Annotated in this window: 45 protein-coding genes (1 of these 45 running past the window's edge); 33 read left to right on the top strand and 12 right to left on the bottom strand. The window is 68.9% G+C overall.

What is annotated here, in order from left to right; all coding sequences use genetic code 11:
- From HKD39_RS16845 to HKD39_RS16805, 9 genes are all read left to right on the top strand, one after another.
- Window positions 1-5,423: the 3' portion of a non-ribosomal peptide synthetase/MFS transporter gene (locus HKD39_RS16845; RefSeq protein ID WP_171201037.1), read on the top strand. 523 nt of this gene lie to the left of the window's left edge; the window shows 5,423 of its 5,946 coding nt (coding positions 524-5,946); its start codon lies off the left edge, out of view; its stop codon occupies window positions 5,421-5,423.
- Window positions 5,420-8,797 (top strand): amino acid adenylation domain-containing protein, encoded by a 3,378-nt coding sequence (locus tag HKD39_RS16840; RefSeq protein ID WP_171201036.1) that lies wholly within the window; start codon window positions 5,420-5,422, stop codon window positions 8,795-8,797. Before HKD39_RS16845 ends, HKD39_RS16840 begins: the two co-directional genes overlap by 4 nt.
- Before the next feature lie 5 nt (window positions 8,798-8,802).
- On the top strand, window positions 8,803-10,302 hold the full coding sequence (locus tag HKD39_RS16835; protein ID WP_171201035.1) for an argininosuccinate lyase: 1,500 nt from the start codon (window positions 8,803-8,805) through the stop codon (window positions 10,300-10,302).
- Window positions 10,299-11,213, top strand: a complete 915-nt coding sequence (locus tag HKD39_RS16830; protein ID WP_171201034.1) for a GHMP family kinase ATP-binding protein — start codon at window positions 10,299-10,301, stop codon at window positions 11,211-11,213. Before HKD39_RS16835 ends, HKD39_RS16830 begins: the two co-directional genes overlap by 4 nt.
- Window positions 11,203-13,527 (top strand): pyridoxal-phosphate dependent enzyme, encoded by a 2,325-nt coding sequence (locus tag HKD39_RS16825; RefSeq protein WP_171201033.1) that lies wholly within the window; start codon window positions 11,203-11,205, stop codon window positions 13,525-13,527. Before HKD39_RS16830 ends, HKD39_RS16825 begins: the two co-directional genes overlap by 11 nt.
- Window positions 13,528-13,734: 207 nt before the next feature.
- Entirely contained in the window at window positions 13,735-14,670 is a 936-nt protein-coding gene (locus tag HKD39_RS16820; protein WP_171201032.1) for a TauD/TfdA family dioxygenase, read from the top strand.
- A gap of 249 nt (window positions 14,671-14,919) precedes the next feature.
- On the top strand, window positions 14,920-16,986 hold the full coding sequence (locus HKD39_RS16815; RefSeq protein ID WP_171201031.1) for an ABC transporter family substrate-binding protein: 2,067 nt from the start codon (window positions 14,920-14,922) through the stop codon (window positions 16,984-16,986).
- A 168-nt stretch (window positions 16,987-17,154) separates the two neighbouring features.
- Window positions 17,155-18,699 (top strand): ABC transporter permease, encoded by a 1,545-nt coding sequence (locus HKD39_RS16810; protein WP_171201030.1) that lies wholly within the window; start codon window positions 17,155-17,157, stop codon window positions 18,697-18,699.
- Window positions 18,696-19,733: an ABC transporter permease gene (locus tag HKD39_RS16805; RefSeq protein WP_171201029.1), complete on the top strand. Its 1,038-nt coding sequence runs from the start codon at window positions 18,696-18,698 to the stop codon at window positions 19,731-19,733. Before HKD39_RS16810 ends, HKD39_RS16805 begins: the two co-directional genes overlap by 4 nt.
- A 5-nt stretch (window positions 19,734-19,738) precedes the next feature.
- Here the strand turns inward: HKD39_RS16805 and HKD39_RS16800 are convergent, their stop codons facing one another.
- Window positions 19,739-20,356, bottom strand: a complete 618-nt coding sequence (locus HKD39_RS16800; RefSeq protein WP_171201028.1) for a PH domain-containing protein — start codon at window positions 20,354-20,356, stop codon at window positions 19,739-19,741.
- A 62-nt stretch (window positions 20,357-20,418) separates the two neighbouring features.
- Between HKD39_RS16800 and HKD39_RS16795 the strand changes: the two genes are divergently transcribed.
- Genes HKD39_RS16795 through dapC form a run of 4 tightly spaced genes read left to right on the top strand, consistent with a single transcriptional unit; the run spans window position 20,419 to window position 24,602 of the window.
- Window positions 20,419-22,593, top strand: a complete 2,175-nt coding sequence (locus HKD39_RS16795) for an ABC transporter ATP-binding protein (RefSeq protein ID WP_212754683.1) — start codon at window positions 20,419-20,421, stop codon at window positions 22,591-22,593.
- On the top strand, window positions 22,590-23,105 hold the full coding sequence (locus HKD39_RS16790) for a hypothetical protein (RefSeq protein WP_171201027.1): 516 nt from the start codon (window positions 22,590-22,592) through the stop codon (window positions 23,103-23,105). The genes HKD39_RS16795 and HKD39_RS16790 overlap by 4 nt, the downstream gene beginning before the upstream one ends.
- Window positions 23,106-23,151: 46 nt before the next feature.
- Window positions 23,152-23,493, top strand: a complete 342-nt coding sequence (gene fdxA / locus HKD39_RS16785) for a ferredoxin (protein ID WP_171201026.1) — start codon at window positions 23,152-23,154, stop codon at window positions 23,491-23,493.
- Window positions 23,490-24,602 carry a succinyldiaminopimelate transaminase gene (gene dapC / locus HKD39_RS16780; RefSeq protein WP_171201025.1) on the top strand — a complete coding sequence of 371 codons (1,113 nt, stop codon included), beginning with the start codon at window positions 23,490-23,492 and terminating at the stop codon, window positions 24,600-24,602. Before fdxA ends, dapC begins: the two co-directional genes overlap by 4 nt.
- Before the next feature lie 37 nt (window positions 24,603-24,639).
- Here dapC and HKD39_RS16775 read toward each other — a convergent pair whose 3' ends face one another.
- The 3 genes from HKD39_RS16775 to HKD39_RS20140 form a co-directional block, all read right to left on the bottom strand.
- A complete protein-coding gene (locus HKD39_RS16775) occupies window positions 24,640-25,566 on the bottom strand; it encodes a CHAD domain-containing protein (protein WP_171201024.1) in 927 nt (308 codons plus the stop codon).
- Between the two features lie 434 nt (window positions 25,567-26,000).
- Window positions 26,001-27,014 (bottom strand): 2,3,4,5-tetrahydropyridine-2,6-dicarboxylate N-succinyltransferase, encoded by a 1,014-nt coding sequence (dapD, locus tag HKD39_RS16770; protein ID WP_171201023.1) that lies wholly within the window; start codon window positions 27,012-27,014, stop codon window positions 26,001-26,003.
- Window positions 27,015-27,051: 37 nt separating this feature from the next.
- A complete protein-coding gene (locus HKD39_RS20140; RefSeq protein WP_212754681.1) occupies window positions 27,052-28,011 on the bottom strand; it encodes a hypothetical protein in 960 nt (319 codons plus the stop codon).
- Between the two features lie 77 nt (window positions 28,012-28,088).
- Between HKD39_RS20140 and dapE the strand changes: the two genes are divergently transcribed.
- The 7 genes from dapE to HKD39_RS16730 all read left to right on the top strand — a co-directional run bounded on the left by dapE (window position 28,089) and on the right by HKD39_RS16730 (window position 35,306).
- The gene (dapE, locus tag HKD39_RS16760; RefSeq protein ID WP_171201022.1) at window positions 28,089-29,168 is read left to right on the top strand and encodes a succinyl-diaminopimelate desuccinylase; all 1,080 of its coding nucleotides are present in this window, start codon (window positions 28,089-28,091) and stop codon (window positions 29,166-29,168) included.
- A gap of 127 nt (window positions 29,169-29,295) precedes the next feature.
- Complete coding sequence (locus HKD39_RS16755) at window positions 29,296-30,048, top strand: LOG family protein (RefSeq protein ID WP_171201084.1); 753 nt, start codon at window positions 29,296-29,298, stop codon at window positions 30,046-30,048.
- A gap of 89 nt (window positions 30,049-30,137) precedes the next feature.
- Window positions 30,138-31,394 (top strand): chorismate synthase, encoded by a 1,257-nt coding sequence (gene aroC / locus HKD39_RS16750; protein ID WP_171201083.1) that lies wholly within the window; start codon window positions 30,138-30,140, stop codon window positions 31,392-31,394.
- A gap of 2 nt (window positions 31,395-31,396) precedes the next feature.
- The gene (locus HKD39_RS16745) at window positions 31,397-31,996 is read left to right on the top strand and encodes a shikimate kinase (protein ID WP_171201021.1); all 600 of its coding nucleotides are present in this window, start codon (window positions 31,397-31,399) and stop codon (window positions 31,994-31,996) included.
- Entirely contained in the window at window positions 31,993-33,273 is a 1,281-nt protein-coding gene (gene aroB / locus HKD39_RS16740) for a 3-dehydroquinate synthase (protein ID WP_171201020.1), read from the top strand. The genes HKD39_RS16745 and aroB overlap by 4 nt, the downstream gene beginning before the upstream one ends.
- 134 nt (window positions 33,274-33,407) lie before the next feature.
- A complete protein-coding gene (gene aroQ / locus HKD39_RS16735; protein ID WP_171201082.1) occupies window positions 33,408-33,845 on the top strand; it encodes a type II 3-dehydroquinate dehydratase in 438 nt (145 codons plus the stop codon).
- 72 nt (window positions 33,846-33,917) lie between these two features.
- Window positions 33,918-35,306: a VOC family protein gene (locus HKD39_RS16730; protein WP_171201019.1), complete on the top strand. Its 1,389-nt coding sequence runs from the start codon at window positions 33,918-33,920 to the stop codon at window positions 35,304-35,306.
- A gap of 29 nt (window positions 35,307-35,335) precedes the next feature.
- On the opposite strand, the gene HKD39_RS16725 is transcribed toward HKD39_RS16730, so the two are convergent.
- Both HKD39_RS16725 and HKD39_RS16720 read right to left on the bottom strand, forming a co-directional pair.
- The gene (locus HKD39_RS16725; RefSeq protein ID WP_171201018.1) at window positions 35,336-36,445 is read right to left on the bottom strand and encodes a DUF3626 domain-containing protein; all 1,110 of its coding nucleotides are present in this window, start codon (window positions 36,443-36,445) and stop codon (window positions 35,336-35,338) included.
- A gap of 153 nt (window positions 36,446-36,598) precedes the next feature.
- Window positions 36,599-37,222 carry a nitroreductase family protein gene (locus HKD39_RS16720; protein WP_212754678.1) on the bottom strand — a complete coding sequence of 208 codons (624 nt, stop codon included), beginning with the start codon at window positions 37,220-37,222 and terminating at the stop codon, window positions 36,599-36,601.
- Window positions 37,223-37,307: 85 nt separating this feature from the next.
- Here HKD39_RS16720 and HKD39_RS16715 point away from each other — a divergent pair, with 85 nt between their 5' ends.
- The 3 genes from HKD39_RS16715 (at window position 37,308) to nusB (ending at window position 38,956) form a co-directional block, all read left to right on the top strand.
- On the top strand, window positions 37,308-37,727 hold the full coding sequence (locus tag HKD39_RS16715) for a hypothetical protein (protein WP_171201017.1): 420 nt from the start codon (window positions 37,308-37,310) through the stop codon (window positions 37,725-37,727).
- A 235-nt stretch (window positions 37,728-37,962) separates the two neighbouring features.
- A complete protein-coding gene (gene efp, locus HKD39_RS16710) occupies window positions 37,963-38,526 on the top strand; it encodes an elongation factor P (protein ID WP_171201016.1) in 564 nt (187 codons plus the stop codon).
- 16 nt (window positions 38,527-38,542) lie between these two features.
- Window positions 38,543-38,956 (top strand): transcription antitermination factor NusB, encoded by a 414-nt coding sequence (gene nusB, locus HKD39_RS16705; RefSeq protein ID WP_171201080.1) that lies wholly within the window; start codon window positions 38,543-38,545, stop codon window positions 38,954-38,956.
- A 163-nt stretch (window positions 38,957-39,119) separates the two neighbouring features.
- Here nusB and bldD read toward each other — a convergent pair whose 3' ends face one another.
- Entirely contained in the window at window positions 39,120-39,599 is a 480-nt protein-coding gene (gene bldD / locus HKD39_RS16700; protein WP_171201015.1) for a transcriptional regulator BldD, read from the bottom strand.
- A gap of 336 nt (window positions 39,600-39,935) precedes the next feature.
- On the opposite strand from bldD, the gene pyrR reads away from it, so the two are divergent.
- The 8 genes from pyrR to HKD39_RS16660 all read left to right on the top strand — a co-directional run bounded on the left by pyrR (window position 39,936) and on the right by HKD39_RS16660 (window position 50,803).
- Window positions 39,936-40,571, top strand: coding sequence for a bifunctional pyr operon transcriptional regulator/uracil phosphoribosyltransferase PyrR (gene pyrR, locus HKD39_RS16695; protein ID WP_171201014.1), 636 nt, complete (start codon window positions 39,936-39,938; stop codon window positions 40,569-40,571).
- A 35-nt stretch (window positions 40,572-40,606) separates the two neighbouring features.
- A complete protein-coding gene (locus HKD39_RS16690; RefSeq protein ID WP_171201013.1) occupies window positions 40,607-41,641 on the top strand; it encodes an aspartate carbamoyltransferase catalytic subunit in 1,035 nt (344 codons plus the stop codon).
- Window positions 41,642-41,697: 56 nt separating this feature from the next.
- Entirely contained in the window at window positions 41,698-43,053 is a 1,356-nt protein-coding gene (locus HKD39_RS16685; protein ID WP_171201079.1) for a dihydroorotase, read from the top strand.
- On the top strand, window positions 43,050-44,414 hold the full coding sequence (carA, locus tag HKD39_RS16680; protein ID WP_171201012.1) for a glutamine-hydrolyzing carbamoyl-phosphate synthase small subunit: 1,365 nt from the start codon (window positions 43,050-43,052) through the stop codon (window positions 44,412-44,414). Before HKD39_RS16685 ends, carA begins: the two co-directional genes overlap by 4 nt.
- Entirely contained in the window at window positions 44,401-47,871 is a 3,471-nt protein-coding gene (gene carB / locus HKD39_RS16675) for a carbamoyl-phosphate synthase large subunit (protein WP_171201011.1), read from the top strand. Before carA ends, carB begins: the two co-directional genes overlap by 14 nt.
- Before the next feature lie 3 nt (window positions 47,872-47,874).
- A complete protein-coding gene (locus HKD39_RS16670; RefSeq protein WP_171201010.1) occupies window positions 47,875-49,026 on the top strand; it encodes a quinone-dependent dihydroorotate dehydrogenase in 1,152 nt (383 codons plus the stop codon).
- Window positions 49,027-49,096: 70 nt separating this feature from the next.
- Entirely contained in the window at window positions 49,097-50,062 is a 966-nt protein-coding gene (gene pyrF, locus HKD39_RS16665; RefSeq protein WP_171201009.1) for an orotidine-5'-phosphate decarboxylase, read from the top strand.
- Window positions 50,063-50,440: 378 nt separating this feature from the next.
- A complete protein-coding gene (locus HKD39_RS16660) occupies window positions 50,441-50,803 on the top strand; it encodes a hypothetical protein (protein ID WP_171201008.1) in 363 nt (120 codons plus the stop codon).
- Window positions 50,804-50,846: 43 nt separating this feature from the next.
- On the opposite strand, the gene HKD39_RS16655 is transcribed toward HKD39_RS16660, so the two are convergent.
- Window positions 50,847-53,882, bottom strand: coding sequence for a Tn3 family transposase (locus tag HKD39_RS16655; RefSeq protein WP_171201007.1), 3,036 nt, complete (start codon window positions 53,880-53,882; stop codon window positions 50,847-50,849).
- A gap of 136 nt (window positions 53,883-54,018) precedes the next feature.
- On the opposite strand from HKD39_RS16655, the gene HKD39_RS20680 reads away from it, so the two are divergent.
- Window positions 54,019-54,327, top strand: coding sequence for an Rv3488 family transcriptional regulator (locus HKD39_RS20680; RefSeq protein WP_171201006.1), 309 nt, complete (start codon window positions 54,019-54,021; stop codon window positions 54,325-54,327).
- Window positions 54,324-55,574: an APC family permease gene (locus HKD39_RS16645; RefSeq protein WP_171201005.1), complete on the top strand. Its 1,251-nt coding sequence runs from the start codon at window positions 54,324-54,326 to the stop codon at window positions 55,572-55,574. Before HKD39_RS20680 ends, HKD39_RS16645 begins: the two co-directional genes overlap by 4 nt.
- Here HKD39_RS16645 and HKD39_RS16640 read toward each other — a convergent pair.
- The 4 genes from HKD39_RS16640 to HKD39_RS16625 all read right to left on the bottom strand — a co-directional run bounded on the left by HKD39_RS16640 (window position 55,571) and on the right by HKD39_RS16625 (window position 57,560).
- Window positions 55,571-56,020, bottom strand: a complete 450-nt coding sequence (locus HKD39_RS16640; protein WP_171201004.1) for an SRPBCC family protein — start codon at window positions 56,018-56,020, stop codon at window positions 55,571-55,573. The genes HKD39_RS16645 and HKD39_RS16640 overlap by 4 nt on opposite strands.
- On the bottom strand, window positions 56,017-56,502 hold the full coding sequence (locus HKD39_RS16635) for an SRPBCC family protein (protein ID WP_171201003.1): 486 nt from the start codon (window positions 56,500-56,502) through the stop codon (window positions 56,017-56,019). Before HKD39_RS16635 ends, HKD39_RS16640 begins: the two co-directional genes overlap by 4 nt.
- On the bottom strand, window positions 56,499-56,807 hold the full coding sequence (locus tag HKD39_RS16630) for an ArsR/SmtB family transcription factor (RefSeq protein WP_425488468.1): 309 nt from the start codon (window positions 56,805-56,807) through the stop codon (window positions 56,499-56,501). Before HKD39_RS16630 ends, HKD39_RS16635 begins: the two co-directional genes overlap by 4 nt.
- Window positions 56,808-56,954: 147 nt before the next feature.
- Window positions 56,955-57,560 carry an alpha/beta hydrolase fold domain-containing protein gene (locus HKD39_RS16625; protein ID WP_171201002.1) on the bottom strand — a complete coding sequence of 202 codons (606 nt, stop codon included), beginning with the start codon at window positions 57,558-57,560 and terminating at the stop codon, window positions 56,955-56,957.
- Window positions 57,561-57,671 lie beyond the last annotated feature (111 nt).

Genomic DNA, 57,671 nt, shown 5'->3' with positions numbered 1-57,671 from the left:
TGCTCGCGCTGCACCACATCGTCACCGACGGTTGGTCGAACGACATCCTTACCGGCCAGCTGGCCGAGCGGTACGCCGCCGAACAGTCGGCGATCACTGCTGACGACGCGCCGGACCCGGTGCAGTACAGCGACTTTGCCGAGTTCCAAAGGGGCGAACTGGGCACCCCTGGCATGCGGCGACGCGTCGAGCAATGGGCCGAGCACCTGACCGGGATCCCGGTACTCACCCTGCCCACCGATCGCCCGCGCCCGGCGGAGCAGACGTTTCGTGGTGCGGAGCAACGCTTCTCGCTGACCCCCGAGCAGTGCGTCGGGTTGACGGCGTTGGGCCGACAACACGGCTGCACACCGTTCATGGTGCTGTTGACGGCCTATCAGCTCGCCCTCTCTTGCTTTGCCGGGCAGCGTGAGTTCGCGGTCGGCAGTCCGGTTGCCGGCCGCAGCTATCCCGACCTGGACGACGTGGTCGGCATGTTCGTCAACATGATGCCGTTGCGGGCCGACCTCACCGGCGATCCTACCGTCGGCGAGCTGTTGGCCCGCACCAGAACCGAGGTGCTGCAAGCACTCGACCGTGACGACGTGCCGTTCGAGCAGGTGGTGCAGCAGCTGAATCTCCCGCGCGACCCGTCCAGATCGCCACTGTTCCAGGCGATGTTCGTGCTGCAGAACTACGCCAGATTCGACGGTAACGGCGCGGTGGCCGAACGTTCCGTCGGTTGGCAGCCGGTCGACGTCGCTGCCACCCGGTTCGACATCGAACTGCATGCGCACGACGTTCCCGGCGGCGGTATGGGCTGCCGGATCGTCGCCAACCCCGACCTGTTCGACGACACCACCATCGGCCAATTCGTCCAGACCTTTGTTGCCATCGTCGACCAGCTGCCGGCAGCCGCCGATCGCCGGATCGGAGAACTTAGCTGGCTGGGTGCCGAGCAGCGCCGGTTGCTCGCCGAATTCAACGACACCGCAACACCTTTCATCGATCAGCCGGTAACGCTCACGGAGCTGATCGACCGGGGATTGGCCGAACACCCAGACGCCACCGTGATCGCCGACAGCGGACACGAGGCGATTGCCACCCGCAGCTGCAGCTTCGCCGAACTCGACCGCGCCGCCGATCGGGTGCGCCGGCTGCTGAGCGACACGGGCGTCCGCCCCGGCGACGTCGTCGCGGTCGGGATCGAGCGCTCGCTCGAGCTGGTGGCGGGGCTGGTGGGCATTCTGCGTGCCGGCGCTGCTTACCTTCCGCTCGATCCCGAATACCCGGTGGACCGGCTGCGGTTCATGCTGGACGACTCCCAAGCCGTTGCCCTGCTCCGCGCCGGGGACGGCGGCCCGATCGGGCAGCTTCGCGGCGCTGCCGACCGCTCCGGCACGCTCGCCCTGATGGATCTGGCCGGGATCTTCGATGCCGATGCCGATGCCGATGCCGATGCCGATGCCGATGCCTGGGTCGGGGCCGGGGCCGGGGCCGGCGATGGCGGGGCCTCCGACGCCGGGACGGGGAGCTCTCCGGCGGCAGCGTCCGCTCCGATCGCGCCGGGCGACGCCGCATACCTGATCTACACCTCGGGCTCCACCGGAAAACCCAAGGGTGTCATCAACGAGCACCACGGCATCGTCAACCGGCTGCTGTGGATGCAACAGCGCTTCGGTCTCGGTGCTACCGATGTTGTCCTGCAGAAGACACCGGCCAGCTTCGACGTGTCCGTATGGGAGTTCTTCTGGCCCTTGATCTTCGGGGCCGAGCTGGTACTGGCCGAGCCAGGTGGTCACCGCGACCCCGGGTACCTTGCCGACGTGATCCGCCGGCGCGGGGTCAGCGTCACCCACTTCGTTCCGTCGATGCTCGAGATCTTCCTCGGCGACCTTGCCGCGGCACCGGAGCAGCAGCCGACCGCACTGCGCGCGGTGGTGTGTTCCGGGGAGGAGCTCCGTCCGGACACCGCGGAGAAGACGGCGCGGCTGCTGCCCGGTGTGGAGTTGCACAACCTTTACGGCCCAACCGAAGCCGCCGTCGACGTCACGGCCTGGCGCTACCGACCGGAGCTGGTGGCGCGCATCGGCCGGGTCCCCATCGGGGGCCCGGTCGCCAACACCACCATCCGGCTGGTCGACGCCACCGGCAGCGAGGTTCCCGTCGGTGCCTTCGGCGAACTACTCATCGGCGGCACCCAGGTGGCCCGCGGCTACCTGAACCGGGAAGAGCTCACCGCCGAACGGTTCCGGGCCGGCCCGGACGACGGGCAAGGGCATCGAATCTGGTACGCCACCGGCGATCAGGCCCGCTGGCGCGCCGACGGCACCTTGGAATTTCACGGCAGGCTCGACGGACAGGTCAAGCTGCGCGGGCTCCGGATCGAACTCGGCGAGATCGAACACGCGCTGGCCGCCCAGCCAGGGGTGTCGGCCGCCGCCGCGGCGGTCAAGGAGGTCGCTCCTGGCGATTACCGGCTGGTCGGGTACGCGGTTGCCGACCCGGCCGCCGAGATCGATCCGGTGGCCCTGCGCACGGCACTGGGTGCCGAACTGCCCAGCCACATGGTGCCGAACCACTTCGTCAGCATCGCAGCACTTCCGTTGTCGCCCAACGGCAAACTCGATCGAGCCGGCCTGCCGTTGCCCGAGATCGCGGGCGCCGGCACCGAATACGTCGCGCCGTCAACAGCGCTGCAACAACAGATCGCCGGGATCTGGGCCGAGGTGCTCGGTATCGAACAAGTGGGCGCCGGCGACGATTTCTTCGCGATCGGTGGGCATTCGCTGCTGGCCACCCAGGTGGTCGCCAAGCTGCGTCCGGTCGCCGAAGCGCACGGCGTACAGGTCGGGGTGATGGACATCTTCCAGCACCCGACGGTCGAGAAGCTGGCCGCGCTGTTCGACAGTGACACGCCGACCGAACGCGGGCTGCTCTACCAGCTGACTCGTGGTCGATCGGTTGCCGCGACGGAACTTTCGCTGGTGTGCGTACCGTACGGCGGGGGATCGGCGGCGGTCTATCAACCGCTGGCCGACCAGCTGCCCGAATCGCATGCGCTGTGGGCGGTGGCGATACCCGGCCACGATGTCGGCCTCGACGAACAGGGTCTGCCATTCGACGAGTTGGCCCAGCGGTGCACGGACGAGGTGCTGGAGAAGGTGACCGGCCCTGTAGTGCTGTACGGCCACTGCGGCGTCGGCGGAGCGTTGATCATCGAGGTGGCGCGGCGGCTGGAGGCGGCAGGGCGGGACATCGAGGCCGTCTACGTCGGCGGCATCTTCCCGTTCGCCAGAGCCCGCGGGCGGTTCGCCAAGCTGACCCACTGGTTCTCCGAGCGCGCCTCCAACCGGTCGCACAGCAACTGGTTGAAGTCGATGGGCGTCGATCTTGACGATCTGGACCAAGCGCAGGTCGACCGGATCATCACCAACATGCGGCGGGATTCCGACCACGCCGAGGAACACTTCACCCAGCTGCTGGACAGCAACCCGCCGCGGCTCAGCGCACCGATCATCAGCGTTGTCGGCGAACGTGACCCGGTGACGGAGTTCTACCAGGAACGCTTCAGGGAATGGGAGTTCCTGGCCGACCGCACCGCCCTTGTGGTGCTGCCGGAAGCCGGCCACTTCTTCCTCAAGTACCGCGCCGCCGAACTTGTCGACATCGTCACCAGCGTGCACCCGCAACTCGCCGGGCAGCGCCTGTCGGATGGCGCCGCCACCACGCCGGCTACCGGATCACCGCAGACCACTGCGCCGTCCAGCGCCGCGACCGAGCCGGAGGCATTCGGCGACTCCGATGCCTGGTGGGTGGAGGCGGTCGGCCGGCGCGGTGCCGGCACCGAGGTGGTCTCCGACCGCGGTGCGGCAACGCTCGCGCACGCCGGCAAGAACGATCGGGACGCGGCCCGCGGCCGCACCACGCGCGGTCCCGACGATGCGGTCGGCGTGGTGGAACCGAGCATGCGGCGGTTCCTGCTGATCGCCATCGGGCAGCTCACCTCGACCATCGGATCGCAACTCACTGGCTGGGCTCTGCCGATCTGGATCCTGCAACGCACCGGATCGCTGGGCCTGTTCGGTATCACCAGCATCGTGGCATTCTTGCCGGTGATTCTGGCCAGCCCGCTCGCCGGTGTCTGGGCCGACCGCTTCGACCGGCGCAAGGTGATTCTCACCGCCTCGTGCATCTCGGCGGTGGCCGAGCTGCTGGTGGCAGGCTTTGTACTGGCCGAGACCGATTCGGTGATCGCCCTCTACGTGCTGGTCTTCGTACTCAGTTGTGCAGGTACGGTGCAGCGGCTCACCTTTACGGCGGCGGTGCCGCAGATTGTGCCGAAGCGGTTCCTCGGCCACGCCAACGGCGTGATCGGCATCATCAACGGGGCAGGTCAGTTGTTCATCCCGCTGGTCGCCGCCGGCCTGCTCGGGTTGATCGGGCTGCGGGGCATCCTGGTGATCGACCTGGTCAGCTACCTGCTCGCCATCTCGGTGCTGCTGGTGGTGAAGTTTCCCAGAAGAATGGGCCGGCGGCGCCGGGAAACCTTCTCCGAGCAGCTGCTCGGCGGTCTGCGACTCACCTGGGGCAATCGCTATTTCCGGGCCATGCTGATCTTTTTCGGCCTCGGCAACCTTCTGTACGCACCGGCTTTGCTCTTCACCGCGCCGCTGGTGCTCGGCATGGGCGGTGACCTCGGCGACGTCGGGAGGGTGGCCGTGGTCGAGGCCATCGGAGCCCTGGCCGGCGGCGCGATCATGGGACTGTGGGGTGGCCCGGGCCGGCGCCGAATGGTGGTCAACATTCTGTTCATCGCGGCGGCCGGCGTGATGGTGATGGTGGCCGGGTCACGACCTTCGATCGTTGTGGTGATGATCGGCCTGTTCGGCACCGCGTGTGCTCTCGGCATCGCCAACGGCATCTATCTCACAACGGTGCAGATCAAGGTGCCACAGCGCTTCCACGGCCGGGTGTTCGCGGTCAACCAGACCATCGCCTGGTCGACCTTTCCCCTCGGTTTCGCCGTGACCCCGTGGCTGGTCGACCACGTCTTTCAGCCGGCGGTCGATCCCGGCGGTGCGCTGGCCGGCTCGGTCGGCCAGCTGGTGGGCACCGGCGAGGGCCGCGGGATCGGCCTTGCCTATGTGGTGTGTGGGCTCGGCATGCTGCTCAATGCCGTTGTGGCGCTGATGATCCCGCGGTTGCGCGACCTCGACACCCGCTTGCCCGACTCCGAGCCGGACGACCTGATCGGTGTCGCCGAGTTGCGGTCTCACAGCGACGGCGGCAGCGATAGCAACACCGGCAGCAACGGCAGCAGCACCGACGGCGACGGCGGGCCGAGCCCGGCGTCCCTGCGCGGCGCCCGGCCGAGTGGTGGCCGGCACCGGCGGGAGTCCAAGCAACCCGTCCTGGCCAGCGCAGGGAAGGATGACCGATGAGCGAACCCGTCTTCGTCGGGCCGGCGTCCAACGCGCCCGGCATGGAACCGACAGCGTTGCGCCCCTTCACCATCGGCGGTACCGGCACGTTGACGCAGGCGGCGGCCCTGCCCGGCCCACTGTCCCGGGCGATGGCCGGCCGGCCACAGCAGCCGCTGGCCCCTGCCCTCGCGTCCTACCTCGCGGTACTGGCCGCGCTGACCGGGGAGGAGTCGGTGTGCGCCGAACTTCACCTCGACGCCCGCGCACCGATGGTGGTCGCGGGGACACCGGGCGGGGCGTGGCCGCAGTGGTGCACCGCGGTGGCCGACGCGTTGACGGCCGCCGGCATCGATCGGCCGGCGTCGGCATTTACCTTGCGGCAACCCGGATTGCAGGTCCGGCTGGCCGGCCCCGAGCTGGAAGTGACGGTGGCCGCGGAGCTGTGGGACGAACGCCAGCTCGGGCAGTTCGCCGATCGGTGGTCCGCAGCCGCAGCTGCCCTCCCGGCCGCGCCGACGGCAACGAATGAGGAGTCGACACCGTCCTCGGGCACGGTCGGCACCAGCTATCTGGGTACCGTCAACGACCGGGAACGGTTGCTCGAGATCGGCACCGGCAAACACCGCCAGTTGCCGGACGAACCGGCGGCAGCGTTGATCCTGGCCGCCGCGGCCGCGCACCCCGATCGAATTGCGATTTGGCATCGCGACCGGGAGGTGAGCTACCGCGAGCTGGCGAGCCTGGTGCACCGCTTCCGAGCGGCGCTGGCCGACGCAGCGGTGGCGCCGGGGGATGTGGTGGCGATCAGGCTGCCGCGCGGTCCGGAGTGGATCGCCGCCGTGATCGCGGTGTTGGACCACCGGGCCGTGTACCTGCCGCTGGAGGTGGGTGGCCCGGCCGACCGGCAACGCGATCTGATTGCCCGCGCCGGTGCCGTCCTGATTGTCGACGAGGCGTTCGCAGACAAGGTTGGCGGTGCAGCTGCCCTCGCGCCCGCCCCGGGACGTGGTCCGGTGCCGGCACCGCAGGATCGTGAGAGCCCGGCCTACGTGTATTACACCTCGGGTTCGACCGGACTTCCCAAGGGCGCCGTCTGCTCACACGCCGGCCTGCTGAATCACTTGTACGCCAAGGTCGATGACTGCGCACTCACCGAGAACGATGTGGTGTTACAGGCGACCCAGGCCACCTTCGACATTTCGCTGTGGCAGTTCGCTGCACCGTTGCTGACCGGTGCTCACGTTGTTGTGCTTGACCATCAAGATCTGATGGATGTGCCGACGATGCTGCGGATCTTGCAGCGCCGCGGGGTGACGGTGGCGCAGTTCGTGCCGAGTTATCTTGACGTGTTGCTCACCCATCTGCTCGCCAAGCCGGACGAGGTGCAGCTACTGAGTCAACTGCGGTGTGTCTCGGTGACGGGGGAGGCGATCAGCAAAGATCTGGTCACCCGCTTCTTCCGGGCGCTCCCTGGCCGGACGCTGATCAACGCCTACGGCGCGACGGAAGCCTCCGACGACACCAACCATGAGATCTTGACGCAGCCGCCGGCCGGCCCCACCGTGATGATCGGTCGGCCGCTGGGCAACGTGACTGTCTATGTGCTCGACGCGGCTGATCGATTGGCGCTGCCGGGGGCGGTGGGGGAGATCGTGTTCTCCGGAATCTGTGTCGGCGTCGGCTATCTCGGCGATCCGGCTCGCACCGCAGCCGCCTTCGCCGACGATCCGATCCGGCCCGGCGAGCGGATCTACCGCTCCGGCGACTTCGGGCGTTGGCGCGCCGATGGGGTGCTGGAGTTCCACGGCCGGCGTGATCACCAGGTCAAGATCAGTGGCATCCGGCTCGAGCTGGGGGAGATCGAGCACTGGATGCGCGCGACGGACGGCATTCGGGCCGCCGCGGTGGTGACCGTGCCGTCGGGCAACACCAAGCAACTCGCGGCGTTCGTCGTCGCCGACCCGGGAGTGATGATCGACGTGCCGGCCTGGCGCGCCGAGCTGAGTCGCCGGCTGCCGCGGGGCGCGGTGCCGACCACCATCACCTTTGTTGACGACTTGCCCCTCAACAACAATGGCAAGGTCGACCGGGTGGCGTTGGCCGCGCGAGCCAGGCAGCAGGCCACCGATTCCACGGGCCAGGGCGGCGGCGAGCCCACCGGGGCCGGCCGGAGCGACAGCGTCGGCGACCCGGCACTCGCCGGCACCGCAGCCGTCCTGGCCGGAGCCTGGGCGCAGGCGTTGCAGATTCCGGTGTCGGCGGTAAGCGCCGACGCCGACTTCTTCGCCCTCGGCGGCACGTCGATGCGGGCGCTGCGCGCGGTTGCGGCACTCGACGGGTTGATCGGAATCGACGATCTGCTCCGCCACCCGGTGCTGGCGAACCTGGCGGCGCATGTCGACCGGCTGGCCGCCGGTGGTGCCCAGGCATCGGCACCGGCGCGAGCCGAGCTGCTGCACCTGGCCGGGCCAGGTTCCGACCGCGCGCCCGCGCTGATCTTTCTGCCGCCGGCTGCCGGTTCGGCGATGGCGGCACAGCCGCTGGCGGCGCCGTTCGCCGAAGCTTTTCCGCAGTGGGATCTGCTCGCCGCGCGGCTGCCAGGTCACGACGTGAGCGTCGACGGAGCTACCGTGCCATTGGCCGCGGCGGCGCAGGCATTGACCGAAGCGCTGGCGGCCCGGTCCGGCCCCGTGGTGCTGTGGGCACACTGCGACGGTGCAGCGCTGGCCGTGCAGTTGCGCCGCGCGGTGCCGACGGTGCGGGCGGTGGTGATGGCCGCGCAGCCGGAGCGGACGACTCCGGCGCTGCTCCGGGAACGTGCGGTGTTCGCGGTGCGCGATGACGACGAGCTCGCCGGCATCGTCGCCGCGCAACAGGGGATCGACCTGCGGTCCGGTGCGTTGACCGTCGAGCAGCAGCGGCGGCTCGGCGCGGTGTACCGGCATGATTCGTTGCAGGCCAACGACTATCTGCTCGATCAACTCGAGGCTGCGGCCGACCCCGAGCGGGCCGACAGCGGCTTCGGGCTGATCGGCGCTGCGGACGGACCGGCGGACGTCACCGGAACCGCGGCCGGCGTGCGGGTCTGGGAGGTCAACGCCGACGACGACCCGATCGCCGCGACCGTCGCCGGGATACAGCCGTGGCACGCCGAACGACAGCTGCGCCTCGCCGACGGTGGGCACCTGTTCCCGCAGAGCCGGCCGCGTGAGACGGTGGCGGTGCTCCAGCAGTTGTTGCCGACAGTCGACGAAGGTGCCGGCGACTCTCACCGTCTCGAAACCCCCGACGGCCCCGAAGACTCAGACCGCGCCGTGGAACCCCGCGACTCGCAGGGTCCGGCGGGGTCGCTGAACTCGGTCGCCGCGGCGGCCCGAGCCGGTGGGGGCTGAGCTGGATGGGCAGCGGCGGCTCACCCTCACCCCCCGAGCAGCTCACCGGCCGAATCGCGGCGGCGCCGAACGCGCTGTTGGACGAGTACGTTCTCGGTCCCCAATTCGTCTACGAGGCAGCGCATTTGGTCCCGGCGTACGTTGCCGTCGAGCGCGCTCTCGCGGCCGAGGCGCGGCGGATCGGTGCGCTGCCTGCCGATCAGGCCGATGCGGTTGATGCCGCCTTGGCCAGCATCGACCCTGACGACCTGCAGCCGCACCGGGGCGGGAACTTCTCGGACATGGCGTTCGCGATCGAACAGGCGGTACAGCAACGGTTGTCGGTGCCGGCGCCGCTGTGGCACGTCGACCGCAGCCGGAACGACCTGCAAGCCACCGCCCAGCGGTGGTACGGCCGGGAGCGCATCCGCACCACGGCGGGCCTGCTACTGCGGGTGGCCGGTGGGCTGCTCGACAGGGCCGGCCAGCATCTCGACGACCCGATGCCGGGTCAGACGCATCTGCAGGCTGCGCAGGTGATCTCGCCAGGCTTCGTGCTGTCGGCCTTTGCCGCTGAGCTACTCGATTCCCAGCGGCGGCTCCGTGCCGCCTATCGCGAAGTTGACCTGTGTCCGCTCGGGGCGGGCGCCATGGCGGGCAGCGAACTGCCCTGGGACCGCTCCAGACTCGCTGCCGCGCTGGGCTTCTCGGGCCCGGTGCCACACGCGCTGAGTGCCGTCGCTTCCCGTGGATGGGTGCTGGCTGCCGCCGGGGCGTTGTCCGATCTCGGCGTTGTGGTCAGCCGCTTCGTCACCGATCTGATGGCCTGGAGCAGTGGTGCGTATCAGTGGATGAGCCTGCCGGACGAGCTCGCCGGCATCTCGTCGGCGATGCCACAGAAGAAGAATTTCCCTGTGCTGGAAAGGATCCGCGGTCGCAGCGGACATTTGACCGCCGGGTATCTCGACGTGGCGGTCGGTCAGCGCAACACCTCGTACACCAACCTCGTTGAGGTGTCGAAGGAAGCGTCGGCGTCACTACCGCAATTGTGGTGGAACGCCGAGTCGATGCTGCTGCTGCTCGACCTGGTGATCCGGCAGCTGGAGTTCGACACCGCGGCGATGCGCCGGGCCTGTGACGACGACTTTCTCGGCGGTTTCGCCCTGGCCAACGGCCTGGCGCTGCAGTTCGGGCTGCCATGGCGGACCGCCCAGGTCGTCGCCGGCAAGTACATCGTTGCGTGCCTTGAGTCAGGGCAGCGCGGGCCCGACGTCGAATTGTTGCGTGGGTTGATCCACGCGCATCGCGATTCCGGCGGCGGCGCAGCCGCCGAGCCGAGCACCGCGGATGTGCTGGAGTTGTTGCGGCAAACCCGTGACACCGACGCGGCTCTGGCCGCCAAGATCACCGCGGGCGGAACGTCGCCGGCGTCGATGTGGGCACTACTCAACGAGCTCGATCGCGACCGCACCGAGGCGGTCCGGTGGTGGGATCGAGCGGCACCGTCGGCAGGAGGGGCCCGATGACCATCCGATTGATCGGCGGGCACCAGGGCATCGACCAGCGTGCCGGTGTCGGCACTGCCATGGGCACGTTCGGGGAGCTGTTGCAGGGCGCGCTGCCGGGCGGGCGTGAGTTCTTGGTGACGTTGCCGATCGCCCTGTGGTCGCACGTCTCGGTGCGACTGGCCGAGCGGGACGATCTCGTGGTGTTCCCGGCCCACAAGGTCAAGGCCAGAACCGTTGCCCAGCGCATGCTCCGGGCTGCCGGGCATCCCGGAGGGGGAACGTTGGTGATCGATTCGCAGCTGCCGACCGGCAAGGGGTTGGCCAGCTCGTCCGCGGACCTGGTCGCCACCGTGCGTGCCGTCGGACGCTGTCTGGATGTCGACACCTCACCGGAGGCCGTCGAAGAGTGGCTGCGCGGCATCGAACCCACCGACGGGGTGATGTATCCGGGCATCGTGGCGTTCGATCACCGCGAGGTTTCGCTGCGTTCGGTGCTCGGGCCGGTGCCGCCGCTGACGGTGGTTGCCGTTGACGCCGGCGGACGGGTGGACACGATCGCCTTCAACCAGCACAAGCGGTCGTTCACCGACGCCGAACAGCGTCGATATGCGGTGCTGCTGGAGCAGCTGAGTGTGGCGGTGGCCGACGCTGACGTCGCGGCGCTGGGCCGGGTGGCCACCGAGAGCGGCGAACTCAACCAGTCCCGCAACCACCACAAGCATCTTGCGGCCGTGCAACGGATCTCGCGCAGCATCGAGGCGTTGGGTGTGGTCAGCACCCACAGCGGAACCATGGTGGGTGTGCTGCTGGACATGACCGACATCGACTACGCGCCCAAGCTGCTGGCGGCCCGCCGGCAGTGCGCGGCGATCGCCGGCAGGGCCTGGGTCTTCCACACTGCGACCCCGGGAGCCGACGATGCGATTTGACGATCCGGTGGCAGCGATCGGCCACACCCCGACGGTGCGGTTGCGCGGCCTCGGCCCGGCACGCAGCTACGCAAAGTTGGAGTTGGCGAACCAGTTTGCGATGAAGGATCGGGTGGCTCGATCGATCCTGAGCAAGGCGAGGACGGACGGCAGGTTGCGCCCCGGCGCACCCATCATCGAGAGTTCTTCAGGGACAATGGCTTTGGGCCTGGCCTTGGTGGGGCGGGCACTTGGTCATCCGGTGCACATCGTGACCGACCCTCGAATCGACGCCGTCACCGAGACCAAGCTCAGGGCGCTCGGCTGCGCCGTGCACATCGTCACCGAGATGACGGGCGCCGGCTGGCAGAGCGCCAGACTCGAACTACTGCAACAGCTGCTGCACGATCTGCCCGGCGCGTTCTGGCCGCAGCAGTACTCCAATCCCGATAATCCGGCGGCATACGCATCTTTGGCGCAGGAACTGGTGAGCGATCTTGACCGGATCGACGTCCTGGTCGGGGCGGTGGGCAGCGGCGGCTCGCTGTGCGGCACGGCCGCTGCGCTGCGCGAGTTGGTCGGGGAGCTGACAGTCGTCGCTGTCGACTGCGTCGGCTCGATGATCTTTGCCCAGCCGGATCGTCCGCAACGCAAGCAAAGTGGACTCGGCAACAGCATGCAGGCACCCAACGTCGATTACGGTCAAATCGACAGCGTGCACTGGCTCTCCGACGCCGAGGCGTTCGCCGCGACCAGGGCGCTGGCCGCCGAGCAGCAGATCTTTGCCGGCAACTCTTCCGGTTCGGTCTATCAGGTGCTGGCCGATGTCGCTCGCCGTCATCCGCCGACAGCAACCGTTGTCGGCATCTTCCCCGACCGCGGTGACCGGTACGTCGACACCGTGTTCGCCTCCGGCCCGGATGAAGTCACCGCAGGGGATACCGGCGAGAGCGGGCCCTACTCGGTGGCCGCCTCGCCGCGGCGCCCGGACGAGGTGTCTTACGGCACCCCGGTGGTGAGCTGGTCGAGCTCTGTGCTGCCGCGGCAGCGGCCGCCGATGCTGTTTGTCGAATCCAACACCACCGGCACTGGGATGCAAGCGCTCAACATCGCGAGAAGGCTTGGTACGCAACCGGTTCTGTTGACCACGACCCCGGCTCGGTATCCGGCAGCCGCAGCGGCCGGCGCCATGGTGATTGAGTGCGACACGGACGACCTTGAGGCGTCGCTGCGTCAGGTCGACCGACTGCCGGCCGGGCCGGCGGCGGTTCTCACCACCAGTGAGTACTCGCTCATGGCCACCGCCCAGCTCGCGCAGTGGCTCGGTATGCGGGGGAACTCGGTCGAGTCGGTACGCCGGTGTCGCAACAAGGCCGCCAGCAGGGCTGCACTGGACGCGGCAGGGCTGGCGCAGCCGGCTTTCGCGCTGGTCGAGGCTCGCCATGATCACCGGCAGCGGACGCAAGCCATCGACGCGCTGGCCGACGCCGTCGGCTGGCCACTGGTGGTCAAGCCGGTGGAGGACTCGGGTTCCAACCTGGTCGTCCAGGTGGACAGTGTTGTTGCCGCACTCGAGGCCGTCGATCGGGTGCTTGCCGTACGGCAAAACGTGCGCGGCCAGCCGGTTCCGGAGCTGGCGCTGGTGGAACAGGCCGTCTCAGGGCCAGAATATTCAGTGGAAATGTTTTCCGTCGATGGGGCGCACCGCTGCGTCGGAGTCACGGCAAAATATCTCACCGGCGCACCACACTTCGTCGAGCACCGGCACGTCTTCCCTGCCCCAGTTCTCCGAGCCGTCGCCGACCTGCTCGGCGAGTACGCCGAGCAGGTGCTGAATGCTGTTGGATGGCGTTGGGGCGCAACGCACCTCGAGGTAAGGGTCGGCTCCGGTGGGCCAGAGTTGATCGAAATCAACGGCCGGCTCGCCGGGGGAATGATCCCGGAGCTGATCCGCTTGGCCGCCGGGGTTGATGTGCTTGAGCAGCAGCTGCGGTGCGCCATCGGGATGCCGTTGGACTGGCAACGGCCGCGCGACAAGGTGGCGGGAATCCAGTTCCTGCTGGCTGACCGAGCTGGGACGTTCGACCGGCTGGACGGGATTCAGCAAGCGCTCGCCGTTCCCGGCGTCGACCGGGTGGTGGTCACCGCGACGCCCGGTCAACCCGTGCGACCGGCACGCAACGCCTACGACCGGCTCGGCTACCTCATCGCGGTGGGCGACACGGCAGCAGGCGTCAACGACGCACTGGATGCCGCCGCAGAGCTGGTGCAGCTGGAGAGCACGGCAGCAGCGACCGTCGACCCGGCGCCGAGTCTGCAGGGAACAGGTGGCTGACCGGCGAGCGCCGCACGTTAGGCCGGGCGTGCTCGCGTCCCGGCGGGACTCGCGGCGGTGGACAGCCGAAAGCCGTTGCGGTGCGGGGCAAACGCACAGCTTTGGCACCGGAGTCGACCTCGGACCTGGTTGACAATCGCGCGATGCGAAGCACGGAGCAGCGAACACGGAGCAGGCGAAACGGCGGACAGAGAGGCAGGCAGTGGCATGGCACTACCGGTGGCTGATGTTGATGCGGAGGTGCTCGGTTGGGTGGCCGACCGCGCCGACGAGTTGCTGGCGTCCGCGGCCGTCGATGGCGCCGTCGTGCTTGATGCGCGTCGTCAACTGGCGGGGGACAGTGCCGCACTGTTGTCCGTGCTGCAGCAGTTGCCTGATGCCTTCGGCAGCGCTGTCGCCCCGCCGCGGGAGAACTTCGCTTCCCGAATCGAGCTGGCCCCGGGTGTGTGGTCGACGCCGGAGTGGTCGGGTGATCGGGAGATGTGTGCGCACCACGAGGGCGCGCAGCTGGCTGACCCGCCGGCTTGGCTGTTGATGGCGCTGGTGCGCCCGGCCGACAGCGGCGGCGAGGTGTTCCTGGCTGATACCCGGAAAGCGTTGCAGGAGTTGCCGATTGAACTGCGCGACGATTTCGCCGCGGACGGGTGGTTGCTGCAGCGCAACTTCCGTCCGCACCTCGGCGTCGGCTGGGACGAGGTGTTCGGCACCAAGGATCCGGTGCGGGTGGAGGAGCTCGCCGGCCAGTGGCTCGTCGATGTGGAGTGGGCCCGCGACGGTTCGTTACGCGCGACCAGCCGGCGTCCGGCGATTGTCCGGCATCCGGGTACCGGAGCCGACTGCTGGTTCAACCAGTTGGCGTTCCTCAACCATCTGAGCATCCCGGAGCCGGAGCGAGCGGTGCTGCTCGATGCCTTCGGCGTCGGCGGTCTTCCGCTGACGACCCTGCGGGGCGATGGCACTGCGGTGTCGGCGGACCAGTACGACGCGATCAGCCGGAGCTATCTGTCCAGTCAGCAGACTGTCGAATTGTTGTCCGGTCAAATTCTGCTGGTCGACAACGTGGCCGCCGCCCACGGCAGGACGCCGTTCACCGGCCTGCGGGTGGTCGCCGAGGTGCCCTTCGGGCACGTCGCGTCGAGCTGAATGCGCTGGTGGGAGCGCGATCCGGGGCGCAGGGCCGGACGGCTCAGCGTCCCACTGGTTGGGAACTACTAACCGGACGCTGACCGATCACTCTTTGGTCACGATCGGGATGGGGGTGTTCCAAACCACTGTCTCGTCCGTATGGTCGTGCGGTCAGACACGACAAGGGCGCAATGCACTGTCCGAGAGGTCTGCGGTCGATGGGGGCCGCGTCCAGGGCAGCCGCAACGAGCCGAGGAGGACCATTCCATGAGGAGAACACGGGCGGTCGCGATGACCGCTCTTGCCGTGACGTCAGCAATGGTGCTGGCGGCGTGCAGCAGCAGCGACACCGGCCAACAGGGCGCTCCCACCACCACCAACTCGCCGACCACCAACGGCGGCGCTGCCGCCTCCGGCGGCGCCGGGCAGGGCTCGGGCGCACAGGGTTCCGGCGCACAGGGTTCCGGTGCACCGAGCTCGGGTGCCGGGGGCGGAGGCGATCTCGGTGCCTGTGGTACCCCGCACGGCGCCTGGAACCCGCCGGCCGGCACCGCGGACAACGTCAACGTGTCGATGAACGAGGGCATGACCTCGTGGAACTCCAACACCTCGCACGCCAACTCGGTGTACAACAGCTACCCGCTGTACCTGACCCAGGCCATTGGTAGCTACTACGACGGCGACCTGAAGTACGTCAACAACGACAGCTTCCTGACCTGCAAGGTCGAGTCGATGGACCCGGTCACCGTCACCTACACCATCAACAAGGACGCCAAGTGGTCGGACGGTGCGCCGATCACCGCCTACGACATGTGGCTGGAGTGGGCAGCGCTGAGCGGCCGGTTCAACACCGGCGAGGCCCAGTACGACGACGACGGCAACCTGGTGAAGACCTCGGCCATCGCCTTCGACGCCGCTTCGCCCGGCATGGCGGCCATCGAAGAGATGCCGACCATCTCCGAGGACGGCCAGTCGATGACCGTCAAGTACGGCACCTTCTACGTCGACTGGCAGCTGAACAACCCGTGGGGCGGCGCACTGCCCAGCCACGTGGTCGCCGCCAAGGCACTCGGTGCGACCGATCCGGCCGCCGGCAGCAAGCAGCTGGTCGAGACCATGCAGGCGTTCTACGAGAACTCCGACTTCAAGGCCAACAAGGACGATGTCAAGGTGGCGACGCCTAAGGGCGCCAACGCCAAGGCCGCCGAGGTCAAGAAGATCGCCGACTTCTGGAACACCGGCTTCGACTTCGACCAGCTGCCCAGCGACAAGTCGCTGTACCTGTCGTCGGGTGCCTACCAGCTGACCGACTTCAAGAAGGACTCCTACCTCACCTTCAAGGTGAACCCCAACTACACCTGGGGTCCGAAGCCGCAGTTCCAGCAGATCACCTACCAGATCATCGGTGACCCGATGGCCGCGGTGCAGGCGCTGCAGAACGGCGAGGTTGACGTGATCAACCCGCAGGCCACCGCCGACGTGTTGACCGCCGCGCAGGCCCTCGAGGGTCAGGGCGTCAAGGTGCTCACCGGCGACGGTGCCACCTACGAGCACGTCGACTTCGCCGAGAACAACGGCGGCCCGTTCGACCCGAAGACCTACGGCGGCGACAAGGAGAAGGCCGCCAAGGTGCGCCTGGCCTTCATGAAGACCGTTCCGCGGCAGGACATCGTCGACAAGCTGATCAAGCCGCTGAACCCCGAGGCCACCACCCGCGACTCGTTCAACCTTGTTCCCGGCTCGCCCGGCTACGACAAGATGATCGCGGAGAATGGCTCGGCCGAGTACAAGAACGTCGACATCGAAGGCGCCAAGAAGCTGCTGGCTGAGGCCGGCGTCAAGAGCCCGAAGGTGCGCTTCATGTACGCGGCGAACAACCCGCGGCGCGCGCAGGAGTACAAGCTGATCGCCGACTCGGCGTCGCAGGCCGGCTTCCAGATGGTCGACGGTGTGAACGCCCAGTGGTCGTCGCTGCTGCCGAACACCAAGGTGTACGACGCGGCGCTGTTCGGCTGGCAGTCGAACAGCACCGGTGTGTCGTCCATCCCGCCGAACTACCTGACCGACGGACAGAACAACTACTACGGCTACAGCAACAAGGATGTTGACGCTGCGCTGAAGAAGTTGAACGGCACGCCGCTGTCCACCGAGGAGCAGCAGGCGCTGATCCTCAGCGTCGAGCAGAACCTCTGGAAGGACGGCTTCGGCACGGTGCTGTTCCAGTTCCCCGAGGTGCTCTCGTACAACTCCACCAACGTGGAAGGCATCAAGGGTCTGACCCTGGTGCCGAGCTACTTCTGGAACTTCTGGGAGTGGACCAAGCCGGGTTCCTGACCCGCTTGAACCGATCGTGGTGCCGGGCCCGCGTCAGCGGGTCCGGCACCACGTCGGTAGTGGCCCAGGTAACATCCCGTCCACACCAGATGCATGCGTCCGCCTGACCGGACGATCTCCGCGCGCGCGGCGGACGGCGGCATGCCCAGTTCCTGAAGGGGCAGTACCTTGCTCACTTTCATCGTCAGGCGAATCATCGCCTCGTTGTTCATCGTGATCGGCGCATCGTTCATCGCGTTCGTGCTGGTCGCGAATGCCGGTGATCCGCTCGCCCGCGCTGCCCAGTCGCAGGACCCGACGGTCCGTGCGCAGTTGACCAGGTCGATCACCGAGTCGCTGAACCTGGACCAGAACGTCGTCGTCCGGTTCTTCCTGTGGCTCAAGGGTGTCGGCGGCTGCTTCGTCGGCAAGTGCGATTTCGGCAAGACCATCCAGGGTGGCGACGTCACCGACAACCTCGGCACCTACCTGTTGGTCTCGCTCCGGCTGGTGCTCGCTGCGACCGTACTGGCGCTGGTCATCGGCGTGGCGATCGGCATCATCACCGCCATCAAGCAGTACTCCGGCTTCGACTACGCCGTCACCTTCATGGTGTTCCTGTTCTTCTCGCTGCCGACCTTCTGGCTCGGCATCATCCTGAAGGACCTGGTGGCGATCAAGTTCAACAACTTCTTGAATCTCCCTGGCGGCCCGACGTTCTCGGCCACCTGGTTCATCATCATGTCGGTGTTCTTCGGATTGCTGACGTTCTCGATCTTGAGCGGCACGCTGCTGCGCAAGCTGGCCATCTCGCTGGCCGTTGCGCTGGGAGTCTTCCTGATCGCCTTCTACATCTCCGAGACGCACTGGTTGCTGAACCCCAGCCTCGGCCTGCCGGTCATCATCGTGCTGTCGGCGCTGATCGCCTGCGGCGTCACCACGCTGACCGCTGGACTGAAGAACCGGCGGGCGCTGCTCAGCGCGTTGATCACCGCCGGTATCGGCTGTGCGCTCTGGTACCCGCTGCAGATCTTCTTCCACGACGGCATGAGCTTCGGCAAGCTGATGCTGCTGCTGCTGATCGCGCTGGTGGTCGGCATCGTTGTCGGCATTCTGGTCGGCGGTGACGACCGCTCGCTGAACGCCCGCACCGGCGCCTTCACCGCACTCGGTGTCGCGATCATCATCTTCGTCGACCGGATGATGCGGGCCTGGTCCACCTACTCGTCGCTACTCAACGGGCGGCCGCTGCGCACCCAGGGGCAGGTCACCCCGAACCTGCAGGGTGACTTCTGGATCACCACCACCGACGTGCTGGTGCACCTGTTCCTGCCAACCATCACGCTGATGGTGATCTCGCTGGCCACCCACTCCCGCTATGCGCGCGCCAGCATGCTCGAAGTGCTGAACCAGGACTACATCCGCACCGCGCGGGCCAAGGGGCTCACCGAACGCACGGTGATCATGCGCCATGCGTTCCGCAACGCGCTGATCCCGATCACCACGATCATCGCGTTCGACGTCGCCGGTTTGGTTGGTGGCGCCGTGGTCACCGAGAGCGTGTACCAATATCGGGCCATGGGGCAGATGTTCCAGCAAGGGCTGCTGCAGGTGGATCCCAACCCGGTGATGGCCTTCTTCTTGGTGAACGCCGTGCTGGTGGTCTTGATGAACCTGGTTGCTGACCTGGCCTACGCCGCACTCGACCCACGAATCAGGGTGACCTCGTCATGACGACTGTGATGCCATCGCTGCCCGAGCAGGGCGCTCCGGACGAATCCAGCCTGGAGCAGAAGGAAACCGCCGGCCTGTCGCAGGGCCAGATCGTCCGGCGGCGCTTCTTCCGGCACAAGGGCGCTGTCGCTTCGCTGATCGTGCTGGCGTTCGTGATGATCCTGTCGATCAGCTCGATCGGCTGGGGCTTCATCCCCGGTTGGTACAAGTGGGGCTACAACGAAGTGCTGAGGGGGTACCAGACCGGTCAACCCACACTTCAGGTGTGGCCGTTCAGCTCGTCCTTCCAGTGGGGCGCTCATCCGTTCGGGCTGGACAGGCTCGGCATCGACTGGTTCGCCGCGGTGATGCGTGGCGTGCAGCAGACCGCTGTCGTCATCGTGGTGATGGGCATCCTGTCCACCGCCATCGGTGTGACGCTCGGCGCCCTGGCCGGATACTTCGGTGGCTGGGTGGATTCGGTGCTGATGCGGTTCACCGACCTGATCCTGACGCTGCCGACCATCCTGATCACCGCGGTGCTCGGATTCGTCTTCGGCGTCCGCGGTATCTGGCCGGTGGCCTTCGCCCTCGGGTTGTTGTCGTGGACGGGACTGGCCCGGTTGGTCCGCGGCGAATTCCTGTCGCTGCGGGAGCGGGAGTTCGTCGATGCGGCGCGGGTCGCGGGCGCCTCCAACCCGCGGATCATCTTCAAGCACATCCTGCCGAACACCGTCGGCGTGATCGTGGTGAACGTGACGCTGCTGATGGCCGGCGGCATCCTGGTGGAGGCCGCGCTGAGCTTCCTCGGTTTCGGCATTCAGTTCCCCGACGTCTCGCTGGGCTCGTTGATCAGTGAAAATGCCACCTCGTTCAACACCAGGCCGTGGCTGTTCCTGTGGCCGGGCATCTTCATCATCGTCATCGCGCTGTGCATCAACTTCATCGGTGACGGGCTGCGTGACGCCTTCGACCCGCGGCAGAAGCGGATCCCGAAGTCCAAGGATCTGCGCAGCAGCAGGGAGGAGAAGTCGAAGGCCGCGGAGGGCGCGTGAGCCCGCTAGCCGAACACCGCGGCCAACAGGCCCCACAGCACCAGGGCGCCGCCGACGGCGAACGTCCGCAGGTGCCACCGCACGGGAGGCCGGGCGAACTCCAGCTGGGGCTGGTCGAGGTAGCCGGCGCGCTGCAGGGCTTCCCAGTGGCGGCGGATCACCATGGCGACCGCGCCGGACGGCGCGTGCGGGGAATCGCCCGGCCGAATCGACTTGCCGGCCTCGAACGTGCTCTCCGGCATGGCGTCAAGGTCGCGTGTGGAGATCTCCCTGCCGCTCACCCGGCTCGAGGTCGGCGCCGCCCATGCGGTGAACTTGCCGTACCTGGTGACCAGCGCCAGCGCCCATTTGGTGTCGACCCGCACGATCGACGGCCACGGCAGGTCGACGGTGCGGAGCACGTTCACCAGCCGCACGCCGCCGTCATCCACCTTGACCTCCGGTCGCCAGAACACCGCCCAGGCCGCACCGGAGATCAGCAGCAACCACGGCAGCGTCCGCAGCGCGGTGTTGAAGCCGTCGGTGGTCAGCGTCAACACCAATCCAACAACGCACAGCACTGCCACCACGACCGTCAACACCAGTCCGAACCGCGGTCGGTACCTAAACTCGACAGAATCCACCTGCCCATGGTGACAGGCAACGCGCCGCATCCGACCCAGCGCGGCGCTCGAAAGGACGAATCGTGACAACACTTTCCGAACCAACGCAGCCGGCCACCGGCACCGGCCGGGTGGTGTTGAAGGTCAGCGACCTTGACATCGACTTCTGGGTCGACGGCGAGTGGTACCCGGCCGTGGTGGACGCCAACTTCGAGCTGCGCAGCGGCGAGGTGCTGGCGATCGTCGGTGAGTCCGGCTCGGGTAAGTCCACCACCGCGATGAGCCTGCTCGGTCTGTTGCCCAAAAACTCCGCCGTGCGCGGGTCCATCGAGCTCGGCGACACCGAACTGGTCGGCGCCTCTGACCGGGTGCAGCGCCGGATTCGCGGCCGGGAGATCTCGGTGATCTTCCAGGAGCCGATGACGGCGCTGAACCCCGTCTACACCGTCGGTTTCCAGATCGGCGAGATGCTGCGCAGCCACCGGGCGCTGTCTCCCGCCGCGGCCAGGGCCAAGGCCATCGAGCTGCTCACCATGGTGGAAATCCCCGACCCGGAACGCCGCGTCGACTCGTACCCGCACCAGCTGTCCGGCGGCCAGCGGCAGCGCGTGATGATCGCCCAGGCGCTGGCGCTCGACCCGACCCTGCTGGTTGCCGACGAGCCGACCACCGCGCTCGACGTCACCGTGCAGGCGGAGATTCTGCGGCTGATGCGGAACCTGAAAGACCGCGTCGACGCCGGCATCGTGCTGATCACCCACGACATGGGCGTCGTCGCCGACATGGCCGACCGCATCATCGTGATGAAGGACGGCAAGTTCGTCGAAACCGGTACCGCACAACAGATTTTCAAGAATCCGCAGCACCCGTACACCCAGCAGTTGCTGGCGGCGGTGCCGCACCTCGGCGGGTCGACCGACACCCTGGAACCGGGGGCCGGAGTCGGGCTGGAGAAGTCCGGCGCCGACGGTGCCGACGGTGCCGACAGCGCTGGGGGTGCGGGTGGGGTCGGGCTGACCAAGACCGGTGGCGCACACGTCGCCGCACGGGAGGGCAAGCCGGGCAGCGGGCTGGTGGACGCCACCGGGCAGCCCATCGTGGTGAGCCTGCAGAACGTCGCGGTCGAGTACCCCAAGCGCGGCCGCACGCCGGCGTTCCGCGCCGTCGACAACTTCACCCTCGACATCCACCGCGGCGAGGTGGTCGGGCTTGTCGGTGAGTCCGGCTCCGGCAAGACCACCGTCGGCCGGGCCCTTGTCGGGTTGCTGCCGTTCGTCGAAGGCACCGCGGAAGTGGTTGGCACCAATATGGTTGGCGTCAAGAAGAACGAGCTGATGCAGGTCCGCCGCAAGGTGTCGTTCGTCTTCCAGGACCCTGGCTCATCGCTCAACCCGCGACTGCCGATCGGTGAGTCGATCGGCGAGCCGCTGTACCTGCACAAGATCGCCAAGGGCGCGCAGCTGAGCAAGCGGGTGGAGGAGCTGCTGGACCAGGTGAATCTGTCCCGCAGCATGCGCAACCGCTACCCGCACGAGCTGTCTGGCGGGCAGCGCCAGCGCGTCGGCATCGCCAGAGCCCTTGCGCTGGAGCCGGAGCTGCTGATCGCCGATGAGCCCACCTCGGCGCTGGACGTTTCGGTGCAGGCCAAGGTGCTTGAGCTGTTCCAACAGCTGCAGCAGGAGAAGGGCTTCGCCGCGCTCTTCATCTCGCACGACCTCGCCGTCGTCGAGATGCTATCCTCCCGGATCGCGGTGCTGCACCACGGCGATCTGGTGGAACTCGGCACCAGGGAACAGATTCTCGGCAATCCGCAGCAGCCGTACACCCAGCGCCTGCTGGCTGCCGTCCCGGTTCCTGACCCGGACGAGCAGCGGCTGCGCCGGGAACGCCGCGACGCGTTGATCGCCGCCGGCGTCGGCGTTGAATCCGACGACGATTCGGTGTTCGGCGCGGCGGCCGAGGCTCAGCTGGAGGGCTACGACACTCCGGTGCGGGACGAAGGCGTGCAGTCGACCGACGCCACCGTCAACCAGAGTGTGCCCGAGGTGGTCGGCGGTGAGCGGGCCTCGAACGAGGGCGGCTACGTGCAGGAGGGCTCTGACCCTGACATGTTCGGCTACACGGTGACCGATCCCGCGCGCAAGGATCCGGTGCAGGCGATGTTCGCGGGCGATGAGCTGGCCGACGAGAAGCACGCCGAGCGCGAACAGGAGCGGGAGTCACAGCACCGGCACCGTAGGGACGACGAAGACCTGTGACCGAGCGGCCGGCCGGTTCGCCTGCCGTCTCGACGGGTGAGCGGCAGCCGGAGCGGCGGCCGGGTGTTGTCGGTTGGACGCTCACCTCGCTGTTGACGCTGGTTGCCGGGCTGGCCGCGCTGGTCGCCTTCTTCTATCTGCCCTGGTACCTGGGGTCGATACCGCTTCCGGTGTCGATTGTGCTGATCGCCTTCGGGTGCTGGGCACTGCCCAGAGCCGCCTACGTCGTCACCGGCTCGTTGCTGGCAGCGGCGCTGCCGGTGCTGGCGGCGTTCGCGCTGACCGCGGTGCTGCTGCTGTTGCCGAGTGGGCTGTACTCGGCCCCGCTGCGGGTGTATCAGAACGGATGGCGCAACTATCTGCTGCTGGGCGCGGTTGCCCTGGCGGGGGCGGTGTCGCTGTCGCTGCTGTGGGCCGAGTCACTCAGCGCCTCCATGCGCCGCCCGGATGCCGAAAGTGATCTCGACACGGGGGATACTGGACAGCGCGACGAGCAGGCCGACCGCGGATAGGGGCCCCGGCGGCGGTGCACCGCAGCTGAGCCATAGGAGTTGACAAGTGACATATGTGATCGCCGAACCATGCGTCGACGTGCTCGACCGGGCGTGTGTGGAGGAGTGCCCGGTCGACTGCATCTACGAGGGCGAGCGCATGCTCTACATCCAGCCGGACGAATGCGTCGACTGCGGTGCGTGCGAGCCGGTCTGCCCGGTTGAGGCCATCTTCTACGAGGACGACGTGCCGGCCGCCTGGGCCGACTACACCAGGGCCAACGTCGACTTCTTCGACGATCTCGGGTCCCCCGGCGGCGCCGCTCGTACCGGCAAGATCGCAAAGGACGACCCGATGATCGCCGCACTGCCGCCGATGAATTCCGAGCACCAGGAGCAGAGCCGATGACGCAGGCCGCCGGTCCGTTACCCGGCCGTCTCGGCGATTTCGTCTGGGACAGCCTGAAGACCGCCCGCGCCAGGGCCGGTCAGCATCCGGACGGGATCGTCGACCTGTCCATCGGAACGCCCGTCGATCCGGTGCCCACCACGGTGCGCAGCGCATTGTCCGCGGCGTCCGACTGGCCGGGCTACCCAACCGTGCACGGCACCGCGGAGCTGCGGCAGGCCTACTCGCAGTGGTTGCTGCGCTCCCACGGTGTTGACGATGTCGATCCCGAGAACGTCGTCCCCACACCGGGTTCCAAGGAGCTGGTGGCTTCGCTGCCGGGTCAGCTCGGACTCGGCCCCGACGACATGGTGGGCATTCCGCCGCTGGCCTATCCGACCTACGAGGTCGGTGCGAGGCAGTGCGGCGCCGACATCGTCCGGGTGGCCGACGGTGCGGCATTGCCGGACCGGGTGCGGATGATCTGGCTGAACTCCCCGAGCAACCCGACCGGCAGGGTGAGCAGCCCGGAAAAGCTGCGCAAGATCGTCCGGTGGGCCCGCGCCAACGACGTGCTGCTGGCCTCCGACGAGTGCTATCTCGACCTGGGCTGGGACGCCCATCCGGTGTCCATCTTGCATCCGGACGTGTGCGAGGGCGACTACTCGGGGCTGCTCGCGGTGCATTCGTTGTCGAAGCGGTCGAACATGGCCGGCTACCGGATCGGTTTCGTCACAGGTGATCCGACGCTGGTGCAGCAGCTACTGGCTGACCGCAAGCAGCTCGGCGCCATTGTGCCAGGCCCGATTCAGGCCGCCGCGACGGCCGCGCTGAACGACGACTCGCACGTGCTGGTGCAGCGCACCCGCTACGGTGCCCGCCGGGACGGGCTGGCCGAAGCCTTCGCCGGGGCCGGGTTCCGTTCTTCCGACGACGACGGCACCGCCGGTCTCTACCTCTGGCTCACCCGCGGCGAGCCGGCCATGGACACCGTCGAGGCGTTGGCCGAGCAGGGCATCCTGGTGGCGCCCGGCACCTTCTACGGCCCGGCCGGTGCCCGGCACATCCGGGTGGCCGTGACAGCGACGGACGAGCGGGTCAAGGCCGCGGTGCAGCGGCTGGCCGGCTGAACTCGCCGCGAACCGGCGCCGTAGCTTGCGGCCTCGGTCAGCCGCCGAACGCCTTCGCAGCCGCCCGCTGAACGGCGCCAAACACGCCCGGAAACTCCTGCCGGGCCTGGACTTTGCGCATCCGGCAGCGCTCGATCAGCCGGCCGGCAGCGAGCGCGGCGAGCAGCTCGTCGGCGCTGGGCCCGCCGCGCCGGCCCCTGGTCCCGCCGGTGCCGGCGTTGGCCAACAACTCGCGAAGCTGATCCTCGAGCACCGCGGCATCTTGGTGGTTGCCGAGCACCTCCTGCAACTCGGCGAGCGCTGCCAGATAGCGCTTGACGGCCGCCGGGCGCCGGGCGCGGGAGCCCTTACCGGTCAACAACTCTGCGCTGTACCTGGCGCGTTTGCCGTAGATCCGTAGCTCATGCAGATCGTCATCCGGCGGGTTGCCGCCGAAGCGGCGCTGCAGCTTCGCCTGTGCCTTGTCCAGCTTGCCCCATTCGGCGGCGGCCAGGGCCGGCAGATCCGCCCAAGGGTCGCTGACCGGGGGCCGCTCGGCGGCGGCGTCGAGCTCGGCGAGCAGCGCCGGAAAGGTCTTGCGGTCCAGTTCGGCGACCAGCGCCGCCCTGGCGGCGTCCCGGCGCGAATCCAACTGGTGCACAAGGCGATTCAGCGCTTCACCGTCGTGCCCGCCGAGGTCGTCGGCTTCCGAGTGCAGCCGGTCGATCATCACGTCCAGGTCGCGGACCTCGCCGAGCACTCTCGCCAGCGCGGACAGGTCCGAGCGCAACTGGTCAGCGGCGCCGGCGTCGAGCGCGGGCTTGGCGGCTTTGAGGTAGGCTCTGATGCGCCGGGTGGCCACTCGCATCTGGTGCACGTGCTCGATGTCGGTGCCCACCCGGCTACCGGCCTCGTTGTCGCGGATGGCATCGGTGGCCTTGCTGAGCACCGACGCCAACGCGTCCGCGATGTCCGCGGGTACCAACCCGGCACGGCGGGGCGCGGGGCGCGGGGCCGGCGTCTCCAGCTCGGGGGTTGCGGCCCTGGCCGGCCCCGCGGTCCCGGTCGTGCGGGCGCTGGCCTTGCGGGTTGTGGTTGCCGCCCTTGGCTTTCGGGCCGGGACCGGGGCCGGTGTCGTGGAGCTGCCGACAGCGGGCCGAGTGGGCCGAGCGGGCCGGTCGGCCGTCCGTGCCGTTCCGGCCGGGGTGCGCCGGGCGGGCGGCGCCTTCGGCGTTGCCGCAGCGGCCTTCGGCGTTGCCGCAGCGGCCTTCGGCGTTGCCGCCTTCGCGGCACGAGGGGTGGCGGTCGCCCCGGCGCCGGCAGCGGGGCGCGCACCGCTGCGGGTGGATGCTGCTGCGCCCGCGGTCCTTGACGTTCGGGACGGCTGCGGCCGGCGGCGCTGTCGGTTGGGCACCGTGCTCACTGCCCAGCGTGCAGTACGTCGTTGAGGGCGCCCCAAGAACCCTTGCGCGGCACCGCTTCCACCTGTCCGGTCTGCGAGTTGCGCCAAAACTGCAGGCCGGACAACCCGGACAGCTCTCTGGCCTTGACCACCCGCTCGGCGCCGGTGCTGTCGGTGCTGTCTGTGGCGGTGGTGTCTGCGGCGCCGGCGGCTGGAGCCGGGGTGCGCAGCAGCACCTTGGTACCGGCCGTCACGTACAGCCCGGCCTCAACGACGCAGTCGTCACCGAGTGAGATACCGATGCCCGCGTTGGCGCCGAGCAGACACCGCTCTCCGATCGACACCTGCTCGGTGCCGCCGCCGGACAGCGTGCCCTGGATCGAGGCGCCGCCGCCGATGTCGGAGCCGTCGCCGACCACAACGCCCTGGGAGATTCGTCCCTCCACCATGGACGCCCCGAGGGTGCCGGCGTTGAAGTTGCAGAACCCCTCGTGCATCACCGTGGTACCGGGGGCAAGGTGCGCGCCGAGCCGTACCCGCCCGGCGTCGGCGATGCGGACGCCGTCGGGAATCAGGTAGTCGGTCAGGCGCGGGAACTTGTCGACGCCGTTCACGGTGAGCGGGGTGCCGGCCAGCCTGGCGGCCAGCTGCAGCTCACCGAGCCGAGCGGCGGGCACCGGTCCGAGCGAGGTCCAGGCCACGTTGGGCAGCACCGCGAAGATCTTGTCGACATTGACCGTGCGTGGTCTGGCCAGCCGGGCCGACAGCAGATGCAGGCGCAGGTAGGCATCTGTGGTGTCGGCCGGTGGCTCGGCCAGCGAGCCGATCTCGGTGTGCTGCACCGCGATCCGCACTCCGCGGGTGTCGTCGGTGCGCTCGGCGGCGGCGAGCCGTTGCGGCCAGTCGGACCCGCCGGCCGGGCCGATCGTCAATGTCGGTACCGGATACCAGACCTCGAGCACGGAGTCGGTGGCCAGATCGATGGTGGCAAGGCCGATCCCGGAGGCCGGCTCGGACAGGTAGGTACTCATCGCGGCCCAGCTTATCGGTGCCGTCGCCGTGGGCCGGTCAGCCGACCGTCACAGTGACGGCGTCCCGCGCTGCAGCACCTGCCGGCGGGTTGCCGGAGTCAGGGCCGCTCCACGATCCGCCGCGGTACCGGCGCCCGTCGACGGTGATGTCCTGCACGCCGGTTCCGGTGCTGTGCGCCACCATCCAGGCCGCCAGCATCCGGTTCCCGGTGCCAGCGGAAAGGCCGCCGCCGGTGAACGTCACCACCGCGCTGCGTCCTGCCGAGCCCACCGACCTGACCGTCACGTCGGCGGCGCCGGCGCCGAGTTCGGCGTGCGCAGCGGCCAGCAGGGCGCGCAGTCGGCCGTTGGCGTTCTGGGTGCCGGACAACGGTTCTCGCGTCGGCTGCGCCGCGGTGGGGGCGGCGGCATCGGGACGGCAGCGCAACTCCGGCGCTGAGGTTCCGGCGAAAGCCGCGGCGAGCACGGTGGCTTCGTCCTCCCATTTGGCATAGGCGTCCGGAAAAGCCGAGCGCTGCACTGCCTGAGCCACCTCGGTGAGGGGATCGGTGCGCCAGTTCGGCACCGTCACCAGCTCGTCGTAGAACTTCCCGGCCGAATAGACCGGGTCCATGATCTGCTCCACCGTGCCCCAGCCCTGGCTCGGGCGCTGCTGGAACAGGCCGACCGAGTCGCGGTCGCCGTAGTCAAGGTTGCGCAGCGTCGATTCCTGCAGCGCGGTCGCGATGGCGATGATTCTGGCGCGCAGCGGAAGGTCGCGGGCGATCCCGACAGCGCTGATGGTTGCCGCGTTCTGCAACTGGGCCGCCGAGAACTCCTGGTCCGTCAGGGGTTCGGCGCCGGCGGTGTCGCCGCTGCCACCGGCCGGCGGCGCCGGGATCACGCATTCGGCCGCCGGGGTGCCCGAGTCCTTGTTGACAACGACGACCACGCCGATCGCGGCGGCCGCCAGCAACACCGCTACTGCGGCGATCACCGCGCCCCGCCGCACCTGCATGGCACCAAGGGTACGGATCGCCCGGCGGTGCCGACCGTGACGCTCGCGGTGCCACCTCGGCGCGTACGGTGCTTGACATGTCTTTGACGCTGACCGCCGACCCGGCCGAGCTGACCGCCGCGCTCATCGACGTGCCATCGGTCTCCGGTGACGAACGACCGCTTGCCGACGAGATCCACCAGCAGTTGGTGCAGTTGCCCGGCTACCAGGTGGTGCGGTCCGGCAACTCGATCCTGGCCCGCACCACCGGTCATCGCCCGCAACGAGTCGTGCTGGCCGGGCACATCGACACCGTGCCGATCGCCGGCAACGTGCCGTCGCAGCTGGACGGCGACCGGCTGGCCGGTTGCGGCGCCACCGACATGAAGTCCGGCGTCGCGATGCTGCTGCACCTGGCCGCGACCGTCGAGAACCCTTCCAAGGAACTGACTTTCATCTTCTACGACTGCGAGGAGGTTGAGCACGACCGCAACGGCCTCACCCGCATCGAACGGGAACTGCCGGAGTGGCTGCGGGGCGACCTTGCGCTGCTCGGCGAGCCAACCAATGCGCTGGTGGAGGCGGGCTGCCAGGGCACCATGGCGTTCACCGTGACCACCAAGGGCGCGCGCGCCCATGCCGCCAGGTCGTGGATGGGGCACAACGCCATTCACGATGCGCAGGCAGTGCTCGCGGCGATCACCAGCTTCGACACCCGTGAGGTCGACATCGACGGCTGCCGCTACCGGGAGGGCCTCAACGCGGTCGACATCCGCGGCGGGGTTGCGTCCAACGTGATCCCCGACGAATGCGTCGTGAAGATCAATTATCGATTCGCTCCCGATCTGAGCCCGGACGAGGCGGTGGCCAGGGTGCGCACGCACTTCGCCGACTTCGAGGTGACGATCATCGATGTGGCCGCCGGTGCCTTGCCCGGCCTGTCGCAGCCGGCCGCCGCCGAGTTCGTCGAGGCGGTGACCTCGGGGGCCGACCCGGCGGCCGGGCCGGTGGTGCAGGCAAAGCTCGGCTGGACCGACGTCGCAAGGTTCGCCGCCCTGGGCATTCCCGCCGTCAACTACGGTCCGGGCGATCCGATGCTGGCGCACACCCCGCAGGAGTGGGTCGACGTGAACCAGATCCGGCAGATGACGCAGGCGCTGCGCAACTATCTGAGCTGACGGGTGCCGGCCGACCGTTCGGCTCACTAGCCTGAAGGACGTGAACTCCGAACAGCTGCCACACACCGGACCGGACGGCGAAGACCCGGCAGGGGAGCGTCCGGCTCCCGGAACCAGGGCCGAGAAGATGCGCGGGCCGGTCATGTTGCGCGGCGATCGCAGCCGCGAGGCCACCACCACCGACCAGCGGCTGCTGGACGCGCGTGGCCCCTCCGACTGGGTGCACACCGATCCGTGGCGGGTGCTGCGGATCCAGGCCGAGTTCGTCGAGGGGTTCGGCGCACTGTCCGAACTGCCAAGGGCCGTCACTGTTTTCGGCTCGGCCCGCACCCCACCGGACTCGCCGTACTACGCCGCGGCCAGACAGATCGGCGCCGAGCTCGCCAGGGCGGACTTCGCGGTGATCACCGGCGGCGGACCGGGCATCATGGCCGCGGCGAACCGCGGCGCCAAGGACGCCGACGGCCTCAGCATCGGGTTGGGAATCGAGCTGCCGTTCGAGCAGGGCCTCAACGAGTGGGTCGACATCGGTATCAACTTCCGCTACTTCTTCGCCCGCAAGACCATGTTCGTCAAGTACTCGCAGGCGTTCGTCTGCCTGCCAGGCGGTTTCGGCACCCTCGACGAGCTTTTCGAGGCGCTCACCCTGGTACAGACCCAGAAGGTCACCAAGTTCCCGGTGATCCTGTTCGGGTCGCAGTACTGGGGCGGCCTGGTGGACTGGATCAAGGGCACGGTGCTGGCGGCGGGCAACGTCGGTGAGAAGGACGTTGCGCTGTTGCACGTCACCGACAGCGTCCCCGAGGTGCTTGAGCTGGTGGAGAACGCCTATCGCGCGTGGGAGGCCGAACAGCAGGCGGAGAACCAGCCGGTGCGGTAACACCCGGGTGAACCATGGCTTGCGTCTCGGCGCAGGGGAGCGGCGCCCGCCACCTAGGGCGCGGACGCGGCCGTGGGAACATGGCAGGCGTGCTGCGTTGGATCACCGCCGGAGAATCGCATGGCCCCGCCCTGGTCGCCGTCCTTGAGGGGTTGCCCGCCGGTGTCCGTATCACCGCGGAGGAGATCGCGGCCCAGCTGGCCAGGCGCCGGCTCGGCTACGGCCGCGGCGCCCGGATGAAGTTCGAGCAGGATCAGGTGACGATCCTGGGTGGCGTCCGGCACGGCGTCAGCATCGGCGGCCCGATCGCGATCCAGATCGGCAACACCGAATGGCCCAAGTGGGAGCAGGTGATGAGCGCCGCCCCGGTCGACGAGCAGGTGCTCGACGGGTTGGCCCGCAACGCCCCGCTCACCCGCCCCCGTCCTGGGCATGCCGACCTCGCCGGTATGCAGAAGTACGGCTTCGACGAGGGCCGCCCGGTGCTGGAACGCGCCTCGGCGCGGGAAACCGCCGCGAGGGTGGCGCTGGGCACCATCGCCAGACAGTTCCTGCGGCAGGTACTCGGCGCCGAGGTTCTCTCGCACGTGGTGTCGATCGGTACGGCCGACGCGGCGGGCGATGTGCTGCCCGGACCGACGGATCTGGCGCTGATCGACGAGTCGCCGGTGCGGGCGCTCGACCCGGAGTCCACCGCCGCCATGGTCGCCGAGATCGACGCGGCCAAGGCCGACGGGGACACTCTCGGCGGGGTCGTCGAGGTGCTGACCTACGGGCTGCCGCCTGGCCTTGGCTCCTACGTGCACGGCGACCGGCGGTTGGACGCCCGGCTGGCCGGCGCGCTGATGAGCATTCAGGCCATCAAGGGTGTCGAGGTGGGTGACGGGTTCCGCACCGCCCGGCGCCGCGGGTCGGCTGCCCACGACGAGATCGACGTCGAACCCGGTGCGCCGCAGGGAGTTTCCCGGCGCAGCAACAGGGCCGGCGGTGTCGAGGGCGGAATGAGCATCGGTGACGTGCTGCGGGTGCGCGCCGCGATGAAGCCGATCTCAACGGTGCCGCGGGCGTTGGCCACCGTCGACATGGCCAGCGGTGAGCCGGCCACCGCGATCCATCAGCGCAGCGACGTGTGCGCGGTACCGGCTGCCGGGGTGGTCGCCGAGGCGATGGTGGCGCTGGTGGTGGCCGACGCGGTGCTGGAAAAGTTCGGTGGCGACAACGTCATCGAGACCCGGCGCAACGCCGACTCCTACCTGGCCGGGATCGCCGCGCCGGGCTCGCTCGGTGACGGTGCCACCGGCGCTGCCGTGGTGGCGGGTCACCCCGCGGCCGGGGACGAGGACTGACCGTGGCGCCGCTGATCGTGTTGGTCGGCCCGCCAGGCGCCGGGAAGTCAACGGTGGGCAGGGCGCTGGCGGCCGCGCTGCAGCGCCCGTTCCGCGACGTGGACGACGACATCGAAGCCGTTGCGGGACAGAGCATCTCCGACATCTTCACCGGGCAGGGCGAGGACCACTTTCGTGGCCTTGAGCGGCGAGCGGTGGCCGCTGCCTTGACCGAACACGACGGTGTGCTTGCCCTCGGCGGCGGCGCTGTCCTCGCCGATTCCACCAGGGAGCTGCTGCGTGGACACCAGGTCGCGTTCCTGTCGGTATCGATGCCGGTCGGGGTGCAACGCACCGGCCTTGCCAGCAACCGGCCGCTGCTGGCCGGGGTGAACCCGCGCGCCGACTACCGCCGGTTGTTGCAGGCCAGACTGCCGCTGTACCAGGAGGTTGCGACCGTCACGGTCGACACCGACAGTGCCGGCCCGGACGAGCTCGCCGCCGAGCTGGCGCGTTGGCTGGCGTCGGCGGCGGCGCCCACGGCAGCCGGCCAGGCCGGTGGCCGGGTGGACGGCGCAGACCGCCCGCCCGTCGATCGTCCGGAATCGGAGCCGAGCCGATGACCATCCCGTCAGCCGAGTCCGGAGCGCAGCAACCGGCTTCGGTCGGTTCGGCAGCCGACTGCCGCGCACGCATCGAGGTGCGCAGCATTCCCGGCTACCCGGTGACGATCGGGCGGTTCCTGCCCGACGCCATCGTCGCGGCCGTCGCCGACGCCGGTGCCGGCACCGTTGCCATCGTGCATCCGGCGCCGCTGGCCCGGATGGCCGAGTCGGTCAAGGCCCTGCTGGAATCCGGCGGCAGCAACGTCCACCTGGTGCAGGTGCCGGACGGTGAGGACGCCAAATCCCTTGGGGTGCTTGCCTTTCTGTGGGACGTGTTCGGGCAGATCGGCCTGGACCGCACCGATCTGGTGATCGGGTTGGGTGGCGGCAGCAGCACCGATCTCGCCGGATTTGCCGCTGCCACCTGGTTGCGCGGGGTACGGGTGCTGCAGTTGCCCACCACCCTGCTCGCGATGGTGGACGCGGCGGTCGGCGGCAAGACCGGGATCAACAGCGGCGCCGGCAAGAACATGGTCGGCTCCTTCCACGAGCCGGTGGCGGTGATCGGCGACCTGGCGGCGCTGGACACCTTGCCGGAACCGGAGCTGGTCGCCGGCCTTGCCGAGATCATCAAATGCGGATTCATCGCCGACCCGCAGATCCTGACGCTGATCGAGCGCGCGCTGACCGATCCAGGGCTCGGCCTCGACGCCGTGCTCGACCCGGCTGGGCCGCTACTGGCGGAACTGGTGCAGCGCGCCGTGCGGGTCAAAGCCGAGGTGGTCGCCGCCGACCTGAAAGAGGCGTCTTTGCGGGAGATTCTGAACTACGGGCACACCTTTGGCCACGCGATCGAGAAACGTGAGCAGTACCGGTGGCGGCACGGCGAGGCGATCAGCGTCGGCATGGTGTTCGCCGCAGCGCTCGCGGCGCAGGCCGGCCGGCTCGACCCTGAGGTGGTGAACCGCACCCGCCGGCTGCTCGCCGCTGTCGGCCTGCCGACCAGCTATCCCGCCACCGAGCAAGCCAGGGCCGAGCTGATCGAGCTGATGGGTTCGGACAAGAAAACCCGTTCCGGTGTCTTGCGTTTCGTGATCCTGACCGACCGGCCCGACATCGACTCGTCCGCTCCTGCGGGGCGCGGGACGGGCCCGCTGCGCACCGAGCGGTTGGCCGGGCCGTCGGAGGCGGCGCTGGCCGCCGCGTTCGACGCGATCGACTCCGATACCGAAAACCCCGCGGCTGGTCGTCATCCTGACGGCAGCACCGCCGGCGCAGAAAGGCCGTCGTCGTGACCGAATCCTCGGACTCCCTTGACCCGCGGCAGCCGGATGCCCGAACCGAGCCGGAGTCGAGCGGCGGGCCATCCGCCGCCGAATCGCGGGCGCTGCAGGGGATGGAGGCCGAGCTCACCGCCGACATCGAGGCGATGCCAAAGGTGTTGGTGCTCAACGGAGTCAACCTGGGCCGGCTCGGCGCGCGGGAACCCAACGTGTACGGCAACCTGAGCCACGCCGAGCTTGCCGACCAGCTGGTCGCGACCGGACTCACCCTTGGTCTGAACGTGCAGGTGCGGCAGACCGACGACGAGGCCGAGCTGGTGCGCTGGCTGCACGAAGCCGCCGACGGTGAGCTACCGGTGGTGCTCAACCCGGCAGCCTGGAGCCACTACTCGATCGCCATTCGTGATGCCGCCGCACAACGCACCGCCGACCTGGTCGAGGTGCACCTGTCCAACATCCACGCGCGCGAGGAGTTCCGCCACCACTCGGTGATCTCTGCCGTCGCGTCCGGGGTGATCGCCGGGCTGGGGCCGCTGGGCTATGAGCTGGCGCTGCGGTTCGTCGCGGCGCGTCGACCCGGCTGACCCGCTCACCCCGAGACCCGCTGCCGGGTAACAAACCTTGTGCCGCCCGGCGGGCGGTGGCACGCTGCGAGGATGAGCAGCGACAGCGAGTGCCAGCGGCAGGCAACAGCGGGGCCCGACTGGTGGCGGTTGCCGGCCGGTCCCGGCGCGTTCTATTCGCCTGCCGAACGCGTTCGCGCCGCCGGCACCGGCGAACTGGCCGGTGCCGCGTTGGCCGGCGACCTTGCCGGCGGAGTCGACACAGCGGTAGCCGCGCCGTCGGTTGACGTCGACCTGCGCCGGGTCGGTACCGCGCTTGGTGTGTCCGATCCGCATGCTGCGGCCGGCACGGAGCTCGGCACGATCGCCGAGGCTGCCGGGCGACACGGATTGTCGGCTGAACCCGTTGGCCTGCAAGCCATGCGCATCGCTGTCGAAAGCGTTGAACCCGCCGCGTTGGTCCCGTTCTGGACCTCGGTCGCCGGGTACGTGCCGGCCGAACGGCGCGCCGGCGGCGCGGGGTTCGGCGACCGGCGGTTCGATGCGACCGGCGAGACGGTGCTGGCCGACCCGCTCCGCCGCTGCCCGCCGATCGCGGTGCGCCGCACCGACAAACAGCGGCCGTTGCGGCAGCGCATCCATATCGACATCAGCCGGCCCGGCGGCTGGAGCGCCGACGGCGACGCGGCGAGCCGCGCCGGTGGGCGTTATCTCGGCGGTCCCTTCGGCGTGCTGTTCGCCGACGCCGACGGCAACGAGGTCGATGTGGTGCCCGCCGGCCCGGTCGGCACCGACGAAGCCGCAGCGGATTGGTGGGCGATGTTCACGGCAGCGGTGGGATACCGCGTCAGCGGCCCGGCGCGGGCGGCCGAGTTCGCCGGGCTGGTCAGTGACCTCGCGGCCGACTCCATGGCTTTGCGGGTGGATCTGCGGCCTGGCGTCGTGGTGGTCGACACCGGCAAGGACAACTGGGAGATCGATGGGCGGTTCGCCGCGCTGGCGGAACAGGTGCAGGGCGCCGCGCACTCACTGGGATTGTCACCCGATCCGTCCGGGCTGCGCTTCCTGCAACTCGGCGTCGACGCCGTGGACATCCCGCTGGTGCGGGAGTTCTGGCGGACCGCGCTCGACTACCGCAACGACCCGCGCGCGGGTGTCACCGACATCATCGACCCGCGCGGGTTCGGTCCGCCGATCATGTTCCAGCACCTCGAACCGGCCGATACCGCCCGCCGCGAACAACCGAACCGCACGCACGTCGAACTGTTCGTCCCGGAAACCGTTGCGGCGGAACGAGTCCGCGCCGCCACGGCCACCGGCGGGCAGATCGTGAGCGCGCCGGGCGAGCCCACCCGTGGGCGCCGCCAGAACGGACCGGATGCACGTGTCGATACCGGTGCGACAGGGCGGTATCAGACCTGGCGACTGCTCGACCCCGAGGGCAACGAGTTGGTGATCTGCGGCTGCCCGCCGGTGAGCTGAGGCAGCTCAGGCGGGTCAGCTGAGCCCGCTCAGGCCGGTGACCGGCCGAACGCCACCAACATGTGCCACAGCTGTTTCACCTGTTGTCGCAACGGGTCTCGATCCGCGGCCGGCTCTCGGGCGAGCGCTCCGATGCTCGCCGCAGTGATCGGGGCACCGTACTCCCGCGCGGTTCGGTAAGCGAGCTCGATCACCTCAGGACCGCGAAAGTCGTCCGGTACCAGCGCAAGGTCGTCGGTGCCGAGCGCAAAGCCCGGATGGCGGGTCAGCTGCAACCCATGGCGTTCCGCGGCGTCGGCAAGGGCTTTCCCAGTCTCCGTCTTGTCGAACGAGGGATCGATCACCAACTGAGCCACGTCGGAGTCCAGCGCCACCGGGCCGTGCACCTGCGTCTCGATGTACTCGTCAAGCGCGCGACCCACCGGCTGCCCGCGCAGTCGATCGTCGTTCGCCGGCGGCCGAATGATCTGGTCGATGACAACGTCGATACCGCCGGGCAGGTTGAGCGCGTCGCCCGCCAATGCCCGCTCCAGCAGACCGGCGAGCACTCCGACCGGCTGGTCCACCGTTCCCAAGTCCGCCGCGGCTGAGTCGGTGGCGCGATGGGAGTCGCCTACCAGGAAAGTGCAGCGAGACAGCACCGACGGATCCAGCACCAGATAGCACGACCCGAATCGAGGGCAGGCCCCATCGGCATGGGCGGCGACGTCGAGCCCGCCGTAGCGCGGCCGCAGCCCGGGCGGGAGCGTGGCCGACTCGGCACCGAACAAGCGTCGCTCCCACGATTCCCGCACCCCGCCGGCGAACGCGGTGAGGCTGCCTGCGCTGACACCCGTGCGGTACTGGTTGTGATAGATCCCGTTGTCCCGCAGCGACTCCGCCGCGGTTTGCCCATCGCTCGCTCGGCGGTCCGGATGAAAGTTGATGGTGACCCGATGCTGCATCAGCCCTGCGGCCAACGCAGCCGTGCTACTGCGGACATCTGCACCGGCGCTGCCGGAACCGGCGTTGACAGGGGAGCCAGACCGGCCCGCCGAGAGCGCGAGTCGGCAGCGCAACTCGTCCCGCTCGCGGCGTTGCCGGGCGGCGATGCGCACCTGCAGCAGCGCAGCTGGTTCCCTGTGCGGCGGTCGCTGCATTGCTCCAGTGTCGCAGCGGCCGCATGGGGTTTTCGGCCCGCCTGCGATCGCACAGGTTCCGGCACGTCGCACACCCCAGGACGGCTGGAAGGTGTGCGACGTGCTGAACGGTGCGCGACGGGGCACAAAGGCGTGCGAGAGGAGGGACTCGCTTCAGAGCCAGGCAGCAGGCTCGCCGAACTTCGCGCCGAAGACGAACTGCGACAATGGCTTTCGGGTGCGCGGCAGGCGCTCGCGCGCGGCGATGGTCGGTTCGATCTGCTCGACGGTCTCGGCCGGCAGCTGCTTGCCGACGGCAATGGCGGTGGTCACCTGCCAGTGCGGCGGCACCGCGAACGCCTCGGCCACCGCGTCGTGGTCGAACCCGGCGAACTGGTGCGTCGCCAGGCCCATGGCCATGGCCTGCACCGTCAGGTGCGCGGCGGCCTGGCCGAGGTCGTAGGAGCTGTAGTCGGAGTACAGCACCTCGTTGGTCTCGTCGCTCGCGGTCTGGTGCAGCGTGACGATCAGCGCACTGGCGCGCGGCGCCCAGAAGGCGTTGCCGCGCGACAGGTGCCGGACGAACTCGGAGTGAGTGGCGTCCCCGCGGCGCCCGACGACAAAAGCCCACGGCTGACTGTTGCCCGCCGACGGCGACCAGCGGGCGGCCTCGAGCAGGGTGGTCAGCTGGGCGTCGTCCAGGGTGTGCTCCGGGTCGAAAACCCTGGTACTCCAGCGGTCGTGCAGCAGATCGACCAGCTGCGGTCCGTCATTTCCCGGTGCGCGTTCCCAAGCCACCAGCTCATCCTGCCAACCGCGGCGCGGCAGCGAACGACCGGTGGGTGCTGGCCCTGCCGTCGCTGAGGTTCGTAAGCTGAGCACCATGCCGACCTGGGTGTGGATCCTGATCGCCGTCATCGCCGTGGTGCTGGTGAGCGGGCTGCTGGCGGTGCGTTCGGTGCGCGGCACGGTCGACCCCACCCAGGTCACGCTCAGCCCCGACCTGGCCGGCCGGGTACGCGGCCTGGCCGAATCGGGTCAGGTGATCCCGGCGATCAAACTGCTGCGGCAGGAGACCGGCCTCGGTCTCGCGGCTGCCAAGCAGATGGTCGACAAGATGATCGGCACCTCGGTGGCCGCCGGCTCGACGCTCAGCCCCAAGGTCAAACGGCAGGTGCGCGATTACGCCGCCGGTGGGCAACGCGGCAAGGCGATCAACCTGGTGCGCAAGAAGACCGGGCTGGCCGCCGAGCCGGCCGAACAACTGGTCGACAAAGTGGCGGGCGAGCCGGACCTCGGCTAGTCATCGGACCCGCTGTGCCCCGTTATCATTGATGCAGGAAGCGGCGCTGCCGGTCGAGACTCGCCTGCGGTCAACGCTCGGCCCGGCCAACGGCCGGGGCAACGCCGCCCAGTGATCACACCCCCATGGCGGATCGGCTGCCGACGGCAGCGCCGTGGCTCGGCGCAGGCTGCACGCCCGGCACCGTGCCGCCGTCAGGGAAGACCCAGCACGACCAACAGAAAGCGAGATCGAAGTGGCGAGCACTGCCGATTTCAAGAACGGCCTGGTTCTCAAGATCGAAGGCCAGCTGTGGACCATCGTCGAGTTCCAGCACGTGAAACCCGGCAAGGGCCCAGCCTTCGTCCGCACCACGCTGAAGAACGTGCTGTCCGGCAAGGTCGTCGACAAGACCTTCAACGCCGGCGTCAAGGTGGACACCGAGACCGTCGACAAGCGGGACATGACCTACCTCTACAAGGACGGCGCCGACTTCGTTTTCATGGACGGCGACACCTACGACCAGATCCACGTGCCAGGCGCGACCGTCGGCACCGCGGCCAACTTCCTGCTGGAGAACCAGCAGGCCACCGTCGCCCAGAACAACGGCACCGTGCTGTACATCGAGCTGCCCGCCTCGGTGGAACTGACCGTGCAGCACACCGACCCCGGCCTGCAGGGTGATCGCTCCACCGGCGGCACCAAGCCGGCCACCCTGGAAACCGGTGCCGAGATTCAGGTTCCGCTGTTCCTCAACACCGGCGACCGCATCAAGGTGGACACCCGCGACGGTCGCTACCTCGGCCGTGTCTCCGGCTGACCAACCTCGCCGGCATCTGTCCGCACGGTCGAAGGCCCGCAAACGCGCCCTCGACGTGCTGTATGCCGCCGAGGCCCGCGACATCGACCCGCTTGAGCTGCTGGCCGAGCGGGTCGACGCGCCCGAGCTGCCGCCGTTGGGCGACTATGCGGAAAGCCTGATCCGCGGCGTCGCCGGCAACAGCCGTCGGATCGACGAGCTGCTGGCCCAGCACGCCGAGGGCTGGACGGTCGACCGGATGCCCGCGGTGGACAGGGCCATTCTGCGGATCGGCGCCTACGAGCTGCTGTACGCCGACGACGTGCCGCCGGCAGTGGTGGTGAACGAGGCGGTGGAGGCCGCCAAGGATCTGTCCACCGACAACTCCGGCAAGTTCATCAACGGAGTGCTCGGTCAGATCGCGAGCATCGCGCCGCAACTGCGCGGCTGAGCCCGCATCGGGCCGGCATCGGGCCGCCAGCCTCCGCCGCCTCCGCGGCTCCGCAGTCGCTGCGGTGTCAGCGGTTTGCGGAACGTCGGCGGCCACTGCGGATTCGGTGAACTCGGTGGATTCGGTGGGTGCGGGGGATTGGCAGATTCGGGTGGGCGGGTGGCTAGTTGATCTCGGTACCTTCGGGCAGCACACCCCAGTCGACCAGTTGCTCGGCCAGTGCACTTGGCGCGATCCCGTAGATCACCGCAAGTGAGCGCAGGTCCTCCGCCCGGATGGTCAGGGTCTTGCCGGCGAAGTCACCGCGCTGGGTCTGAATGGTCGCGGCGTAGCGGGCCAACGGGCCGGCCTGATACGTCGGCAGTTCAGCGAGCCGCTCCAGGTCGATCACCAATCTGGTGGCCGGTGCTGTCGGCGCATTGCTTGCGACGTCCGGCAGCAGGTCGGTGATCGGCACCGAATAAAACTCCGCAAGCTCGGCCAGTTTGACCACGGTGATGGCCCGGTCGCCGCGCTCGTACGAGCCCACCACCACGGCTTTCCACCTGCCGTCCGACTTTTCCTCGACACCGTGCAGGCTGAGGCCCTGCTGATTTCGGATTGCCCGCAACCGGGCTCCCAGGGCGTGTGCATAGTCCGGCATTGCGGCTCTGTCCTCCTGCTGCGGGCGGGGCGTGCGCGGCTCCCGCCTCGTGACGGCCCGGGGGACCAACCCAGGTTGGTGACCAGTGATTAACGCACCGTGATCGTTGCGTTGCTTTACTCAGCGTAGTCGAACCGTCCGGCTTTGCGCGAGAGCGCTGCCCGAATGAGTTCCTGAAGTGTCGAGTGGTACCGCCGGGTCGCGCAACGCGAACTGCTTCGACGAGGATCGCGCGGTGGCCGCACGGGTCAGCTGCCTGACCGCAGGGCTGTAGGCTGGACGACAGATTTCGGACCATCCTTCAAACCCGTCCAGTGAGGCGGAAAAGGAGAACCGTTGAGCAGCAGCACGCCCGCATCCGGCCGGCCCGCCGACGCCGAGTCCGGCGCCGGTTCACCGGCAACCGGGTCGCCCGCCGGCCAGTCGGACCCAGCGCCCGATGCCACGGTGGCGACCGTTCTTGACGCCGCGGACATCCGGCGCACGGTCGATCGCATTGCTCATCAAATCTTGGAGCGCAACGGCGACACCACCCCGCTGCTGCTCGGCATCCCGACCAGAGGAGTGCTGCTCGCGCAGCGGCTGGCCGAACGGATCGCCACCTTCGCCGGCCGGCCCTGTCCCGTCGGCTCGCTCGACGTCACCCTGTACCGCGACGATCTGCGCGGCAAACCGCCGCGCACGCTGGCCACCACCACACTGCCGGACAGCGGTGTCGACGGCCAGTGCTGTGTGCTGGTGGACGACGTCCTCTATTCGGGGCGCACCGTCCGGGCCGCGCTGGACGCCCTCCGCGATCTTGGCCGCCCCGCCCAGGTGCAGTTGGCCGTGCTGATCGACCGCGGGCACCGGCAGTTGCCGATCCGCGCCGACTACGTCGGCAAGAACATTCCGACGGCGGGATCGGACAGCGTCGCCGTCCGGCTGCGCGACCTCGATCCGCGGGACGCCGTCGAGTTGATCCGCCGATGACCCCGACTGCGACGCCGACCGTTGGGAACTCCGACATGACCGCTGCACCGACCACCGCACGCCACTCAGATGCCGCGGCCGGCTCCGGGTTGCCGCGGCACCTGCTCGACACCAGGACCCTGTCGGCGGACGCGGCCGAGCTGATTCTTGACACCGCAGCGCAGATCGAACAGGCCGGTGCCGGCCGGCAGATCCGCAAGCTGCCGACATTGCGTGGTCGCACCGTCGTCAACCTGTTCTTCGAGGACTCCACCCGCACCCGCAGCTCGTTCGAACTGGCCGGCAAACTGTTGTCCGCGGACGTCATCAACATCTCGGGCAAGGGCTCATCGGTGTCCAAGGGCGAGTCGCTTCGTGACACCGTCGCCACCGTCGATGCGATGGGTGTCGACGCGATCGTCCTGCGGCACAAGGCTTCCGGTGCCGCGGCGCGGGTGGCCGGTTGGGTGGATGCGACGGTGATCAACGCCGGTGACGGCACCCACGAGCACCCAACCCAGGCGCTGCTGGACGCGTACGTGATGCGCCGCCGGCTCGGCACCCTCGCGGGCCGAACGGTGACGATCGTCGGTGACGTGCTGCACTCCCGGGTGGCCAGAAGCAATATCTGGCTGCTCAACACCCTCGGCGCCGACGTCCGGCTGGTTTGCCCGCCGACGCTGGTGCCCGCCGGGGTGGAGAACTGGCCGGTACAACTCGGTCACGACCTCGACCAGGCGCTGGACGGCGCCGATGTCGCCATGATGCTGCGGGTGCAGGCCGAGCGGATGACCTCCGGCTACTTCCCGTCTGCCGCTGAGTACTCGCGGCTGTACGGGCTCAACGAACGCAGGCGCCGGCTACTGCGGCCGGACGGCATCGTGATGCATCCAGGCCCAATGAATCGCGGGATGGAAATTGCCCCGGCCACCGCCGACGCCGCCAACTCGGTGATCCTGGACCAGGTCGCCGCCGGGGTGAACATCAGGATGGCGGTGCTCTACCTGATGGCCGGATCCGGCCCCGCTACCGCCGACGCCCAGCCGTCAGACGCCGCACCGGCTGCTGCCACCGAAACGGAGACCGCGTGACTGACCACCCCGGCACCAACCGGCGCGCCACTACCGGAACCAGTACCGCCGCAGCGGTGCTGATCCGCGGCGCCGCGCCGTACGGCGAAGACGTCACCGACGTGTTGCTGACCGACGGCGTCATCACGCACATCGGTGCCGGCGCCGCCGCGGCCGCCGCCGAGCGGGGCGCCGACGTCACCGAGATCGACGGCGATGGCGCGGTTCTGCTGCCCGGCCTGGTCGACCTGCACGCGCACCTGCGCGAGCCGGGACGGGAGGACGCCGAGACGGTGGCGTCCGGCAGCGCCGCTGCCGCACTCGGCGGCTACACAGCAGTGTTCGCCATGCCGAACACCAGGCCCGTCGCGGACAGCGTTGCCGTGGTAGAGCAGGTGTCGAGGCTCGGACAGGCCGTCGGACTTGTTGACGTGCAACCGATCGGGGCCGTCACCGTCGGCCGGAAGGGCGAACGGCTCGCCGAGCTGGCCGCGATGGCCGACAGCGCGGCAGCGGTGCGGGTCTTCTCCGACGACGGCGATTGCGTTGCCGACCCGCTGCTGATGCGCCGCGCCCTGGAGTACGTGCGACTGTTCGACGGCGTCATCGCCCAGCACGCCCAAGAGCCACGCCTCACCGTTGGTGCCCAGATGCACGAGGGCGCGGTCGCGGCCGATCTCGGGCTCACCGGCTGGCCGGCGGCGGCGGAGGAGTCGATCATCGCCCGCGACTGCCTGCTGGCCGAGCAGACGGGCTCCCGGTTGCATGTGTGCCATCTGTCCACCGCGGGGGCGGCCAGGGTGGTGCGGGAAGCGAAGCAGCGCGGCGTGCGGGTGACGGCCGAGGTCACCCCGCACCACTTGCTGCTGGCCGACGAGCGTGCCCGTGGCTACGACCCGGTGTTCAAGGTGAATCCGCCGCTGCGCACCGACTCCGACATCGCCGCGTTGCGCGGCGCGCTCGCCGACGGAACCATCGACATCGTCGCCACCGACCACGCCCCACATGCGCTGCACGACAAGCAATGTGAGTGGGAGGCAGCGGCACCTGGCATGCTCGGCCTGCAGACCGCGCTGTCCGTGGTGATCGCCACCATGGTGCAGCCGGGGCTGCTGGACTGGCGCGGGGTGGCCGCCGCCATGAGCGAACGTCCGGCGCGGATCGGCGCGTTGGCCGGCCACGGAAGGCCGATCGCGGTCGGCGAACCTGGCAACGTGACGCTGGTCGATCCGGCCGCCAGCTGGACGGTGGACGGCAGCCGGCTGGCCAGCCTTGCCACCAACACGCCGTTCAACGGCATGACGTTGCCCGGCACCGTGCGGGCGACCGTGCTGCGCGGCCGGCCAACCGCGCTGGACGGTGAACTCGTTGCCCCGCAACCCGACTCGAGCCGAGATCGGGCCACCGACAGCTTGTCGAAGGTGACCGCATGAGCGCACAGCAGCAGTCCGAGCACCCGACGCCGGCGGCACTCGTCCTTGAGGACGGTCGGATCCACCGCGGCACGGCATTCGGCGCGGTCGGTGCCGCGTTCGGCGAGGCGGTCTTCTCCACCGGCATGACGGGGTACCAGGAGACGCTGACCGACCCGTCGTACCGGCGGCAGATCGTGGTGGCGACCGCGCCGCAGATCGGTAACACCGGCTGGGTCGGGTCCGACTCCCCGGGCCGGGACGCCATCGCCGGCGACGTGGACACGTTGAACGACAACGAGTCTGGGCGGATCTGGGTGGCCGGCTTCGTGATTCGCGAGCTGTCCCCGCGGCCGTCGAACTGGCGGGCGGCCGGCTCGCTGGCCGACGAGCTCGAGCGTCAGCAGGTGGTCGGGATCGCCGGTGTCGACACCAGGTCGCTGACCCGGCACCTGCGGTCGGCCGGCGTCATGCGGTGCGGCATCTTCTCAGGCCCGGCACTGTCCGACGACGCGGACATGCTCGCCAAGGTGCGCGCCATCGCACCGATGGCGGGCGCCGACCTGGCCAACGAGGTGAGCACCGATCACAGCTACGTCGTTGCGCCGAACGCCGCAGCCGACTTGCCCGGTGCGGAGCCTGGTGCCGGGTCCGGTGCCAACGGTGGACTCACGGCCGGAGCCGAAACATCCGGCAGCGACCGCACTCTCACGGTCGCGGCGCTCGACCTGGGAATCAAGTCCAACACCCCGCGGATGTTCGCCGCCCGTGGCGTGCGCACCCACGTCCTGCCGGCGGACGCCACCATCGACGACGTGCTGGCGCTGGAGGACGGCAGGGGAGTCGACGGGATCTTCCTGTCGAACGGCCCAGGCGACCCGGCCACCGCCGACCCGCAGGTCGAGCTCACCAGGCAAGCCCTGCAGCGAAAGATCCCGTTCTTCGGTATCTGCTTCGGCAACCAGATCCTCGGCAGGGCATTGGGTCTTGGCACCTTCAAGTTGACCTTCGGGCACCGTGGCATCAACCAGCCGGTCAAGGACCACCGCACCGGCCGGGTGCTGATCACCGCGCAGAACCACGGATTCGCGGTGCAGGCGCCCGCGTGTGCCGCGGCCGGTGAGTACTTCGACACCGACTTCGGCCCGGCGCGCATCGCCTTCACCTGTCTGAACGACGACGTGGTGGAGGGGCTGGAATGCGCTGCTGCGCCCGCCTTTTCGGTGCAGTTCCATCCGGAGGCCGCGGCAGGTCCGCACGATGCCGGCTACCTGTTCGACGACTTCATCACGCTGATGCGGGCCCACTCAGCAGCCGCGACCGCCGGCACCGACGCTTCCCAGCCCGACCAACAGAAAGACACCGCAGATGCCACGTCGTGAGGACATCAAGCACGTACTGGTGATCGGCTCAGGGCCGATTGTGATCGGCCAGGCGTGCGAGTTCGACTATTCCGGCACCCAGGCCTGCCGGGTGCTGCGCACCGAGGGCATCAGGGTCTCGCTGATCAACTCCAACCCCGCCACCATCATGACCGACCCGGAGTTCGCCGACGCCACCTATGTCGAGCCGATCACCGTCGACTACGTCGAAAAGGTGCTGGCCGACCAGCAACTCGCCGGGTTTCCGGTGGACGCCTGCCTGGCCACCCTCGGCGGCCAGACCGCGCTGAACACGGCAATCGCGCTGGCCGAACGCGGGGTGCTGGACAAGTACGGCGTCGAGCTGATCGGGGCCGACATCCCGGCGATCCAACGCGGGGAGGACCGCCAGCTCTTCAAGGACATCGTCCGCTCGGTCGGCGGTGACGTGCCGCGCTCGGCGGTGTGCCACTCGATGGACGAGGTGCGCGCCACCGTCGAAGAACTCGGTCTGCCTGTCGTGATCCGCCCGTCGTTCACCATGGGCGGTCTTGGCTCCGGAATGGCTTACACCGCAGCAGATCTCGAACGCATCGCCGGGGCCGGGCTGGCGGCCTCGCCGGTCACCGAAGTACTCATCGAGGAGAGCGTGCTCGGCTGGAAGGAGTACGAGCTCGAGCTGATGCGGGACGGTGCCGACAACGCCGTTGTCGTCTGCTCCATCGAGAACCTCGATCCGATGGGCGTGCACACCGGCGACTCGGTGACCGTTGCCCCGGCGATGACGCTGACCGACCGTGAGTACCAGCGGATGCGCGATCTGGGCTTCGCGATTCTTCGTGAGGTCGGCGTCGCTACCGGCGGTTGCAACATCCAGTTCGCCGTCAATCCTGACGACGGCCGGATGATCGTCATCGAGATGAACCCCAGAGTGTCCCGCAGCTCGGCGCTGGCCTCCAAGGCCACCGGCTTCCCGATCGCCAAGATCGCCGCCAAGCTGGCCATCGGCTACACCCTCGACGAGATCGCCAACGACATCACCACCCTCGGGGGGACAGCCACCACCCTCGGGGGGACACAACTCGAATCCTCCCCGGACACGACGACGGCGACACTGCCCGAGTCCACCCCGGGGTCGGAGAAACACATCACGGCCGCGTTCGAACCAGCGCTGGATTACGTGGTGGTGAAGGTGCCGCGGTTCGCGTTCGAGAAGTTCCCGGGGGCCGACCCGACACTGACCACCACCATGAAGTCGGTGGGCGAGGCGATGGCAATCGGACGGTCGTTCACCGAGGCGTTCGGAAAAGCCTTGCGTTCCATGGAGACCAAGGCGCAGGGTTATCTGGCGGCGCCGGTGCCGGAGGCCGCCGAGCTCGACGACTACGTCGCGGCGCTGGCGGTGCCGCAGGACGGCCGCTGGTACCGGGTGCTGGCCGCACTGCGCGCGGGGGTGTCGGTCGAGCAATTGCACAAGGTCACCGACATCGACCCGTGGTTTCTCGATCAATTGGCCCTGATCGCCGCGCTGGCGGATCGGCTGGCCGCGGCCGACACGGTGGACGACGAGTTGCTGCGCCGGGCGAAGAACGCGGGACTGTCCGACGCCGACCTCGCGCAGCTGCGGCCGGACGACGACCTGCTGAACTCGGCGGCCAAGGTAAGGGCGCGCCGGCACGGCGCCGGCATCCGGCCGGTCTTCCTCACCGTCGACACCTGCGCCGCCGAGTTCGAAGCCCATACGCCGTACCACTATTCGGCGTACGAGACCGACCCGGCCGCCGAGTCCGAGGTGTCGGCGCAGACCGAGCGGCCCAAGGTCATCATTCTCGGTTCCGGCCCCAACCGGATCGGCCAAGGCATCGAGTTCGACTACTCGTGTGTGCACGCCGCGTTGGCACTGCGGGATGCTGGCTTCGAGACGGTAATGGTCAACTGCAACCCGGAGACCGTGTCCACCGACTACGACACCTCCGACCGGTTGTACTTCGAGCCGTTGACCACCGAAGATGTGCTGGAAGTGATTGCCGCAGAACAGCAGTCCGGCACGGTGGCCGGTGTCATCGTGACACTGGGCGGCCAGACCCCGCTGAAGCTGGCGGCCGAGCTGAAGGCGGCCGGCGTGACCGTCCTCGGCACCCAGCCGGAAGCCATCGACCTGGCTGAAGACCGGCAGCGCTTCGGCGACCTGCTGGACCGGAAGGGTCTGCCGGCACCTGACTTCGGTACCGCGACGTCGTTCCAGGGCGCCCGCGACGCGGCGGAGCGGATCGGCTACCCGGTGCTGGTGCGGCCGTCGTACGTACTCGGTGGCCGCGGCATGGAGATTGTCTACGACGAGACCGCCCTCGCCGATTACATTTCCCGGGCCACCGAGATCGCCAGCGACCGCCCGGTACTGGTCGACCGGTTCCTGGACGACGCCCTTGAGATCGACGTCGACGCGCTGTGCGACGGCACCGAGGTGTATCTCGGCGGCGTCATGGAGCACATCGAGGAGGCCGGCGTACATTCCGGAGACTCGGCCTGCGCGCTTCCGCCGATCACCTTGGGACGCAACGACATCGCCACCATTCGCGAGCACACCAAGGCGCTCGCGCTCGGCATCGGCGTGCGCGGGCTGCTCAACGTCCAGTACGCCCTCAAGGACGGCGTGCTGTACGTGCTGGAGGCCAACCCGCGGGCCTCGCGGACGGTGCCGTTCTCGTCCAAGGCCACCGCGGTGCCGCTGGCCAAGGCCGCCGCCAGGATCATGACGGGTGCCACCATCGCCGAGCTCCGTGCCGAGGGGGTGCTAGTTCCCAGCGGCGATGCCGGTGTGCTGCCGGACGACTGGCCGGTCGCCGTGAAAGAGGCGGTACTGCCGTTCCACCGGTTCCGCAGGCCCGACGGCGGCGGCGTCGACTCACTGCTCGGTCCGGAGATGCGCTCCACCGGCGAGGTGATGGGCCTGGCGAAGGCGTTCGGCCCGGCATTCGCGAAATCGCAAACCGGATCGTACGGATCGCTGCCCACTCACGGCACGGTGTTCGTGTCGGTGGCCGACCGGGACAAGATGGCCATCGTGATGCCGGCCAAGCGGCTGGCCGACCTGGGTTTCGAGGTGCTGGCCACCGAAGGCACTGCGGAAGTGCTGCGACGCAACGGTATCGAGGTGGCAACGGTGCGCAAGCACTACGAGTCCACCGACAACATCGTCGAACGCATCAAGGCCGGGCAGGTCGACCTGGTGATCAATACTCCGTACGGCAACGCCGGCCCTCGCATCGACGGTTACGAGATCCGCACCGCCGCGGTGGGTGCCGACATCCCGTGCATCACCACGGTTGCCGGAGCGACCGCCGCGGTGCAGGGCATCGAGGCGGCCATTCGCAGCGACCTGACGGTCAGCCCACTGCAGAGCCTGCATGCGCTGCGCTCCGAGGCGAGCGCACGGGTGGGTACCCCGGCAGCGGCCGACGCCGGTTCGGAACGCTGATTCATGGGCGGCCAGCTGAGACAACGCCTGGTGGACAACGGTTATCGCCGGCTGGCGCGGCCGGCGCTGTTCCGCGCCGGCGGTGGCTCCGCACTCGGGCCGGAGCTGGCCCACGAGCGCTCGCTGCGGGCGCTGGCTGCGGTGTCAGGGAGCCGGACCCTTGCCCGGGCGCTCACCGCGCTGTGTGGCCAACAGCCGGCCGGGGAGGCGCGCACGGTGTTCGGCGTGCGATTCCCGAATCCCGTCGGGGTCGCTGCCGGCCTGGACAAGGACGGACGCGCGCTGAACGCCTGGCCGGCGCTGGGATTCGGCTTCGTGGAGGCGGGTACCGTCACGGCGGTGCCGCAGCCGGGCAACGACAAACCGCGGCTGTTCCGGCTGCCGGCATCGCAAGCCGTCATCAACCGGATGGGCTTCAACAATGCCGGCGCCGAGGCCATCGCCGACCGAGTCGACGCCGCCCGCCGGCGCGGTGAACTGCCGGTGCCGCTTGGCATCTCGATCGGCAAGTCGCGAGTCGCCGACGTGGACAAGGCGATCGGCGACTACCTGACCTCGCTGCGCGCTGTGCACAAGGTGGCCGACTACATCGCCGTCAACGTGTCGTCGCCGAACACCCCTGGCCTGCGCGGGTTGCAGGATGCCGCTGCACTGACCGAGTTGCTGGCGACGTTGATCTCCGAGGCCGACCGGTTGGCCGACCAGCGTCGTGGCCGGCGGCTGCCGATCTGCGTCAAGATCGCCCCCGACCTCACCGACGCGGCGATCGACCAACTGCTGCAAGTCTGCGCGGACCGGGGCGTTGCCGGGGTGATCGCCACCAACACCACGCTGACCCGCGACCGGCTCGCCGCGGAAGATCTGGCAACCGCGCGGCAGCGGGGCGGGCTGTCCGGCGAACCGTTGCGGGCCAGGGCGTTACAGGTGGTTCGCTTCGTCGCGGAGCGGAGCGACCTGCCGGTGATCGGCGTCGGCGGCATCAGCCGGCCGGAGCACGCGCTGGCCATGTTCGACGCCGGAGCCCAGCTGGTGCAGTTGTACACCGGTTTCATCTACCGCGGGCCGGCTCTGGTCGGTGAAATCACCGGCGCGCTGGCGGCCGAACCGCAACGTAGGCAGCGAAATGACACCCGCGAAATGACCGACACGGAATGACCGACACGGAATGACGGGACAAGCATGTCCACGAACATGACGAAGCAACACCGATCGAAGGAATGAGACCGTGACCGTCGACGCGGCAAGCAACCAGCCGACCCCCAGCCCGAACCGGGTCAGCTTCGGCGCTCGGCTGGCCGACGCCGTGCGGCAACGCGGACCGCTGTGTGTCGGCATCGATCCCCACCCACAGTTGTTGCGGGACTGGGATCTTCCGGTCACCGTCGACGGTCTGAAACGCTTCGCGCTCGACGCCGCCGACGGGCTCGGCCCCACCTGCTCTGTGGTCAAACCGCAAAGCGCGTTCTTCGAGGCCTTCGGCAGCGCCGGCATCGCGGTGCTGGAGCAGACCATCGCTCGCTGCTCCGATGCCGGTGCGCTGGTGCTGCTCGACGTCAAACGCGGCGACATCGGCTCAACCATGGATGCCTACGCCAGGGCCTACCTCGCCGGCGGATCACCCTTGGCGGTGGACGCGATCACGGTCTCCGGCTATCTCGGTGTCGGCTCGCTGACACCGGCGCTGGACCTGGCCGAGCGGACCGGCCGCGGGGTCTTCATGCTGGCACTGACATCGAATCCCGAAGGCCCGCAAGTACAACGGGCCATCCCGCCCCGCCCTGGTGGCGGGAACCCGGCTGCCGGAAACCCAGCCGAGAATCCGGCCGACAGTCCGGCCGACGCAGGCCAAGCCGGGATGGAGCGGACGGTTGCCCAACAGGTGATCGACGCCGCGGCCACCCGCAACGCCGGCGACGCACCGATGGGCAGCATCGGCGTGGTGATCGGCGCGACGCTTGACCGGCTCGGGGTGCGCCTCGACGAGCTGAACGGTCCGATCCTGGCACCGGGGTTCGGCGCCCAGGGCGGCACCGTCGACAGCCTGCGGTCGATTTTCGGTGACGCGCTGCGCTGGGTGCTGCCGAGCGCCAGCCGCGAGGTACTTGCCGCCGGCCCCGACCCTGCGGCGTTGGCGGCCGCGGCGCGCCGCCTTGGCGACGACCTTGCCCGCGCCGGAGTCGGTTGGCACTGAGCCGCGGCTTCCAACCGCAGCGGCTGGAACCGGCAAGCTGCCGGTACCCGACCGGCAAAGTACCGGCAGTTCACGAACTTTCGCGACAATCTCGGCGCTGTCGAGCAACCTTTCCGGCGGTGCACCGTCCCTCACGTGCAACGGTCCGGGGGGGGTCCGGGCCGGCACCTCATAGGGGAGGGCGAGACCGTGTCTACTGCACCGTCATTCACCGCATTGTCATCGTCCGCACCGTCATCTGCTGCACCGGCTTCGGGTGCACCGTCGCCCAGCGCAGCGGCACCGCAGTCACCCGGGATTCGGCCCCGGCATGGGCACCAGTCCGCGCACCGCGAGCGCGGCCGGCGCCAACCGCGCTGTCAGCGCGTGGGGACGGCGATGGCGATCGGAGCGGCGGCCGCGGCGCTGACCATCGCCGCCCCCATGGTGGCCACACCGGCCGCTGCCGCCGGCACCGGCGCGGCGACAGCGTCAGCTGGGTCGGCCGGGGCCGCAGGAGCAGCCCCCAGCTGGGGCCGATCCGCGCTCGTCCGGGCCTGCACCGACCCGGCCGTCGCCGCCAAGGCCGACCTCGGAGTCACCCGGGGTTTCATGTCGTGCTCGCGCGGCAGCGCGCGGGTGGTGGTGTTCTTCCGGATCGACGCGCGCGGGCGGGTGATCACCAAAGAGACCAACCTGCGCGGCGAGGTCAACGACATGAGCACCGACGGCAAAGCGCACGACTATCTGGGGTCCCCTTAGCAGCGGAGCAAAACTGGTCCCTTCTGACTGGGCTATCGGCTGGTCAGACTGCCGGTGATCGGAGTGGGCGGTGACCTTCGCGACGGAGCTCGGTCTCGACGTCGAAGGAGTAGGTGCCGTAGAAGTTGATGTGGTCGTGTTGCGCGGGTGTCAGGTGCGCGGCGGCTTCGTCGGTGACCGGGTAGCCGTCCGCGCGCAGGGCGTCGAGCGCATCACCGAGGTAGGTAGTGGTCCACAGCACGGCGGCGTTGGTGACGAGGGTCAGGCAGAGCGCCTGGTCGACCTGGTCGTCGAGGTGCCGTCGCCGGACGTGGCCTTGGTGGGCGAAGAACAGGTCACGGCGCAGCGCGTGCAGGCTCTCGCCTTTGTTGAGCTGGCGCCGGACCCGGCGGCGCAGCTCCTCGTCGGCGACGTAGCGGCACAGGTAGATGGTGCGGACGAGCCGGCCATACTCCTGCAGCGCTCGGGCGAGGGTGTTCTGCCGGCTGCTGGCGTGCAGCTTCGCGATGAGCAGGCTCGCCGTCGTGTGCCCGAACTTCATCGATCCGACCAGGCGGAGCAGGTCATTCCAGTGATCGGCAATCAGCTGGGTTTGGATCGGCTGGGTGAGTAACGCGCCGGCTCGCGGGTATCGGGCGCGCCAGGCCGAGCTGGCGCCGAGTCGGTAGAGCTGCAGGCGGCCGATGTCGCGGATGCGGGGCGAGAACTGCAGGCCGGCGAGGTTGAAGATCGCGAACGTCGCCAGGGTCTGCCCGGCGGTGTCGGTGGTGTGCTCGGCGATGGCGAGGTCGGTGGGGTTGCCGAAGATCTCGTCGAGCACGGCGACGGCCTCGCGCCAGGTGGTCGGGATGACCTTGGTGCCGTAGGTCGAGTGCTGGTCGGAGACGTGGGTGTAGGAGGTGGTGCCCTCGTCGAGGAAGTAGCGCGACAGCGCCCGGGCGGTCAGGCTGCGGCCGCGTTGCGGGAACCGCTGCCCGTCCGAGGATGACAGCGTGCCGCCGCCCCACAGGCGGGCGAGCGGGTGGCGGTGGTGAGCGTTGACGAGGCGAGCGTTCGCCTCGCGCAGGGTGTCTTGGCGCAGGTACCACTGTGACGTCCAGGCCAGGGTTTCTTCGGAGATTCCGGAGGCGTCGGCCATGCCGGCGTAGCCGAGGTTGCAGGCGTAGGCGAGCACGGAGGCGTAGAGGTTGCGGACCAGGTCCGGGTTGCGCGGCTGCGCACCGCCGGCGTGGGTGAACGCCTCGCTGAAGCCGGTGTTGCGGTCGACCTCGATCAGCAGCGCCGGCAGGTGGATCTGCGGCAGCCGTGCGGCAACCGCCTCCGCGAGAGCGTCGGCTTCGGCCGGGACCTGTTCGGCGGGCAGCGGCGACACGATCAGGTCGCCGTCCTCGCCGACGCGGGCCAGGCCCTCGCTGACTGGGTCGGCGAGCACCCGCTCAAGGTCTGCGACGGCGGCGTGCAGTTCGGTCTCCAGCCGCTCCAGCTGTCGTGCCGGATCAGGCGCGGTTCCGGCGACGGTACAGAATTCGTCGCGCTGCGCTGCCCAGGTGTCGGCCGGGATGAGCAGCGTGGTCGGGTCGGTGAAGCGGCGCGACCCCGGCACCCACACGTCGCCGGAACGCAGCCTCGCTTGGACGCCGTAGAGAACGCTCAGTTCCCAGTAGTGCCGGTAGGCGGCGCCGCGGCCCTGTCCGCGGGTCTGCTCGAGATAGCCGCGCCAGCGGGCCGGCACGAACGACGTCGCACTCTCGCTCGTCGCCTCCTCAGGCACGCTCGTGCGGCCGGCGACGTTCAGCTCGCGCAAGGTCTGTACGGCGTCGAGCAGGGCGGCGACGTCGGGGCTGGCGGTGTTGCCGGTCAGCGGCAGCGCCGCGATGACGGCCGGGGTGAAGGTCCGCAGGTACTTGTACCGGGCGGCGAGCAGGTCGAAATGCCCGTGGTCACGCGGCTCCCGCTCACGGGCCGGCCGGCGGGCGGCCTGCAGCCGCGTCATGCCGACCCGCGCGCGGACCAGCCGCCCAGCGTCGGCGTCGGAGACGCCGGGGTCGGCGATGATGTCGAGCACCTCATCGAGCAGCCGGCCGCGGTCGATCTCCACCTTGGCCCGCTCGACGACGCGTTGCGAAAGCTCGTAGCGGGCGCGGGAGTCGGCACCGGCCAGCGCCTGGTCGAGCAGCTGCACCAGCTCGTCGAGGACTTCGACGTAGGTCTCGGCCAGCGTCGCCAGCAAGATCGGATAGCGGCGGTCGACGTCGGCACGTTGCAACGCCTGGTTGGTCGAGCGTCGACCGGTCTCGGCCAGCATCCGTCGCCGCCCAGCCGGAAGCGCGGACAGGTCGAGCCGATCGGCGCCTTGAGCGCGCAAGAACTCCAGCTTGGCGAGCTCTGTCTTGAGGACCTCCGGGGTGGCGGCGGTCGCGCTGCGGCGCAACCACGCCAGCCGAGTCATGCCCAGCTCGTCGTCCACGTCCAGCAGCCCGTCCAACCGGGTCGGACGCGGCGGAGCCAACAACGAGGCCAGCCGGTGGTAGGTCTCGGCACGCGCGCCGTCGCGGGCCGCGGCGACCCGCCGGGACAACGTGTCCACCGATGGGCGGACGATCCGTTCGTTGCGCAGCCAGTCGCAGGCCAGCTGAAGCAGGACGCCGGGTGCGTCGTGCTCCAAAGCGCGGACGAGGAGGAAGGCGTCAAGCTGCTTGCGATCGCCCGCGTCGGAGGTTCGCCACCCCAGCCGGTCCAGGACCAGCGCCCGATGATCGCGTCGGGTCCGGCCCTCCCAGCCGCCGTAGGCCGACAGCAGCCCCGGCACCTCTGCGGCGGCGAGTTGTAGTTGGTCGGCCAGGCGGCTGGACGCGGCCGCAGGGCAGGCGGCCAGATCGTCCGGGATCCAGCCCAGCCACGGCAACGTGCACAGTTGAACCGCGGCGCCGAGGCGGTTCTCGACCCGGACGGTCGCGGTGAGCCAGGCCTTGTCGTCGCTGGTCAGCGTGAAGTAGGTGACGAGGTCATCGTCGGCGATCTCGTCCGGCCAGGTGCTCAGCCGCGCGAGTTCGGCGTCGGACAGGAACCGAACCGGCATGAGGCACGCTATCGACGGCGATCAACACCGGACAAGGGCCAGCAGTGACCGTTGCCCCCGCCCGTATGGGGATCGCCTCCCGGGCCGAGAGCCTTGGTGTCGACAGCCGATATCGGACTCCGATACTGTGGCCGGTGTGCATGAGCTTCAGCGAGCGGCGATCGTTCTGCATGTGCTTCATCACGCCAGTGAGGAGCCGGTCCACGGGGCGTGGATGAGTGAGGAGTTGGCCCGTCACGGGTACTCCCTGTCGCCGGGCACGTTGTACCCCACGCTGCATCGCCTGGAGCGTGACGGGCTCTTGGTGTCGGAGCAGGTCGTCGTGGAGGGCAGGTCGCGGAGGGTGTACCGGGCGACACCTGCCGGGGAAGCGGCACTGCAGGAGGGGCGGCGAGCAGTGCGGGAACTCGCGGGTGAAGTGCTGCCGAAGGACGGCCGGTCATGACCGACGTGTCTGGGAATCTGGTTCGGCGGTTGTCGTTGGGTGACGCGGTGGTGATCGGGCTCGGATCGATGATCGGTGCCGGGATCTTCGCATCGTTCGGACCTGCAGCTGCGGCGGCCGGTGGGGGTCTGCTCATCGGTCTGGTGATCGCGGGGTTCATCGCGTTCTGCAACGCCACGTCATCTGCGCAGCTCGCGGCGCAGTACCCGACCTCGGGTGGGTCGTACGTGTACGGCCGCGAGCGGCTCGGTGCGTGGGCGGGGTTCTTCGCCGGCTGGTCGTTCGTGATCGGCAAGACCGCGAGCTCGGCAGCGATGGCGATCACGTTCGCCACCTATGTCGTCCCGGCCGCGTGGGTGAAACCCACAGCGGTCCTCGCCGTCGCGGCGCTCACAGCAGTGAACGCCTTCGGGATCACCCGCACCGCGTTCCTGACCCGCATCCTGGTCGCGGTGTCACTGCTAGCGCTGACCGCCGTGGTGATCATCGGATCCACCCACACCACGAGCCAAGGTGTTCCCGGGCCCGCGGTGACGGGGTACGGCGTACTGCAGTCGGCCGGTTTTCTGTTCTTCGCCTTCGCCGGCTACGCCCGGGTGGCGACCCTGGGTGAGGAGGTCAAGGACCCGGCCCGAACGATCCCACGCGCGATCACCATCGCGCTGGGCATCACGCTGGCCGTCTACGCCCTGGTGGCCGTTGCCGCACTGCACGCTGTCGGCCCCGCGAGCCTCGCGGCGACCAACGCGCCGCTGAACTCGGTGGCCGCCACAGCCGGAACGTCCTGGACAGTCATCGTGCGGATCGGTGCCGCCACCGCAGCGCTCGGGGCGCTACTGGCCATGATCGCCGGCATCGGCCGCACCAGCCTGGCCATGGCACGCAACAGCGACATCCCGCGCTGGTTCGCCGCCGTGCACCCACGCTTCAGCGTGCCCCACCGCGCCGAGATCACCCTCGGCGTGATCGTCTGCGTACTGGTCACAATCGTGGACCTGCGCGGCGCCATCGGATTCTCCAGCTTCGGTGTGCTGCTGTACTACCTCGTCGCCAACGCCGCCGCGTGGACCCAACACCCCGAGCACCACCGCTACCCCCGGTACCTGCAGATCAGCGGCGCGATCGGATGCCTGATCCTCGTCGCAACCCTCCCGATCGCCTCGATCGTCACCGGCATCCTCGTCCTGGCCCTCGGACTCGGCTACCGAACCATCCGCCTCCGGCTTCACCGCAGCAGCACCAGTTAGGTCGTCGGGGAGATCTCGACGCGACGTTTGAGCTCTTCCAGGTTCCCCGGCATCTCCCTGCGCGCCTCTGGGACGACTACCAGGGGTACCAAGATCTTCCCGATGCCATGTCCTTCGAAGTCGATGCTGATGGTCAGGATCGAGCGCGCGTTGTCCTGGGGTTCGACTGCGACGTCAACGGTTGCGCGGATCGGTCCGTCGATACCCCGGATACGCCAGGTGCGCGGCGGATCGATGTGCACCAGCTCGGAGGTGATGGGGCGATCGGCAAAGCCGATCCTGCGCGTGGTGACGCACTTGGTCCCGATCTCGGGGGAGCTGGGGTTGTCGAGATGTCCGTCCACGACGCCTTTTTGCCATTCGGCGAATCGAGTGGGGTCGGTGGCGTAGGCAAACACCTCGGCTGCGGGGCGTTCGACCTGGATGGTCGCAACGACCGGTGTCATCGCTCGTCGCCAGTGATGACCGCGGAGTAACGGTGGAGGTAGAGCGGCCAGCCGGCGTCGTCGGCGACGCCGGCGCGAACAGACTCCCATCCCGGACCGTGACGGTCGAGATGGCGGTGGTGCAGCTCCACTCTGGTGCGATCCGGGGTTTCGGGGATGAACTGAACCTCCACCTCGCTGCAGAGTGCTGGATCGGTCTCGACCTGCCAGGTCGGGCCGATGTCCCAGCTGAACACCACCCTGTGAGGGGGCTCGTACGCCAGGACCCGGGACCACCGGCACACCGCGCCGTCCACGCCGCGGTCGTACAGGTGCCCGCCGACACGAGGTTCGAACACAGTTTCGGCAATGGGCTCACTGAGCAGGTTGTGCTCGGCCGGCTTGAAGTCGCCGAACCGCTCCGTGAAGACCGCAAACGCCTGCTGTAGCGGGGTATCGACCACCAGCTGCTGGTGGACCTCTGTGGTCGAGGGGACGGTCATGACGGCTCCTGGTCGTTGTCGGATTGTTCGTTCGCGGTGGCGGCGTAGCCGGCGAGCGCTCTACTCCAGAAGGTGTCGAGCTGGTCGCGTAGCGCCGCGACGCCGGCCGGGTTTAAGCGGTAGATCCGCCGGGTGCCCTCGGTCGCATCACTCACCAGCCCGGCATCCTTGAGCACCTTGAGATGCTGCGAGACCGCCGGCCGCGTCACCGGCAGAACCTCCGCCAGCTCACCCACCGCGCAAGGGCTCACCGACAACCGCTCCACGATTGCCAGGCGCGAGCGATCACCCAGCGCCGCCCACACCGCTCCGTTAGTACTCACTAACGGTAAGTGTAGACGCACATAGCGACTGTGCAAGTGCCGTTCCGCAGTCTCATCTGAGGATCCTCGTGCGGGACGCACTTCGGCGTTGCTGCGCGCGTCGCTCGCGAGGTTCGACACGGTAATCGTCTATAGCCGCTCCCCTCGGCGGGCGTACTCTCGCGCCCAGTCGAGGAAGCTGGCGGAGGTGTCGGCGACCGCGCGGGAACGAACCGAGGCAAATCTGTCGAAGCTGTGTTGGGTGTGCGGGAGCTCGACGAACACGACGGGATTTTCGGATGCGCGGCTCAGAGTCGCAGCAACTGCTCGCGAATCGCTGGCGGGGATCGCGGTGTCGTTGGCTCCGTGGATGATCAGCATTGGCGGCGCGTCGGATGCGGCGAGCCTCGTTGGTGAGCTTGACGGGTCGGCGGTACGTGGTCCGAGGTAGCCGTACAACGCGATTACACCGGCAACACTCGTGTCGGTGTCGGCGAACCCGGCCTGGAACTCGGAGACGTTCGGCGTAAGCGCAGCGCTGACCGCCAGATGCGCGCCGGCCGAGCAGCCGACGAGAAATATAGAGGTTGTGTCGGCACCCAACTCTGTGTCGTTTTCCCGGACCCACGCGATCAATCTCTTAGTGTCGATCAGCGGGTTCGGATGCTGCCCGGACCGCCGCAGTCGATAGTTCGCGCTCAGACAGAGCCAATCGTTCTCGGCCATCTGGTTGAGAAGGGTAATGCGGCTCTTCACAGTTGACGGTGTAGTTGGGGTCTGAATCCGCCGGCTTCGAGTAGGGATCTGGCGATGTAGTGGATGAGGTTGCGGAACCCGAGCGCTGACCCGCGTAGGTGCTCGAGCCGG

Origin of the sequence: Nakamurella aerolata, assembly GCF_013002705.1 — a bacterium.
Classification (GTDB): domain Bacteria; phylum Actinomycetota; class Actinomycetes; order Mycobacteriales; family Nakamurellaceae; genus Nakamurella; species Nakamurella aerolata.
This window is presented reverse-complemented; position numbering and strand designations above follow the sequence as displayed.

What these genes read in the sequence shown, in the direction of transcription:
- HKD39_RS16840 (WP_171201036.1), top strand. Translation starts at nt 5,420, where the DNA reads ATGAGCGAACCCGTCTTCGTCGGGCCGGCGTCCAACGCGCCCGGCATG.
- HKD39_RS16835 (WP_171201035.1), top strand. Translation starts at nt 8,803, where the DNA reads ATGGGCAGCGGCGGCTCACCCTCACCCCCCGAGCAGCTCACCGGCCGA.
- HKD39_RS16830 (WP_171201034.1), top strand. Translation starts at nt 10,299, where the DNA reads ATGACCATCCGATTGATCGGCGGGCACCAGGGCATCGACCAGCGTGCC.
- HKD39_RS16825 (WP_171201033.1), top strand. Translation starts at nt 11,203, where the DNA reads ATGCGATTTGACGATCCGGTGGCAGCGATCGGCCACACCCCGACGGTG.
- HKD39_RS16820 (WP_171201032.1), top strand. Translation starts at nt 13,735, where the DNA reads ATGGCACTACCGGTGGCTGATGTTGATGCGGAGGTGCTCGGTTGGGTG.
- HKD39_RS16815 (WP_171201031.1), top strand. Translation starts at nt 14,920, where the DNA reads ATGAGGAGAACACGGGCGGTCGCGATGACCGCTCTTGCCGTGACGTCA.
- HKD39_RS16805 (WP_171201029.1), top strand. Translation starts at nt 18,696, where the DNA reads ATGACGACTGTGATGCCATCGCTGCCCGAGCAGGGCGCTCCGGACGAA.
- dapC (WP_171201025.1), top strand. Translation starts at nt 23,490, where the DNA reads ATGACGCAGGCCGCCGGTCCGTTACCCGGCCGTCTCGGCGATTTCGTC.
- dapD (WP_171201023.1), bottom strand. Translation starts at nt 27,014, where the DNA reads ATGAGTACCTACCTGTCCGAGCCGGCCTCCGGGATCGGCCTTGCCACC.
- HKD39_RS20140 (WP_212754681.1), bottom strand. Translation starts at nt 28,011, where the DNA reads ATGCAGGTGCGGCGGGGCGCGGTGATCGCCGCAGTAGCGGTGTTGCTG.
- dapE (WP_171201022.1), top strand. Translation starts at nt 28,089, where the DNA reads ATGTCTTTGACGCTGACCGCCGACCCGGCCGAGCTGACCGCCGCGCTC.
- HKD39_RS16755 (WP_171201084.1), top strand. Translation starts at nt 29,296, where the DNA reads ATGCGCGGGCCGGTCATGTTGCGCGGCGATCGCAGCCGCGAGGCCACC.
- aroB (WP_171201020.1), top strand. Translation starts at nt 31,993, where the DNA reads ATGACCATCCCGTCAGCCGAGTCCGGAGCGCAGCAACCGGCTTCGGTC.
- aroQ (WP_171201082.1), top strand. Translation starts at nt 33,408, where the DNA reads ATGCCAAAGGTGTTGGTGCTCAACGGAGTCAACCTGGGCCGGCTCGGC.
- HKD39_RS16730 (WP_171201019.1), top strand. Translation starts at nt 33,918, where the DNA reads ATGAGCAGCGACAGCGAGTGCCAGCGGCAGGCAACAGCGGGGCCCGAC.
- HKD39_RS16725 (WP_171201018.1), bottom strand. Translation starts at nt 36,445, where the DNA reads ATGCAGCGACCGCCGCACAGGGAACCAGCTGCGCTGCTGCAGGTGCGC.
- HKD39_RS16715 (WP_171201017.1), top strand. Translation starts at nt 37,308, where the DNA reads ATGCCGACCTGGGTGTGGATCCTGATCGCCGTCATCGCCGTGGTGCTG.
- bldD (WP_171201015.1), bottom strand. Translation starts at nt 39,599, where the DNA reads ATGCCGGACTATGCACACGCCCTGGGAGCCCGGTTGCGGGCAATCCGA.
- HKD39_RS16690 (WP_171201013.1), top strand. Translation starts at nt 40,607, where the DNA reads ATGACCGCTGCACCGACCACCGCACGCCACTCAGATGCCGCGGCCGGC.
- carA (WP_171201012.1), top strand. Translation starts at nt 43,050, where the DNA reads ATGAGCGCACAGCAGCAGTCCGAGCACCCGACGCCGGCGGCACTCGTC.
- carB (WP_171201011.1), top strand. Translation starts at nt 44,401, where the DNA reads ATGCCACGTCGTGAGGACATCAAGCACGTACTGGTGATCGGCTCAGGG.
- HKD39_RS16670 (WP_171201010.1), top strand. Translation starts at nt 47,875, where the DNA reads ATGGGCGGCCAGCTGAGACAACGCCTGGTGGACAACGGTTATCGCCGG.
- HKD39_RS16660 (WP_171201008.1), top strand. Translation starts at nt 50,441, where the DNA reads ATGGCGATCGGAGCGGCGGCCGCGGCGCTGACCATCGCCGCCCCCATG.
- HKD39_RS16655 (WP_171201007.1), bottom strand. Translation starts at nt 53,882, where the DNA reads ATGCCGGTTCGGTTCCTGTCCGACGCCGAACTCGCGCGGCTGAGCACC.
- HKD39_RS16645 (WP_171201005.1), top strand. Translation starts at nt 54,324, where the DNA reads ATGACCGACGTGTCTGGGAATCTGGTTCGGCGGTTGTCGTTGGGTGAC.
- HKD39_RS16640 (WP_171201004.1), bottom strand. Translation starts at nt 56,020, where the DNA reads ATGACACCGGTCGTTGCGACCATCCAGGTCGAACGCCCCGCAGCCGAG.
- HKD39_RS16635 (WP_171201003.1), bottom strand. Translation starts at nt 56,502, where the DNA reads ATGACCGTCCCCTCGACCACAGAGGTCCACCAGCAGCTGGTGGTCGAT.